At 39.1% G+C, this 57,671-nt stretch carries 59 protein-coding genes and 2 tRNA genes (2 of these 61 running past the window's edge); 30 read left to right on the forward strand and 31 right to left on the reverse strand.

Translation table 11 applies throughout. The features are described from left to right. The 4 genes from lpxK to FJ709_RS08970 form a co-directional block, all read left to right on the forward strand. Nucleotides 1-568, forward strand: partial view of a tetraacyldisaccharide 4'-kinase gene (lpxK, locus tag FJ709_RS08955; protein WP_226415591.1) — the 3' portion only. It extends 476 nt beyond the left edge of the window; 568 of the gene's 1,044 nt are visible here — the last part of the coding sequence; its start codon lies off the left edge, out of view; it ends in the stop codon at nt 566-568. After that, entirely contained in the window at nt 569-748 is a 180-nt protein-coding gene (locus FJ709_RS08960) for a Trm112 family protein (RefSeq protein WP_226415593.1), read from the forward strand. Between the two features lie 238 nt (nt 749-986). After that, nucleotides 987-1,063: transfer RNA gene (locus FJ709_RS08965), tRNA-Val, on the forward strand. A 26-nt stretch (nt 1,064-1,089) separates the two neighbouring features. After that, nucleotides 1,090-1,166 (forward strand) — tRNA-Val (locus tag FJ709_RS08970). Between the two features lie 153 nt (nt 1,167-1,319). On the opposite strand, the gene FJ709_RS08975 is transcribed toward FJ709_RS08970, so the two are convergent. The 7 genes from FJ709_RS08975 to betI form a co-directional block, all read right to left on the reverse strand. Then, nucleotides 1,320-2,009 (reverse strand): RES family NAD+ phosphorylase, encoded by a 690-nt coding sequence (locus FJ709_RS08975; RefSeq protein WP_226415595.1) that lies wholly within the window; start codon nt 2,007-2,009, stop codon nt 1,320-1,322. Continuing rightward, nucleotides 2,009-2,419, reverse strand: coding sequence for an antitoxin Xre-like helix-turn-helix domain-containing protein (locus FJ709_RS08980; RefSeq protein ID WP_226415596.1), 411 nt, complete (start codon nt 2,417-2,419; stop codon nt 2,009-2,011). The genes FJ709_RS08975 and FJ709_RS08980 overlap by 1 nt, the downstream gene beginning before the upstream one ends. A gap of 447 nt (nt 2,420-2,866) precedes the next feature. Beyond that, entirely contained in the window at nt 2,867-3,574 is a 708-nt protein-coding gene (locus tag FJ709_RS08985; RefSeq protein WP_226415598.1) for a TorF family putative porin, read from the reverse strand. Between the two features lie 24 nt (nt 3,575-3,598). Then, complete coding sequence (locus tag FJ709_RS08990) at nt 3,599-4,816, reverse strand: BCCT family transporter (RefSeq protein ID WP_226415600.1); 1,218 nt, start codon at nt 4,814-4,816, stop codon at nt 3,599-3,601. A gap of 237 nt (nt 4,817-5,053) precedes the next feature. Beyond that, nucleotides 5,054-6,748, reverse strand: a complete 1,695-nt coding sequence (gene betA, locus FJ709_RS08995; protein ID WP_226415601.1) for a choline dehydrogenase — start codon at nt 6,746-6,748, stop codon at nt 5,054-5,056. Nucleotides 6,749-6,761: 13 nt separating this feature from the next. Then, entirely contained in the window at nt 6,762-8,228 is a 1,467-nt protein-coding gene (gene betB, locus FJ709_RS09000; protein WP_226415603.1) for a betaine-aldehyde dehydrogenase, read from the reverse strand. Next, a complete protein-coding gene (betI, locus tag FJ709_RS09005; protein ID WP_226415605.1) occupies nt 8,216-8,824 on the reverse strand; it encodes a transcriptional regulator BetI in 609 nt (202 codons plus the stop codon). The genes betB and betI overlap by 13 nt, the downstream gene beginning before the upstream one ends. Before the next feature lie 605 nt (nt 8,825-9,429). Between betI and FJ709_RS09010 the strand changes: the two genes are divergently transcribed. Continuing rightward, entirely contained in the window at nt 9,430-9,636 is a 207-nt protein-coding gene (locus FJ709_RS09010) for a hypothetical protein (protein ID WP_226415607.1), read from the forward strand. Nucleotides 9,637-9,830: 194 nt separating this feature from the next. On the opposite strand, the gene FJ709_RS09015 is transcribed toward FJ709_RS09010, so the two are convergent. Next, nucleotides 9,831-11,192, reverse strand: a complete 1,362-nt coding sequence (locus FJ709_RS09015) for an MATE family efflux transporter (RefSeq protein WP_226415608.1) — start codon at nt 11,190-11,192, stop codon at nt 9,831-9,833. 31 nt (nt 11,193-11,223) lie between these two features. Between FJ709_RS09015 and FJ709_RS09020 the strand changes: the two genes are divergently transcribed. Further along, the gene (locus tag FJ709_RS09020; protein ID WP_226415610.1) at nt 11,224-11,838 is read left to right on the forward strand and encodes a riboflavin synthase subunit alpha; all 615 of its coding nucleotides are present in this window, start codon (nt 11,224-11,226) and stop codon (nt 11,836-11,838) included. Nucleotides 11,839-11,863: 25 nt separating this feature from the next. On the opposite strand, the gene FJ709_RS09025 is transcribed toward FJ709_RS09020, so the two are convergent. Continuing rightward, nucleotides 11,864-12,064 carry a CPXCG motif-containing cysteine-rich protein gene (locus FJ709_RS09025; RefSeq protein ID WP_226415612.1) on the reverse strand — a complete coding sequence of 67 codons (201 nt, stop codon included), beginning with the start codon at nt 12,062-12,064 and terminating at the stop codon, nt 11,864-11,866. A gap of 287 nt (nt 12,065-12,351) precedes the next feature. Between FJ709_RS09025 and thrS the strand changes: the two genes are divergently transcribed. From thrS to rnd, 12 genes are all read left to right on the forward strand, one after another. Then, a complete protein-coding gene (gene thrS / locus FJ709_RS09030) occupies nt 12,352-14,280 on the forward strand; it encodes a threonine--tRNA ligase (protein WP_226415614.1) in 1,929 nt (642 codons plus the stop codon). Between the two features lie 3 nt (nt 14,281-14,283). Continuing rightward, nucleotides 14,284-14,826, forward strand: a complete 543-nt coding sequence (infC, locus tag FJ709_RS09035; protein WP_264177979.1) for a translation initiation factor IF-3 — start codon at nt 14,284-14,286, stop codon at nt 14,824-14,826. An 84-nt stretch (nt 14,827-14,910) separates the two neighbouring features. Continuing rightward, the gene (rpmI, locus tag FJ709_RS09040; protein ID WP_055023949.1) at nt 14,911-15,105 is read left to right on the forward strand and encodes a 50S ribosomal protein L35; all 195 of its coding nucleotides are present in this window, start codon (nt 14,911-14,913) and stop codon (nt 15,103-15,105) included. Nucleotides 15,106-15,123: 18 nt separating this feature from the next. Then, nucleotides 15,124-15,483: a 50S ribosomal protein L20 gene (gene rplT / locus FJ709_RS09045; RefSeq protein ID WP_226415616.1), complete on the forward strand. Its 360-nt coding sequence runs from the start codon at nt 15,124-15,126 to the stop codon at nt 15,481-15,483. A 458-nt stretch (nt 15,484-15,941) separates the two neighbouring features. After that, on the forward strand, nt 15,942-17,897 hold the full coding sequence (locus FJ709_RS09050) for an ATP-dependent DNA helicase (RefSeq protein ID WP_404830025.1): 1,956 nt from the start codon (nt 15,942-15,944) through the stop codon (nt 17,895-17,897). A 43-nt stretch (nt 17,898-17,940) separates the two neighbouring features. Beyond that, complete coding sequence (tsaB, locus tag FJ709_RS09055) at nt 17,941-18,648, forward strand: tRNA (adenosine(37)-N6)-threonylcarbamoyltransferase complex dimerization subunit type 1 TsaB (protein WP_226415618.1); 708 nt, start codon at nt 17,941-17,943, stop codon at nt 18,646-18,648. A gap of 278 nt (nt 18,649-18,926) precedes the next feature. Next, a complete protein-coding gene (locus tag FJ709_RS09060) occupies nt 18,927-19,367 on the forward strand; it encodes a hypothetical protein (RefSeq protein WP_226415620.1) in 441 nt (146 codons plus the stop codon). Between the two features lie 164 nt (nt 19,368-19,531). Further along, nucleotides 19,532-20,230, forward strand: coding sequence for a M50 family metallopeptidase (locus FJ709_RS09065; protein ID WP_226415622.1), 699 nt, complete (start codon nt 19,532-19,534; stop codon nt 20,228-20,230). Beyond that, a complete protein-coding gene (locus tag FJ709_RS09070; RefSeq protein WP_404830026.1) occupies nt 20,227-21,075 on the forward strand; it encodes a class I SAM-dependent methyltransferase in 849 nt (282 codons plus the stop codon). The genes FJ709_RS09065 and FJ709_RS09070 overlap by 4 nt, the downstream gene beginning before the upstream one ends. 57 nt (nt 21,076-21,132) lie before the next feature. Continuing rightward, nucleotides 21,133-22,002, forward strand: coding sequence for an alpha/beta fold hydrolase (locus FJ709_RS09075; protein ID WP_226415624.1), 870 nt, complete (start codon nt 21,133-21,135; stop codon nt 22,000-22,002). Nucleotides 22,003-22,217: 215 nt separating this feature from the next. Beyond that, entirely contained in the window at nt 22,218-23,891 is a 1,674-nt protein-coding gene (fadD, locus tag FJ709_RS09080) for a long-chain-fatty-acid--CoA ligase FadD (protein WP_226415626.1), read from the forward strand. Between the two features lie 65 nt (nt 23,892-23,956). Then, nucleotides 23,957-25,075 carry a ribonuclease D gene (gene rnd / locus FJ709_RS09085; RefSeq protein ID WP_226415628.1) on the forward strand — a complete coding sequence of 373 codons (1,119 nt, stop codon included), beginning with the start codon at nt 23,957-23,959 and terminating at the stop codon, nt 25,073-25,075. Nucleotides 25,076-25,203: 128 nt separating this feature from the next. On the opposite strand, the gene minE is transcribed toward rnd, so the two are convergent. The 3 genes from minE to minC are packed head-to-tail and all read right to left on the reverse strand — an operon-like array spanning nt 25,204 to nt 26,966. Continuing rightward, entirely contained in the window at nt 25,204-25,464 is a 261-nt protein-coding gene (gene minE / locus FJ709_RS09090) for a cell division topological specificity factor MinE (RefSeq protein ID WP_226415630.1), read from the reverse strand. A gap of 2 nt (nt 25,465-25,466) precedes the next feature. Continuing rightward, nucleotides 25,467-26,276 (reverse strand): septum site-determining protein MinD, encoded by an 810-nt coding sequence (minD, locus tag FJ709_RS09095; protein WP_226415632.1) that lies wholly within the window; start codon nt 26,274-26,276, stop codon nt 25,467-25,469. A 24-nt stretch (nt 26,277-26,300) separates the two neighbouring features. After that, a complete protein-coding gene (minC, locus tag FJ709_RS09100; protein ID WP_226415634.1) occupies nt 26,301-26,966 on the reverse strand; it encodes a septum site-determining protein MinC in 666 nt (221 codons plus the stop codon). A gap of 120 nt (nt 26,967-27,086) precedes the next feature. On the opposite strand from minC, the gene FJ709_RS09105 reads away from it, so the two are divergent. Continuing rightward, nucleotides 27,087-27,368, forward strand: a complete 282-nt coding sequence (locus FJ709_RS09105; protein WP_226415635.1) for a YcgL domain-containing protein — start codon at nt 27,087-27,089, stop codon at nt 27,366-27,368. Nucleotides 27,369-27,439: 71 nt separating this feature from the next. After that, complete coding sequence (locus FJ709_RS09110; protein WP_226415637.1) at nt 27,440-27,880, forward strand: YcgN family cysteine cluster protein; 441 nt, start codon at nt 27,440-27,442, stop codon at nt 27,878-27,880. Between the two features lie 75 nt (nt 27,881-27,955). Here the strand turns inward: FJ709_RS09110 and dsbB are convergent, their stop codons facing one another. Further along, on the reverse strand, nt 27,956-28,474 hold the full coding sequence (gene dsbB / locus FJ709_RS09115; RefSeq protein WP_226415638.1) for a disulfide bond formation protein DsbB: 519 nt from the start codon (nt 28,472-28,474) through the stop codon (nt 27,956-27,958). 118 nt (nt 28,475-28,592) lie between these two features. After that, nucleotides 28,593-30,182 carry a sodium/proton antiporter NhaB gene (nhaB, locus tag FJ709_RS09120; RefSeq protein WP_226415639.1) on the reverse strand — a complete coding sequence of 530 codons (1,590 nt, stop codon included), beginning with the start codon at nt 30,180-30,182 and terminating at the stop codon, nt 28,593-28,595. Nucleotides 30,183-30,664: 482 nt separating this feature from the next. Between nhaB and fadR the strand changes: the two genes are divergently transcribed. Continuing rightward, nucleotides 30,665-31,384, forward strand: a complete 720-nt coding sequence (fadR, locus tag FJ709_RS09125; RefSeq protein ID WP_226415640.1) for a fatty acid metabolism transcriptional regulator FadR — start codon at nt 30,665-30,667, stop codon at nt 31,382-31,384. 63 nt (nt 31,385-31,447) lie between these two features. On the opposite strand, the gene FJ709_RS09130 is transcribed toward fadR, so the two are convergent. The 4 genes from FJ709_RS09130 to FJ709_RS09145 form a co-directional block, all read right to left on the reverse strand. Further along, nucleotides 31,448-31,642, reverse strand: coding sequence for a DUF2986 domain-containing protein (locus FJ709_RS09130; RefSeq protein ID WP_226415641.1), 195 nt, complete (start codon nt 31,640-31,642; stop codon nt 31,448-31,450). Between the two features lie 88 nt (nt 31,643-31,730). Further along, nucleotides 31,731-32,180 (reverse strand): hypothetical protein, encoded by a 450-nt coding sequence (locus tag FJ709_RS09135; protein ID WP_226415642.1) that lies wholly within the window; start codon nt 32,178-32,180, stop codon nt 31,731-31,733. Between the two features lie 111 nt (nt 32,181-32,291). After that, entirely contained in the window at nt 32,292-32,654 is a 363-nt protein-coding gene (locus FJ709_RS09140) for a glutathione S-transferase N-terminal domain-containing protein (protein ID WP_226415643.1), read from the reverse strand. Between the two features lie 107 nt (nt 32,655-32,761). Beyond that, a complete protein-coding gene (locus tag FJ709_RS09145) occupies nt 32,762-35,800 on the reverse strand; it encodes a DUF748 domain-containing protein (RefSeq protein WP_226415644.1) in 3,039 nt (1,012 codons plus the stop codon). 216 nt (nt 35,801-36,016) lie between these two features. On the opposite strand from FJ709_RS09145, the gene FJ709_RS09150 reads away from it, so the two are divergent. The 4 genes from FJ709_RS09150 (at nt 36,017) to FJ709_RS09165 (ending at nt 37,832) form a co-directional block, all read left to right on the forward strand. Then, entirely contained in the window at nt 36,017-36,388 is a 372-nt protein-coding gene (locus tag FJ709_RS09150) for a GNAT family N-acetyltransferase (protein ID WP_226415645.1), read from the forward strand. A 73-nt stretch (nt 36,389-36,461) separates the two neighbouring features. Next, complete coding sequence (locus tag FJ709_RS09155) at nt 36,462-37,160, forward strand: DUF445 domain-containing protein (RefSeq protein WP_226415646.1); 699 nt, start codon at nt 36,462-36,464, stop codon at nt 37,158-37,160. Between the two features lie 124 nt (nt 37,161-37,284). Next, nucleotides 37,285-37,632 (forward strand): VOC family protein, encoded by a 348-nt coding sequence (locus tag FJ709_RS09160; protein WP_226415647.1) that lies wholly within the window; start codon nt 37,285-37,287, stop codon nt 37,630-37,632. A 5-nt stretch (nt 37,633-37,637) separates the two neighbouring features. Then, a complete protein-coding gene (locus FJ709_RS09165; protein WP_226415911.1) occupies nt 37,638-37,832 on the forward strand; it encodes a DUF1289 domain-containing protein in 195 nt (64 codons plus the stop codon). An 81-nt stretch (nt 37,833-37,913) separates the two neighbouring features. Here FJ709_RS09165 and FJ709_RS09170 read toward each other — a convergent pair whose 3' ends face one another. After that, a complete protein-coding gene (locus FJ709_RS09170) occupies nt 37,914-39,146 on the reverse strand; it encodes a uracil-xanthine permease family protein (RefSeq protein ID WP_226415648.1) in 1,233 nt (410 codons plus the stop codon). Nucleotides 39,147-39,317: 171 nt separating this feature from the next. On the opposite strand from FJ709_RS09170, the gene FJ709_RS09175 reads away from it, so the two are divergent. After that, a complete protein-coding gene (locus FJ709_RS09175) occupies nt 39,318-40,406 on the forward strand; it encodes a DUF2066 domain-containing protein (RefSeq protein WP_226415650.1) in 1,089 nt (362 codons plus the stop codon). A gap of 76 nt (nt 40,407-40,482) precedes the next feature. Beyond that, complete coding sequence (gene hda, locus FJ709_RS09180; protein WP_226415651.1) at nt 40,483-41,193, forward strand: DnaA inactivator Hda; 711 nt, start codon at nt 40,483-40,485, stop codon at nt 41,191-41,193. Between the two features lie 90 nt (nt 41,194-41,283). On the opposite strand, the gene FJ709_RS09185 is transcribed toward hda, so the two are convergent. The 4 genes from FJ709_RS09185 to bepA all read right to left on the reverse strand — a co-directional run bounded on the left by FJ709_RS09185 (nt 41,284) and on the right by bepA (nt 45,581). Then, a complete protein-coding gene (locus tag FJ709_RS09185; RefSeq protein WP_226415652.1) occupies nt 41,284-43,215 on the reverse strand; it encodes a hypothetical protein in 1,932 nt (643 codons plus the stop codon). A gap of 142 nt (nt 43,216-43,357) precedes the next feature. After that, complete coding sequence (locus FJ709_RS09190; RefSeq protein ID WP_226415653.1) at nt 43,358-43,738, reverse strand: DUF2069 domain-containing protein; 381 nt, start codon at nt 43,736-43,738, stop codon at nt 43,358-43,360. A 7-nt stretch (nt 43,739-43,745) separates the two neighbouring features. Continuing rightward, nucleotides 43,746-44,099: an arsenate reductase (glutaredoxin) gene (arsC, locus tag FJ709_RS09195; protein ID WP_226415654.1), complete on the reverse strand. Its 354-nt coding sequence runs from the start codon at nt 44,097-44,099 to the stop codon at nt 43,746-43,748. A gap of 33 nt (nt 44,100-44,132) precedes the next feature. Next, a complete protein-coding gene (gene bepA, locus FJ709_RS09200) occupies nt 44,133-45,581 on the reverse strand; it encodes a beta-barrel assembly-enhancing protease (RefSeq protein WP_226415912.1) in 1,449 nt (482 codons plus the stop codon). A gap of 158 nt (nt 45,582-45,739) precedes the next feature. On the opposite strand from bepA, the gene FJ709_RS09205 reads away from it, so the two are divergent. Continuing rightward, the gene (locus FJ709_RS09205; protein ID WP_226415655.1) at nt 45,740-45,955 is read left to right on the forward strand and encodes a sulfurtransferase TusA family protein; all 216 of its coding nucleotides are present in this window, start codon (nt 45,740-45,742) and stop codon (nt 45,953-45,955) included. Between the two features lie 44 nt (nt 45,956-45,999). Continuing rightward, nucleotides 46,000-47,076: an AI-2E family transporter gene (locus tag FJ709_RS09210; RefSeq protein ID WP_226415656.1), complete on the forward strand. Its 1,077-nt coding sequence runs from the start codon at nt 46,000-46,002 to the stop codon at nt 47,074-47,076. A gap of 24 nt (nt 47,077-47,100) precedes the next feature. Here FJ709_RS09210 and FJ709_RS09215 read toward each other — a convergent pair whose 3' ends face one another. The 7 genes from FJ709_RS09215 to ggt form a co-directional block, all read right to left on the reverse strand. Continuing rightward, a complete protein-coding gene (locus FJ709_RS09215; protein WP_226415657.1) occupies nt 47,101-47,364 on the reverse strand; it encodes a Rho-binding antiterminator in 264 nt (87 codons plus the stop codon). 28 nt (nt 47,365-47,392) lie between these two features. Further along, complete coding sequence (locus FJ709_RS09220; protein WP_226415658.1) at nt 47,393-47,974, reverse strand: histidine phosphatase family protein; 582 nt, start codon at nt 47,972-47,974, stop codon at nt 47,393-47,395. A 268-nt stretch (nt 47,975-48,242) separates the two neighbouring features. Next, nucleotides 48,243-50,297, reverse strand: coding sequence for a bifunctional 2',3'-cyclic-nucleotide 2'-phosphodiesterase/3'-nucleotidase (locus FJ709_RS09225; RefSeq protein WP_226415659.1), 2,055 nt, complete (start codon nt 50,295-50,297; stop codon nt 48,243-48,245). 377 nt (nt 50,298-50,674) lie between these two features. Then, nucleotides 50,675-51,070: a type 2 periplasmic-binding domain-containing protein gene (locus tag FJ709_RS09230; RefSeq protein WP_226415660.1), complete on the reverse strand. Its 396-nt coding sequence runs from the start codon at nt 51,068-51,070 to the stop codon at nt 50,675-50,677. A 12-nt stretch (nt 51,071-51,082) separates the two neighbouring features. Next, a complete protein-coding gene (locus FJ709_RS09235; protein WP_226415661.1) occupies nt 51,083-52,258 on the reverse strand; it encodes a porin family protein in 1,176 nt (391 codons plus the stop codon). A 107-nt stretch (nt 52,259-52,365) separates the two neighbouring features. Continuing rightward, nucleotides 52,366-53,982, reverse strand: coding sequence for a methyl-accepting chemotaxis protein (locus FJ709_RS09240; RefSeq protein WP_226415662.1), 1,617 nt, complete (start codon nt 53,980-53,982; stop codon nt 52,366-52,368). 313 nt (nt 53,983-54,295) lie between these two features. Next, entirely contained in the window at nt 54,296-55,990 is a 1,695-nt protein-coding gene (gene ggt / locus FJ709_RS09245) for a gamma-glutamyltransferase (protein WP_226415914.1), read from the reverse strand. Between the two features lie 159 nt (nt 55,991-56,149). Between ggt and FJ709_RS09250 the strand changes: the two genes are divergently transcribed. Beyond that, complete coding sequence (locus FJ709_RS09250; protein WP_226415664.1) at nt 56,150-57,313, forward strand: GNAT family N-acetyltransferase; 1,164 nt, start codon at nt 56,150-56,152, stop codon at nt 57,311-57,313. Between the two features lie 70 nt (nt 57,314-57,383). Here the strand turns inward: FJ709_RS09250 and FJ709_RS09255 are convergent, their stop codons facing one another. Continuing rightward, nucleotides 57,384-57,671, reverse strand: partial view of a LysE family translocator gene (locus FJ709_RS09255; protein ID WP_226415666.1) — the 3' end only. Its footprint extends 330 nt past the window's final position; 288 of the gene's 618 nt are visible here — the last part of the coding sequence; its start codon lies off the right edge, out of view; the stop codon is at nt 57,384-57,386.

The following is a 57,671-nucleotide window of genomic DNA, read 5'->3' on the forward strand; positions in this document are numbered from 1 at the left end:
TATTGAAATAGCCTTGGTAGATGGTGCACGCCGTTATGGTAATCAATGTTTATTACCCGCAGGACCATTAAGAGAAGGTTTGTGGCGTTTAGATAATATCGATTGGATTATCAATAATGGTGGCCCGCTATTAACAAAGTCTCAAGGGCCGGAAGAACAGCTGATGCAATTAGTACCAGCGCCATTATGCCGAGTTAACACACAGCTGTTTGATAAAACCTTAGTCGCAGACTTGTTTGATACAGAGGCATCAATCATTGAACAACCTATTGTGGCGATAGCAGGTATAGGTAATCCACAGCGTTTTTTTGATAGTTTGATACAACAAGGTTATCAACTTAAGCAGACCGTGGCGTTTGCCGACCATCAAGCTTACGATCAACAACGGCTAATTGCTCTATCAACACAAACCACCTTGTTAATGACCGAAAAAGATGCGGTTAAATGTCGCGATTTTGCATTACAAAACTGGTGGTACATGCCAGTAAATGCGAAGCTAAGTGAACAATTTGATATTCAGTTTATGAGTCGAGTGACTCAACTTATTCAACTTAAAAAGGAAATCTAAATGGCTTTTGATAAAAAGTTACTTGATATTATCGCTTGCCCTGTGTGCAAAGGTAAACTGGAATTTGACAAAGAAGCCCAACAGCTAATTTGTAAGTTTGATAAAATAGCCTACCCGATTAATGATGGTATTCCAGTGTTACTGGAGAATCGAGCTACGCCATTGGTGGCGGCAGGTTAAAATCGATATTAGATTTAATATCATGATTAATTCATTTACTCCCTAATATGATCGTTTAGTTTTAACATTTAGATAAAAAGTCCAGGGAAAGTTAGGTTAACATGGCTTGGACTTTTGTTATTAAATCGGCAAGTTGCACAGCAAATCACCATTTAGTCATGTTAAGGTAATTTTTACTTGCAAGCGTTAGCCAACGCCCTTACTATGGCGACCGCTTTGTTAGGAAAGCAAAGTCTGTACACCCGTAGCTCAGTTGGTTAGAGCACTACCTTGACATGGTAGGGGTCGGTGGTTCGAGTCCACTCGGGTGTACCAATTTAATCTTATCCAATTTCCAATATACACCCGTAGCTCAGTTGGTTAGAGCACTACCTTGACATGGTAGGGGTCGGTGGTTCGAGTCCACTCGGGTGTACCATATCTTGTTTATCCTTTCCTCTCTATCTGTAATAAAGTCCCTTGTTTTAAACTATACCAATAGTTTGTTACCACTTTTAAGCGTGATGTTTTTTATGCTGCAATTTTCGATGTGATTATTTATTTGCCACTTAACTCTAGTCATTCAAAGTGATTAAGGCGCGGATATTAGTCTCACTGCGTCGATTGATGAACCGCCCCAAACGTATTCGTAATGTGATGATTGTACAATCTCTTCGACGCATCTTGGAGTGAATAGCGCGTAGCAAGCCGTTAATGGGTTTCTTACCGACGTATAATGAATGCCTTCAATTGCAGATTTTCGCTGCTGTGCTCCAAACTGCTGTGCTTCGCTATAATTGGTTTGGTGGTAAATAGGCGACTTTGACATGGCTTCTAAACTTGTCACTGTGCTGTCAGTTAATGTGGCAGTAAATACACAGCGTAAACCTCGCATGATAATCGTATCATAATGAACCCCTTTGATAGCCATTAGCATTTTTTGTTGATGATATTTTGTTTCAGCAATAGCTGTGTCGATATCATTGGCAAGATAAAGCACCCCGAACGAGCCATTAGAGAAACGACTGCCATCTTTATTGATGTGGGTAAAAGGGGCTGTGGCGTATGAGCAGCCATTAATACCAAAAGGTATATCAGCCTTATTGACTAAATCAATATGGCCAAGCTGATCCAGTAACCTTGGATTGGTTAGACTTTGTAACGCAAAAATAGTATCAAAATCTTCGACAGAAGCGACGTCATCAAACATCGAAATGGGTGGAAACTTTGAATTGATAAGCCTATATACAACCTGATGCTCAACGGTTGATATTGTCGTCATTACCAGCCACCACTTCGCATGCTATCCACACGACTAAATACTTCATGCAGTTCAGGAAAACCTCCACCTTTTATAATATCCAGAGGTTTACGCCCCTCAAAATAAGGATTGGCGTTTTCCATTTGCATAAAGCCATATACGTTTTCAGTGTTAGAGAAATACATTCTAAGTGCTGCGTGAATGTTCAGTATGTAACTAATGCGTGTTAACTGATCTTTGTCGAGCACGAATTTCGCCTCTGGCTTTTTAAATGCAAAGTAAGAAGAGCGAGGTAAACGTAAAATATTGAGCATATCTTTTGGTGCACAGCCCCATTTTTCTAGAATAGTTACAGCGGCACTAAAACCCACTTTTGAGGTCTTTGCATCTGCAAAATCAATGTTTGATGTATTGGTATTGTATGCAGTCATAACAATTACTCTCCGTTTTACATTTAAGCTAAAGTCTTAACAGGTGTTTATGCTAGCTATATTAGCACCATATGTGTCTTATTTTAGACCTATATTTATTTTTAGTCTAATTTAAGATTAAGATTGTTATTAATAGGTACCCTGATGCGATTGAGTCTGTAGAGTCTAAATGAGGTTAACACTGGTAAAAATAGCCTTAGGGAAGGACTTTATCGTAAGAGAGTGGTAGATGGTGCTTAAAGCCTGCATAAACAAACTTGAACTTGAACATGAGCTTGAAGGCAGAGAAGTTGAATGAGCGTATAAGATAATTAAGGTGGAATTATGACTTACTGATACTTAATTGATATTTAGGTATCTGATAAATAGAAAAAAGCAGAATAATGTCATAAACATTATTCTGCTTAGTGATGCTAACTATGATGTTAGCTAAGTCGTATTAAAGACTTATAGCGCGAAAGTACGTGATACAGAGATCACTGCGCGGGTATCACTTGCATCGCTATCTAGGCTGGTATCTTCTACTGCTAGGTTAAAGTCGAAACCTTCCCAGCTTGTCATGTATTCTGCACGATAATGGTTGTAAGAAGCATCGTCGCCCCATGCCCATTTGTCTTCGTCTTGCGACGTTGAACGGTCAAAGCTGACACGAATGTCATGACCTTCAGCAACCGTAAAAGTATGCGCTGCCATTATGATGTAATGACCTGCATCAACACCAAAATAATCCCATGTATACCAAAAGTTTAATTCACTTTGCCCCAGTGATGATGCATAACCAAACTTGGTGTATAGCTCTGGGTAGTAATATTCATCAGAGGCATCATCACCATGATAGGTGTAATAAGCAAGACCAGCATCGATAGATAATTTGTCTGTTAGCTCATAATATTTACCTGCGTAAAAATCAAGTTCTAACCAAGTATCATCCGCGTCACCAAAGTCTATATTTGATGCCCAAGAACCCACGTACCAACCATCATCGGCTGCATAGTCTAAGCTGGCTTGTAATGCCGGGCCGCTGTCAGTTTGGCTAACACCGTTAAAAGTGTAGTCAGACGTTGCATTAACTGTGGTACTTAACTCTCCAGCCATGAGTGTAGTTGGTAAAGCGAATAAGCTTAATAGTGCTAATTTTTTAATTGTGGTGTTCATCATCATTCCTTTTTCATTATTGATTTAGTCTAACAACTCGATCTTATTGAAATCGATTTTATTATCTTTTGGAGAGAGTTCTATTGCTCCTACTTTACGGTAGTTAGATTTTAAGATGTAAAGGAAACAGCTTAGTATCAAGCCTATGGCAAGCGCGCCTACCCATTGGATCTCTAAAAAGTCTAGTTTGAATAGTAAGGTTAAGCAACTTAGCAACACAATATTTCCGATGATGTAAGTAACTTTACCAAAACGCTCAACCGTTAGGTTCAAGTTGTCTGTATATAATCGGACTAGCGAATCGAGTGAGTTAATCACAAATGTGATGCCTACAATTACCATCGCAAGGTTGTAGAAGCCTGATGTATCGATACCGTTTGAGCTGTAGTAATAAAGTACGGTGAACCAAATTGCGATGGGTATTGAAGGGAATACCATCATAGCGATTAATACTTGATAGGTTTTCATTCCACCGACAAAACGTGAAGTAAATTGGCCAATCATGATGCTCCATGCAAACCACCAAAACAGATAAAACTCATGGTAATCATTTATGGGTAATACAAAGTTATGGATATTAGCAAAGTAGTCACCTATTAAGGCAAACGTGGTAAAAAACTCACCAACACTAGAGTCGTCTGATAAAAAGGCACCAGACCACATGACTGTGATTAAACCGAAGAATAACCAGGTGCTGCCTAAACTAAGGTAACGAACATAGCGAATACTGGTACTTGAATAGACTGCTGCTGAGATAACCAAAAATACGATTAAGTAGAAACCGCTAACAACGGATTCACCATTACCTAATTGCGGTAAATACCAAGGTAAGTTAGTCAATAATAAGTAGGCAGTAAAGGCACAAGTCCCGATAATGACGAGATTATTGATAAATTTAATCAGCGGAATTTCAAAATATTTTACTCTTGGTTCGATAACACAGAAGTAAAAACAGGTTAAAAAGTAAAAAGCCCAGATTAAACAGGCCCAAAAACCAAACTCAATAGCCAGCGGATTACTAAAACCATATTCCGGACTAGCAGCTAAATCGGCATATCCTGCAAATTCAGTTAACGGGAACATGATTAAGCCAACATCAAGCCCTGAGGTGAACAAAATCGCAATAAAGGTAAATTTACGCACCGGTGTGACACCAATGCACTGCATGTTACCCCAACGATAAATCACAAATGCGATAGCGGAAAAAGCAAATAAAATGCCTATTGATAACCAGGTTGTCATTATTTGACTCCTGAATAAAGGGTGTGTGCAAACATAGTGTTGGCTCCTTGTTGTATGTTTTTAATGCCATAGAACAATTTTTAAAGGCTAAATGCCCTCAAGCCTTAAGTATCGTGCTGACGATAGTTAAACCCTGATAGATTGATCTTGGCTAAATTGGCCATTTACAAAAAACGTAGGTTGGCCATCAACCTGTTATAGATGGGTAATAAATAATACCCATCAACTTAATAAGTCTTAATTAATTGGTCGCTTAGGTGCTTGCAAGCGTTGTGATGTTTGCCACTTTTCGGCCACCGTCACTTTTGCCATACTTGGCGCCAGTGGCGTGTTACCTAAAATTAAATCGGCAGCGCGTTCGGCAACCATAATGGTAGGTGAGTTTAAATTGCCATTAGGAATAGTTGGAAAAATAGATGAGTCAACTACTCGTAAACCTGTGATACCGTGAACTTTGGTATCTGAATCGACGACGGCCATATTATCTTGCCCCATTTTGCACGAGCAAGAAGGGTGGTAGGCGCTTTCTACTGAACGTCTGACAAAACTGTCAATTTCTTCATTGGTTTGTATTGCTAAGCCCGGTTGAATTTCTTCACCTCGGTATTCATCTAAGCCCGGTTGGTTAATAATCTCACGGGTTAAGCGGACACAGGCTCTAAAGCCTTCTATATCATCTTGATGTGATAAATAATTGAACTGAATTTGTGGTGCAACTTTGGCGTCATTTGATACCACGGTTACAGCACCTCGGCTTTTAGGCTTGTTGTGACCGATATGTACTTGAAAACCATGACCTGCAAATGCTTCTTTACCGTCGTAGCGCATAGCTGCGGGTAAGAAATGATATTGTAGATCTGGCCACTCTAAACCGGCTTTTGAGCGGATAAATCCACATGACTCAAAATGGTTCGTTGCGCCTAAACCCGACTTATTTAAAATCCAACGAGCACCAATAAACAGTTTGTTTAAAGGATCAATTTTGCCATTAAGAGTAATCGGCTTTAAGCACTTAAATTGGAAGTAAAACTCTAAGTGATCCTGCAGGTTTTGACCTACACCGGGTAATTGATGAACTTGCTCAATACCTGCACTGGCTAAAGTACCCGCATCGCCAATACCGGACAGTTGCAAAATATGCGGTGAACCAATTGAGCCTGCCGATAACACCACTTCTTTATTACAGTTAATATCAATTATTTGTCCTTTGCGTTCATAACGCACGCCGACAGCGGTTTTACCTTGCATGATAACTTTGTGTACTAAAGCATGAGTAACTACAGTTAAGTTCGCGCGATTCATTGCTGGGCGAAGGTATGCATTTGAGGTAGACCAACGCACACCGTTTTTAACTGTCATGTGCATCGGGCCAAAGCCTTCTTGCTGACTGGCATTGTAATCACTCGTCGCGAGATAACCGGCATCGACACCTGCATCAACAAAAGCTTGATATAAGGGGTTTTTCATTTCATTACCGTTATTAACCGCTAATGGTCCTTGGTCTCCACGATAATCATTAGCACCAAAAGCCCAAGTTTCAGCTTTTTTAAAGTAAGGTAAACAGTGTGAATAGTCCCAGTCTTTAGCGCCTTGTTGCTGCCACTCGTCAAAATCACGGGCATGACCACGGACATAAACCATGCCATTAATTGATGATGAACCGCCTAACACTTTGCCACGAGGGCAGTGCATGCGACGATTATCTAAATGTGGCTCAGCTTCTGTTTCAAATTGCCATGCATACTTTTTAGTATTCATTGGGATTGATAACGCGGTTGGCATCTGGATAAAAATGCTTTTATCGCTACCACCCGTTTCAAGTATTAACACGTTATTACTCGGATTTTCGCTCAAGCGGTTGGCTAATACACAACCTGCGCTACCTGCACCGACAATAATGTAATCATATTGATTTTTGATTTGTTTAGACATTAATTGGTCACTCCTAAAATGGACTTTCAAGTGACTGCATACCCACGTAAACAGCTTTAATTTGGGTGTATGCCTTTAATGTTTCTGAGCCATTTTCGCGTCCAATACCCGACATTTTGTAACCACCAACTGGCATTTCTGCAGGAGAGGCGCCATAGGCATTTATCCAACAAATACCGGCCTGCATTTGATGGATAACACGATGAGCTCTAGTTATGTCCTGGGTAAATACTCCTGCTGCTAACCCTAAATGGGTGTTATTAGCTCGGCGAATCACTTCATCTTCATCTGTAAAGGTTAATACTGACATTACCGGACCAAAGATTTCTTCCTTAGATAACGTCATTTCATCAGTACAGTCTGTAAAAATAGTCGGCGCGACAAAAAAACCGTTCGGGGCATTGCTAGGCTTTAATGCACCACCGCCAGTTAATAAAGTCGCACCTTCTTTTTTACCTATTTCAATATAATCGAGTACTTTTTGTTGATGATCGCGTGAAATTAATGCGCCAAAATTGGTGTCCGGATGCATAGGATCGCCACAAACTATGTTCTGCTCAGTGCGTTCTTTTAGACGTTGAATAAATCGCGGATAAATATCTTGCTGTACAAAGACTCGTGTGCCGTTGGTACAGACTTCACCTTGAGTATAAAAGTTAGCTAACATTGCCGCTGATACGGCATTCTCAACATCGGCGTCGTTAAAAATAATCAACGGCGACTTACCGCCTAGCTCCATGGTCACTTCTTTTAGTGTTCCAGCCGCTGCGGCCATGACTTTTTTACCGGTTTCGACTTCGCCAGTAAATGACACTTTGGCTATATCGGCACTGCTGGTCAGCCATGCGCCCACTTTCCCGTCACCTTGAACAACATTAAATACGCCATCTGGCACACCCGCTTGAGTGAATATTTCCGCTAAGCGCATTGCGCCACGCGGGGTTTCTTCTGAAGGTTTGAAAATCATTACATTGCCGCAAGCTAGAGCAGGGGCTGCTTTCCAACAGGCAATTTGTAATGGGTAGTTCCAGGCACCAATACCGGCACAAATACCTAATGGCTCACGACGAGTATAATAAAAGTCTGCGCCTACAGACTGTTGATTGCCTTCAATACTTGGGGCAAGACCTGCAAAGAACTCTATAGAGTCGGCGCCAGTAACGATATCGACAACCGAGGCTTCTTGCCATGGCTTACCCGTGTCCAATACTTCGCCAGCAGCAAGATCATCATTTTGCTCACGTAGTAGGGCAACGGCTTTTAATAAAATGCGGCTACGCTCAATAGGGCTCATAGCTGACCAAGTAGCAAAGCCCGCTTTTGCGCTTTCAATCGCGGCTTGTTGCACCGCTTCAGTAGCCACTTCAACTAAATAACTGACTTCGCCAGTAGCAGGGTTGATGACCTGGAAGGTTTCGCCACTGCCGTTTGCAATGTACTTACCGTGAACATAATTTTGATAGGTGATTAACGCTGACATTCAATTTCTCCGTGTTGCACGATCACAGCCTTGATAAAGGCTTTAGATAAAGTTTGGGCTTGCTTAAATTCTTCTGTAGGGTTTTGACTTAGCGCACTGCGTAACCAAAAACCGTCAATAATTGCTGCGGTTTGCTTTGCTGCATTAATGGCTGCCATATTTGGCAATAATTGTTTGAACGAAAAAAGCAGGTTGCTATATAAGCGTTGGCTATTAATGTGTTGAAGTCTTGCCAGTCCCGGGTCGTGCATTGCTTGAGACCAGAAGCTTAACCATGTTTTTGCCGCAGCGTTTGAACGTTGTAAATCGGTAAAGTTGGCTTCGACTATCATTAATATTCTTGCCATTGGGGTTAAGGTTTTACCTGATGTTCTTGCCAGTAATGATTGCTTTAATTCTTCAAGTAAGAATTTCTGTGTAGCTTGGATCAACCCTTGCTTACCACCAAAGTAGTGGCTAATAATCCCTGATGACATGCCAGCTATTCCACTAATGGTGTTAATGGTCGTTTTGTTCAGTCCAAAACGTTCAACAGACATCAATGTGGCTTCAATTAACTGCTGTTTCCTGACATTTTTCATTACAGGTCTTGGCATTAATTTTTTCCTTTTTATAACGTAAAGATTATTGATTGAACGTTCAATTAGCAACAATCCTAATGATTAGAGCACTAACTATCAAGTGTTTATTTGAACTGGATCACGCTTGTCGACTCAATATTCTGTTAAATATTATTGTTATAGCGTTGCATGTATATGTTTTATAGACATTAAAATTATTTTATTTAACAATGCTAATTTAATTACTTACTTAGCTAAAGGTTTGTGCTGAAACTATTGTTATTGCCATTTTCACACTGGGCCTGATATTTGAGTTGAATCCTAGCTAAGTTGAATGCTTTAGATTATCAAACTGTAAGAAGCGAAAAATGAGAAAGTACCGCTTGTTACCTTGCTGAAAAATGTGTTGTGTTGGCAATATATGACTTTGGCAAGATGTGGCTGTACTAGACTAAGTTCGACCTTAGATAAACTCTAAAAGCGGTATTTTGATTATTAGGGATAATTAACGCGCTTGGATTAAGCTTAATAGCGGTTTCAAATGTTAAGATGTGGCTACAATTGATTGTTGTTTTGATAATTAACTCATTAAAGCGTGTTGATGAAAAAATATTCCATGATAAAACAAACAGGAAAATAAAATGGATAGTGCAGCAATGATCATGTGGAGCGTGCTATTTGGCGCGATTGGAATGGGCTATGTTGTTTACGGCAAACGTCAAAAAGCGATTGTTCCATTATGTGTTGGTATGGCTTTGATGGTGTTTCCGTACTTTGTTGCGAATGTGACTACCTTAGTGATTGCTGGGTTTGTCTTGGTGGCAACACCCTATTTTTTACGCGCCTAATTAATTTGCCTTGCTTAGCCTGAACTCTTTACTGATAGGTATTGATTTAGTAAGTGTTAAAGCTCTGGTTATGCCGCTCATTCAAATATGATAATAGAGCGACGTAACATCAAAGCTAATGTTGGTTTTTATGTCTACGCTGTTAATTTATGTTTTATTTGAGTTTGTTTCATTTTAATCTAATTAATGTAACTCTAATCCATTTCAACAAAAATAATGCCTTTTCGTTGTATGTATCTCAATCTCCAGCCAAATAGAATAGCGGCAGAGGTTAGTCCTGCTATAAGTCCAATCCAGAATCCATGAGCGCCCATAGCGGGGACTACGTAGTCGGTATAGGCTAATACATAACCTAATGTCATTCCAATAAACCAGTACGAGAATAGAGTAATGTAGAAGGCACTACGAGTGTCTTTATAACCACGTAACGCGCCCGCGGCTACAACCTGAATAGAGTCCGATATTTGATATAAGGCTGCCATTAACATCAAGCTACCCGCTAGTGCAACAACCTCAGGGTTATCATTATATAGTAGAGCTATTTCATGTCTAAATATGACGGTTGAAATAGCGGTTAACATGGCTAAAGATAGCGATAATCCTAGGGCGACATAAGTGACTAATTGCGCTATATCAGTTCTTTCTCTGCCAAGATAATACCCAATGCGAATGGATGCCGCTATGCCAATGGACAAAGGCAACATGAATACTATGGATGAAAAGTTTAAAGCAATTTGATGGCTTGCTACCACATTGGCACCCATTGGCGCTAAAAATAATGCGATAACCGCGAATAGACTTACCTCGAAGAACAGTGCCATTGCGATAGGAAAACCCAGTTTGGCCATTGATTTCATTGTGGACCATTTAGGGGCATAAAACTGTTTAAAGGGGGCAATTTCAATAAACTTCTTATCAATGAGCATATAGATGGTCATAGCAATTAACATTGCCCAAAAGACAATAGCAGTTGCTACTCCACAGCCAGCCCCACCCATTGCTGGAATGCCAAAGCCACCATAAATAAAGATATAGTTTGCTGGAATGTTGACTGCCAAACCAACAAAGCCAATTACCATAGTGGGCAGAGTATAAGAAATGCCTTCGCTGCAACCGCGAAGCACTTGATATAACGCAAATGCAGGTGCGCCCCAAAGGATGCCATCAATATAACCGACAGTTAAGCTATTCAGCTGTGGCTCTAAATCCATTAAATCTAAGATATAGCTTGATGACGCTAAAAATAACATCACACCCAAGGCGCCAATTATGGCAATATATCCCGCCTGAAAGACTAAGTTTGGGATCACCTTTTGGTTATCGGCGCCATGATGCTGGGAAAATACTGGTGTGAAGGCCATAAGTAGGCCTTGAACAAATAAGATGGCCGGTAACCATAAACTTGTACCAACAGCGACAGCGGCCATATCGACAGCGCTGACACGTCCTGCCATAACAGTATCAATAAAGCCCATCATAGTTTGAGTCACTTGGGCGATCAATATTGGTAAGGCAAGTTGTATTAAGCGCTTGGCTTGAAAGCCGGTGTTGTTCATATTAAGCCTATTAATAAACGAGAGTTATTTTATGTTTACAGGAATTGTACAAGCCACATGTGAAGTGGTATCGGTTCAACAGCAAGCTGGATTGAAACGTTTTGAAATTGCGTTAAAGCCTGAATTGCTTACCGGATTACAAACAGGAGCCAGTGTTGCGACCAATGGTGTTTGTTTAACGGTTACTAAGATATCGAATGATAAGGTTTTTTTCGATGTAATGGAAGAATCATTAGGTCTAACTAACCTAGATAAAGTACAGCAAGGTGACCAAGTTAACATTGAGCGTTCGTTAACCTTTGGCAGTGAAATTGGCGGACATATTCTCTCGGGGCATATCCATACACAAGCTGAAGTGATATCGGTGAGTGATACCGCTGAGCATTATGATATTGAGTTAGCCTTAGATGCAAAGTGGAAAGACTATGTGTTTTATAAAGGCTTTGTCGCGGTTAATGGCTGTAGCTTAACAGTAGGGCAATTGACGGAACGTGGCTTTAAATTGCACCTTATTCCAGAAACACTGAGACTAACTAATATCAAAGCTCACCAAGTCGGCGATAAAATGAATATTGAAATTGACAGTCAAACTCAAGTTATTGTCGATACGGTTGAGCGTATATTAGCTAAGAAGCAACAGGGTTAGTTTCGGGCGACAACCAAGCCAGGTATTAATATATTTGCTCGTCATCTGAATCAATAAATAGCTGAATGGTTCGCCTATTGTCATCTAAATGCATTTTTATATGGATAGGATTACAACATATGCGGCAATCATCATAATATTCTTGATCGCCAGAACTGGCATCAATGGTTAAATGTTGATGATGACCACAATGTGGGCAGCTTATTGATCGCGACAATAATCTCATATCTTGTACTCCTGTGATGGAATTTAAGTCATTTACTGTGCTTTATTAAATATAGCCCTATTTTAGCTATACCGCATCGAGTGTAATTTATGAATTTATTCAGCTCTGGCAGTATTGAAAGCCGTTAAAGGTTGATTCATTACTATGTTGTCACATACAATCGAGCGCTACATTTTTGGGTAACTAAGACTCTTGTACTGTCTTTATTTCAAAAATGTGTTCATAACTTTTATTCATTATTTACCAAGTGGCCCTACGTGTGGGTCACCACTGGACAAGGAATTTTCATGCCTATTATTACATTGCCTGATGGCAGCAAACGTGAGTTTGCTAATCCAGTATCTACCCTTGATGTTGCTGCAGACATCGGCCCAGGTTTAGCAAAAGCCTGTATTGCTGGTCGCGTTAACGGTGAGCTAAAAGATGCTTGCGATTTAATTTTTACCGATGCGGATTTATCTATCATCACGGCTAAAGATGAAGAAGGTGTTGAAATTCTTCGCCATTCTTGTGCGCATTTGTTAGGTCATGCTATTAAGCAGCTGTGGCCTCAAACTAAAATGGCCATTGGTCCTGTTATCGATAACGGTTTTTACTATGATATCGATTTAGAGCACAAGCTTACCCAAGATGACATAGATGCGTTAGAAAAACGCATGCTAGACTTGGCCAAAACAAATTATGACGTAGTCAAACGTGTTGTTTCTTGGCAAGAAGCCCGTGATGCATTCAGTGCGCGCGGTGAAGAATACAAAATTGCCATCTTAGATGAAAACATCAGCAAAGATGCAACGCCTGCACTATATGATCATGAAGAATACATCGACATGTGTCGAGGTCCGCACGTGCCGAACATGCGTTTTTGTCAACACTTTAAGTTAATGAGTGTTGCTGGTGCTTATTGGCGCGGTAACTCTGATAACAAGATGTTACAACGCGTTTACGGTACGGCTTGGGCAGATAAAAAAGCCCTTAAAACGCACCTTACACGATTAGAAGAAGCGGCTAAACGCGATCATCGTAAAATCGGCAAGCAATTAGATCTTTATCATATGCAAGAAGAAGCGCCAGGAATGGTGTTTTGGCACAATGATGGTTGGAGCATATTTTTAGAACTTGAAAAGTTTATCCGTCAAAAGCTAGGTCAATACACTTATCAAGAAGTGAAAGGCCCGCTAATGATGGATCGCGTGTTATGGGAACGTTCAGGCCACTGGGATAAATACTCAGAAGCTATGTTTACTACTAATAGCGAAAGTCGTGAATATGCCATTAAGCCGATGAACTGTCCTGGTCATGTTCAAATTTTTAATCAAGGCTTAAAGTCATACCGTGACTTGCCATTGCGTATGGCTGAGTTTGGTTGTTGTCATCGTAATGAACCATCGGGTTCACTGCATGGCTTGATGCGCGTGCGAGGCTTTACCCAAGATGATGCCCATGTTTTCTGTACTGACGATCAAGTGCAAACAGAAGTGAGTGCATGCATTCAAATGGTATATGACACATATGGCACATTTGGTTTTGAAAATATTGTTGTCAAATTATCAACTCGACCTGAAAAGCGTATTGGTGACGACGATATGTGGGATCGTGCTGAAGAAGCATTAAAGCAAGCGCTTAAAGCTAATAATATCAAATATGATATACTACCTGGCGAGGGTGCTTTCTATGGTCCTAAGATTGAATTCACATTACATGATTGTTTAGATCGCGCTTGGCAGTGTGGTACTGTACAATTAGATTACGCGTTACCGACTCGTTTAGGTGCAACGTATGTTGCAGAAGACAATAGTCGCCAAACGCCGGTAATGATACATCGTGCCATTCTTGGCTCATTAGAACGTTTCATCGGTATCTTGATTGAAGAGTATGCTGGTAAATTCCCAACATGGCTTGCACCTATGCAAGTAGTTGTGATGAATATTACTGACAAACAGTCTGAATATGCAGAAGAAATTGTAAAAAACTTCAAAAAACAGGGCATTCGTGCATCTTTTGACTTGAGGAATGAGAAGATAGGCTTTAAAATACGCGAACACACCTTAAGACGTGTGCCTTATTTGTTGGTCGTAGGTGATCAAGAAGTTGAGAATAAGGAAGTTGCGGTGCGTACACGTGATGGTATTGATTTAGGTAAGCTTAAAATCGAAGATTTTGCTACCATGATACATCAACAGATTTCGCTCCGTAGTCTAAAATTGTTGGAGGAATAGGTCATAAAGATCAAAAGAACAGCAGGGCGACAACCAGCGCCTAATAGAATCAATGATGAAATCACCGGTGTTCCTGAAGTCCGTTTATCGGACATAGATGGTGAGCCCATTGGTATCGTTAGCATTAAAGAAGCTCAAAGCGTCGCGGATGAAGCAGGGGTAGACCTTGTTGAAATCAGTCCAAACGCTGAGCCTCCAGTTTGTCGCATAATGGACTACGGTAAGTTCCTTTTTGATAAAGCGAAAGCGCAAAAGGAACAAAAGAAGAAGCAGAAGCAGGTTCAGGTTAAGGAAATAAAATTCCGTCCTGGAACTGATATAAACGACTATCAGGTAAAACTACGCAACCTGATTCGTTTTCTAGAAGATGGGGACAAAGCGAAAATTACGCTGCGTTTCCGTGGTCGCGAAATGGCACACCAAAACCTAGGTATGGATCTTTTGAACCGTATCAAGGCTGATTTGGAAGAGTATGCGGTTGTTGAATCTTTCCCGAAAATGGAAGGTAGACAAGCAATTATGGTGCTAGCACCTAAAAAGAAATAGTAGGGCAACCTAAAAGTAGCAAAAGTCTCTTGAGGCTTTTGCTCGCCTTACGTTTATTAAATATCCCAATGCGGAGTTTTAGAAATGCCTAAAATGAAAACAGACAAGGGTGTGCAAAAGCGCTTCAGAAAAACCGCTAATGGTTTCAAGCGCAAACAAGCACACTTACGTCATATTTTGACCAAGAAGAGCACTAAGCGTAAACGTCACTTACGTGCAAAATGTTTAGTCGCCAAGTCTGATGTGCCAGCAATTGCACGTCAACTACCATACGCTTAATTAAAGGAGCAATGAACAATGCCTAGAGTTAAGCGTGGTGTAACCGCTCGTGCTCGTCACAAGAAAGTACTTAAACTAGCTAAAGGTTATTATGGCGCTCGTAGCCGTACTTTCCGTGTTGCTGTTCAAGCAGTAACTAAAGCTGGTCAATATGCTTACCGTGACCGTCGTCAAAAGAAACGTCAATTCCGCCAATTATGGATTGCACGTATCAATGCGGCTTCTCGTCAAAATGGTCTGTCTTATAGCCGTTTCATTAACGGTTTGAAAAAGGCGTCTATCGAAATCGATCGTAAGATTTTGGCTGACATCGCTGTATTCGACAAAGTTGTATTTACAATTTTAGTTGAAAAAGCAAAAGAAGCTTTAACTAAGTAATTAGTTAATCGGCTTTGAAAAAGGAACCTTAGGGTTCCTTTTTTTATAACTGTTTTTTGAATAAAATAGGTATTGTTGATTTAGATTAGCTAATAATTTAGCTTTCGTTTGCATAAAAGGGACCGCTAGAAAGCTTGTTTATACCTAGCAGAGTTAATTAGTTGGATTAATCATTATTTATCAGCATAATAGTCAAGTCAGTAAACAGTGATATTGGACGATGTAATTGATCTGGTCTTTAAACTGAGCCAGTGATATTTAAAAGCTTTCAGACCGTCTTGTTTGCCGCTTATCCAGTTGAATTATTTTTATTAACTGAAGCTTATTCGACCCTATACGCCGAGTTAGCCAAACCTCGGAACCTATAGATTGAATACCTATCATGGCTGGGTTGTTCATCTCTTCGCTAGATTTGATGCATTTAAACTAGAATTACACTATGAGTATCTACTAAAACTGTGAAATCAAACACGTCTCAAATTCCGCATAAGCTAGCGAGTTTAACCACATTGGTTGCCGCTGAATTTAGTGTAGGCGGTTCATTATCCCGTCATGTGCATCAGTACCGTAGTCGTCAAACCCAGACTGATATGGCGATAGCAGTAAGTGAAGCTATCGCAAAAAAAATCAACTTAATTTTGGAAGCAGGTACAGGGGTCGGTAAAACCTTTGCTTATCTTATTCCTGCGTTATTAAGTGGCAAACAAGTCGTTGTGAGTACCGGCAGTAAAAACCTGCAAGAACAATTATTTTTAAAAGATCTCCCTGCATTGCTAACCATGTTAGATATACAACCAAAAATTGCTTTGCTTAAGGGCCGCAATAACTACTTATGTCAATTGCGCTTAGATAACCAAATGAAGCATGCCAGTCAGTATCGGGAGCAGGCTTTAGATGACTTACTTAAAATAAATCAGTGGGCGGTACTCAGTAAAGATGGTGACATAGGTAATCTAACGTCAGTGTCTGAAAATTCAACCATGATCTCAAGCATTGTCAGTACCAAAGAAAGCTGTACCGGCAAGAAGTGTAATTTTTATGACGTGTGTTTTACCCGCAAAGCACGTGTTAAAGCCATGGAAGCAAAGCTGGTCGTGGTAAATCATCATTTATTTTTTGCCGACAGATTACTCAAAGACACTGGTTTTGCTGAACTGCTTCCAGATCCTGATGTTGTCATCTTTGACGAAGCTCATTTAGTGCCCGATATTTGTATCAGTTATTTTGGTAGTCACATCAGTAGCCGTGAAATCGATAAGCTGTTAAACAGTTTAGTCACTATACACAAACAAAAAATTCGCGACAGCATTCAGATTGAACACTTTGCTAACCGCTCAATCATGCAACTAGCTCAGTGGCATAATGAGATGTTTGACAGTGGTAAAACTGATTGGCGTCAGGTGTTATCGACTAAAGCACTTATTGTTAGTGCTTGGGCATTACATCAATCATTAACCGAATTAAGTGAATTGCTGACACACCACTTAGGCCGCGATGATGATTTAGATAATGCTTTTGAACAAATCCACGAATTGAATGAAAGATTAAAAATATTTTTCGAATGCCAAGACCCTCAAGCAGCTTACAGTGTTGAATATGGGCCACGGTTTATCACACTTCGTGCTTCGCCTATTAATGTCTCTAAGCAATGTGAGCAGCTGTTTGACCCTAAAATCAGTTGGGTTTTCACTTCGGCAACACTACAAGTTAACCGTCAGTTATCTCATTTTGCAAAAGAACTCGGGCTACATAAAGCGACTCAGGTTATTTTAGACAGTCCATTTGATTATCCTAACCAAGCGATGTTCTGTGTGCCACGGCATTTGGGCAAAGTAGGGCAAACCCAGAATAGCGCTAAGCAATTGGTTGAGGTATGTGTAAAGGCAATAAATGCAGCGCAGGGTCGTACCTTCATTTTATTCACTAGCCATAGTATGTTAGAACAAGTTGCGGGTTTATTACGTAGCCAAGTGAGTTACCCATTACTGGTACAAGGCCAGGGCAGTAAGCAAAGCTTATTGAATAAATTCCGTCAATTGGGTAATGCTGTACTACTCGGTACCGGCAGCTTTTGGGAAGGTGTCGATGTTCGAGGTAAATTGCTGAGCTGCGTAATCATCGATAAGTTGCCTTTTGTGTCGCCTGATGATGCTTTATATCGAGCAAGAGCCGCTAGCGCAGAACGACAAGGACTTGATCCTTTTACGACTATTTCATTACCCCAAGCTGTTATTGCATTAAAACAAGGTGTCGGCCGGCTTATTCGTGATGAGAAAGACCGTGGTGTGTTGATTTTATGTGATAATCGCATTGTTAATCGCTCTTATGGGCAAGCTTTTATTAATTCATTGCCGCCAATGCATCGTACCCGTGATTTAGATACGGCGTTGCACTTTTTAAAACAAATCCCATAAGTTATCATAGCGACCTAATTTCTGTTCCACATTGGTTGTAAACATGACATTTCACATTCCACTGCGTGTTCTTGCGCTTGATACCTGCACCGAGTCTTGCTCTGCTGCATTGACTATTGATGGTAAGGTTTACGCTCGCACAGTTGATGCACCGCGTGAGCACAGTCAACGTATATTGCCAATGGTAGATGAACTATTAAAAGAAGCTCAAGTGAAGCTGGCCGATATTGATGTCATTGCTTATGGTCGCGGCCCAGGCAGTTTTACCGGCATTCGTATTTGTACCAGTATGACCCAAGGTTTAGCCCTGGGAATTGATTTACCGGTTATCGGTATTTCGACATTAGCTGCGATGGCACAAATGGCAATTACGACTCACCATGCTGAGCAAGTATTTTGTACTATTGATGCGCGCATGAACGAAGTGTACGTGGGGCAATTTGTTGCAAAAGAGGGCATAGCGACCTTGGTTGGTATCGAGCATGTTTGTTCACCGCAAGAGGTTGAGCTGCATTTGGACGGCAGTAAAGCCATTATTGCCTGTGGAACCGGTTTTGAAGTGTATCCAGCGTTGCTTGAGTTAGCAGATAATATTCAATTGCAAGATAAACTTAAATACCCAGATGCCAAAGCAATGCTCACTTTAGCTGAATATGGCGTTAGCCAACATCAACATACTAGTGTGGATGAACTTGCCCCAGTGTATATCCGAGATAAAGTGACCTGGAAGAAGCTACCGGGTAGAGAGTGATATTAAAAATGTATCTTCAGTATTTTATTTGTTAGCTGATACCAAGAAAAAGCCTAATCTTCGGTAGTATTTAAATAGAAAAAATGATGTTAATGGCATAAAGTGATAACTTTGCTAAACTGTTTAATGCTTAACGCAGGTTACGTTTTAAGAAAATTTTGTCATTGGCAATAACTGGTTGGCTAAGTTATAGTCGATTATATTTTATTTTAATGTTAAGTATTAAACTACACTGTAGCTAAGCATTGCAGATATAAGTACTGTCGAGATAAGAAAAAATGCAGATAAATCAGTCATCGGTTCATCAAACAGCAACTCAACAAGGCTTTAAAACGTCTTTGAGTCAGGCTGTTGCCGGTAATCGTCCGCTAGAATCAGTGCCTGATATTAACTCAATCAATTCCAGTCAAACCGTTAAAAATAATATCCTTTTAGGCCAACCCTCAGCCAATGACATCCAAATTGATGTCGAAGCATCTTCATTAAGTCAGCAAGAAAGAGAACAAACAGTTGAGAATTCAGGCTTGTTTGAGTTTAATGGCAATACGCAGCTTTTTGACCATAAAACCATTTCTGTGTCCGATAGCCAACAAAGTAAAGTCGAATATGATGCTGATAAACAGACTAATCGTAGTGCAATAAATGTCTATCTAATGACCCAGCATTCAGCAAAACGAGATGAAATTCAACAGATGGTAGGTATTGATCTTTACGCTTAATTTATCTATTGGTGTTGATCTATTTGATTATTATTTTAACTCTTTCCTACTTCTTCTTGTGTCTTATTACGACAACATTGTATCTGAATGTTTAACAAGCATTCCCTCCTGCTGACAATTCTGATTTACTAACGTCAATTATTCTATAAATAATCTCAATATTAATGACCCATTTTAATCATAATAGCTTATCAGCTTCATCATCTGGCATTCCTAGTCGAGGCCGTTTTGTGCTGGAACTGATAGTGGCCTTTTTATTAACAAGGCTGCCCTTTATTAGCGTGCCATTTAAATGGTTTGAAAGTTATTTCCATGAATTGTCACACGGGATAGCGACCATAATGTCGGGTGGGGTGGTCAGCTCAATTCAGCTTTTTCCTAATGGGGCAGGTCTTTGTTATAGCCAAGGGGGTAATGCGATATTTATTGCATTTGCAGGCTATTTGGGTGCGGCGCTATGGGGGTATTTGATTTTTTTATTAGCAACATGGCGTGATGGCATCAGATTTACTTTGTCTTTATTGGCCTTTACTATTTTAGCGTCAATTATATTGTGGGCTAGAGACTTGTTGAGCATTGCTATTTTATTATGTTTAACTGGACTTATTTTGTTACCACTTAAATTAAAAAATAGTCGTCCTTTAAATAGTTTACTGCGTATATTAGGATTGATGATAATCCTCAATGCCATGGCAAGTCCCATGGTGTTATTTGGTTTGGCAGGTCAGGGCGATGCAGCAGCATTAGCGCAAATGACTTGGATCCCCGCTTGGATTTGGGTTGTTATTTGGTTAGTGGTGAGCTGTGGTATGTTATGGCTCAGTTGGCAAAAAGTTGATTCAATAAAAAGGAATGTGAAATGAAACGTAAAATAGCACTCGCGATAGCGATTAGCTTCGCAACTGTTGGAATGTATTCAACCGTATTGGTTACTCCAGCACAGGCAGAAGAAGTTAAAGTGAATGATGCCTTGGCCGCTGCGGTATCAAGTGATTTTAGAACAGCGTCCAATAAGTTAAGAGATAGCGCTCGTAACCCAGCAGAAACACTTGCTTTTTTTGATGTTAAAGCCGATCAAACAGTTATTGAACTTTGGCCCGGTGGTGGTTGGTATGCTGAGATCCTTGCGCCTTACTTAGCCAAAAATGGTCAGTACGTTGCAGCCAACTTTGAAACAAAACCTGCAGAAGAAAATCGTCAAACTGAATATTATAAATCAGCGGGTTTAAAGTTTGAAAAGTGGGTAGCAGATAATAAAGCATCTGTCGGTAATGTGCAGTTTGTGACGTTAAGCCCGCCTGAAAAATTTAACTTAGGTAAAGATAATTCAGCTGATCATGTGCTGACATTTAGAAACCTACATAACTGGGCAATGAAAGGGCAATTAGAAGGTGTGTTTAATGCAGCTTATGCTGTGTTAAAAGACGGCGGCACTTTAGGAGTGGTTGAGCATAGAGCTAATGTTGGTATGGCAGCGGAAAGTGGCTATATGGAACAAAATCAAATGGTTGAATTAGCTAAAAAATCGGGTTTTGAATTGCTAGCAAGTTCAGAAGTAAATGCTAATGCCAAAGACACAAAAGATTATCCTAAAGGGGTGTGGACATTACCCCCACGTCTTGCAATGGGTGATGAAGATAAGCAAAAATATATCGATATCGGTGAAAGTGACCGTATGACATTAAAGTTTATTAAAAAAGCGAAGTAAATTATGTCATTAAATGAGCCAAAGTGCTGTTTCACAGCAGTGGAGCAAGGTCAGCCAATGACAATCGCTTTGGCCCATTTAACCTTATCGGCTATGCGATATGGCCATGCTGACAAGCCAATTATTTTGGCATGCCACGGTTGGTTAGATAATTTAAACAGTTTTATCCCCTTGGCAGAGTGTTTTTTACAATCAGATTTAGCCAATCATTACCAACTTATTACTTTTGATTGGCCTGGACACGGCTTTTCAGACCACCGTCCAGGGCTATATCCGTTACATTGGGTTGACTATTTGTATGATTTGCATGCGCTTATTAATTTTATTCAGCCTGATCCAAATCAATCAATAATTCTTTTAGGTCATTCCCTTGGCGGTATTGTTGCAAGTGCCTACAACGCTAGTTTTCCCCAGCGTGTATCCCAATTAATTCTTATCGAAGCACTTTCCCCTTTATTTGAAGACGCTAATAATAATGCATCAAGAATAAGTCGTAGTTTTAGCCAACATACTCATTTACTCACTAAGCCATTTCAAGCTAACACAAAAGGATATTCGTCAATTGACATCGTGGTGAAAGCGAGACAACAACTGACCGGAATGGACCCAGTTTGGTGTCAACTTATTGCAAAAAGAAATCTCGAATTTATTGATGATCTTTACTATTGGCGCAGTGATCCTAGATTAAAAATAGACTCGGTGTATAGAATGAGTTTTGAACAAGTCGATGCATTAATGAGCCAAAGCACTACTGATACCTTGTTAGTGCTAGGGAAAACTGGTTTTAAGCAGTTAAAATCAGCTCAAGTACAGGCTAAAAAATGGTTTAAGCATCTTGAAATCGCAGAAATAGACGGCGATCATCATCTACATATGGGGAATGCTATTGGATTATGCTTATTAATTCGAGCATTTATTCTAAAATAAATGTTAATGAAGCTTAAAGCGCTATTATTTTTGTGCCAATTATGTGATTATGTTCAAAATTAAAACGCTTGTATGATTTTAAGTATAGGCGATAACAATAACAACGCGTTGACTGATTATTGCCATATCATAACAATAGCCAATAACAGGAAAACGTTTTTAGCCACTGACGGGGAATGCACGTCTTAGCACAGTGGCCATTATAGGAGACACACGTGGACCAGCCTTGGATTAATCACCTCCCAGCCAATGTACCGGCTGAGATAGACCCGGATCAATTTCCTTCATTGGTTGCCATGTTTGAAAGCGCTGTAGCGAAATACGCTGATCAGCCAGCTTTTATCAACATGGGTGCAACCATGACCTACCGTAAGCTTGAAGAAAGAAGCCGAGCTTTTGCTGCTTATTTACAAAATGAATTGAAGCTTGAAAAAGGCGATCGAGTGGCATTAATGATGCCAAATCTACTGCAATACCCGATAGCGCTATTTGGTGTGTTGCGTGCTGGTATGGTCGTTGTAAATGTTAATCCTCTTTATACTCCAAGAGAACTTAAGCACCAATTAATAGATTCTGGTGCTAAAGCCATCGTTGTTGTATCTAACTTTGCCAAAACGCTAGAAGAAGTTGTTGATCAAACAGCGGTGGAGTCAGTGATAATTACTGGTTTAGGCGATCAACTTAGTGCGCCAAAACGTACTTTAGTTAATTTTGTGGTCAAGTATATTAAAAAGATGGTACCTAAGTATCATTTGCCCCATGCACTTTCATTTCGAGACAGCTTATCTAAAGGGCGGCGGTTACAATATATTAAACCAGGTGTTAGCGGTGATGATTTAGCCTTTTTACAATATACCGGTGGCACAACGGGGGTATCAAAAGGCGCAATGTTAAGCCATCGAAATGTTGTTGCTAACGTTTTACAGGCAAATGGCGCATACTCGCCGGCATTAGATGACGGTAAAGAGTTTGTTGTTACTGCATTACCGCTTTATCATATTTTTGCATTAACGGTAAATTGCTTATTATTTTTACATAAAGGCAGTCAAAATTTATTAATCACCAACCCAAGAGATATTCCAGCATTTGTTGGTGAGCTTAAAAAATATCCCTTTACGGCATTAACTGGCGTTAACACTTTATTTAATGCCTTAGTTAATAATGACGACTTCAAAAACTTAGATTTTAGCGGCCTTAAACTGTCAATTGGCGGCGGCATGGCGGTACAAAGAGCAGTTGCTGATAAATGGCAAGCTATTACCAAAACTCGCTTACTTGAAGGATATGGATTAACGGAAGCTTCACCGTTAGTTACCTGTTGTCCGTATAACTTAGAAGGTTATAACGGCTCCATTGGTTTTCCAGCGCCATCGACATTTATTCAAGTGCGTGACGATGATGGTAAAGTATTAGCTCAAGGACAAACAGGTGAGCTTTTTACTAAAGGGCCGCAAGTGATGCTAGGTTACTGGCAGCGTCCAGAAGAAACAGCCAAAGTAATTGATCCAGACGGTTGGTTAGCCACTGGTGACATTGGTTATATGGATGAAAAGGGCTTTTTCTTCATAGTAGATCGTAAAAAAGACATGATTTTAGTCTCTGGCTTTAACGTATTTCCAAATGAGATTGAAGAAGTTGTAGCACTTCATCCAAAAGTGCTTGAAGTCGCAGCAGTGGGTGTTGCCAATGATGCTAGCGGTGAATTAGTCAAAATATACGTGGTTGCAAAAGATAAGTCATTGTCTGAAAAAGAGCTGATTGAACATTGCCGTCATCATTTAACGGGATATAAAGTACCAAAACTGGTAGAATTCCGAGACGAATTACCAAAGACCAATGTGGGTAAGATTTTACGCAGACAGCTTCGAGATGAAGCCAATAAAGCGTAAATTTGAAAAACCGGCATCTAGCCGGTTTTTTTGTTTTTAAGCCCATAAAATAAATGGAGTAAGCTGTGTTTGCGTTCGAGTATATAAGTAATGATGATGCGTTAGCCTCGTTAGTAAAGCAATATGAGCAAGCTAGCTTGCTAGTGTTAGACACAGAATTTGTTCGCACCCGTACTTACTATGCACATCTGGGCTTGATTCAAGCTTATGATGGCAAAACACTAGCATTGATTGATCCTGTCGCTATCAAAGATTTATCGTCATTTTGGTCATTATTAACCAATGAAAATATTATTAAGGTACTTCACTCTTGTAGTGAAGATCTTGAAGTCTTCGCCCATTATGGCGACTGTCAACCTAAGCCATTATTTGATAGTCAAATTGCGGCTAGTTTAGCGGGTATGGGTCACGGTTTAGGTTATGCGAAATTAGTTGAGCAATGCTTAGGTATTGAACTAGACAAAGGTGAGTCACGCACCGATTGGATGAAACGGCCTTTAAGTGATGCTCAGCTTCAATACGCAGCTAATGATGTATCTTACTTATATCAGATATACCCGCAAATTCTACAAAAACTGACTGAGCAAAATCGTCTAGATTGGTTATATGAAGAAGGCGAACGGATAACCCAAGGTCGCTTAAGTGGTGTTGATCCTGATGAAGCTTATTTGAAAGTTAAGAATGCTTTCCAATTGACTCGCCCGCAACTTGCAATCTTAAAAGTCATGGCAGCATGGCGCCTTGAAAAAGCCGTCAATCGAAATTTAGCTCTTGGGTTTGTTGTTAAAGATCATGCACTCATTGCACTCGCTAAAAAAGCGCCTACAAGTTTGGCAGAGTTAAATCAGCTAAATGACTTAACTGATCAAGAAAAGCGTTTTCATGGAAAGGACTTATTAAAAGTCATCGCAAATGCAGACATGGATAACCCGCCAGAGGAAGTCGATGTTATTGCTTTAAAGTCAGGCTATAAGTCATCTTTTAAATTGATTAAAGCGTGTTTAACTGACATTAGTGAGCAACAGTCTGTACCGCTTGAGTTTATTGGTTCGAAGCGTTTAATTCATCAATTCTTAGTTTGGTTATTCGAAGGTAAGCAGGGCGATAAGCCATTAATTTTACAAGGTTGGCGTGGTGCGTTAGTGGGCAATAAGCTAGATAGTATTGCCTTTGATGGTGAATAGTTTTAGCGTTAATTGTTGGTTCCCATACCAAATGTAGCAATTAAAGGTAAAAAGGATATGAATTAATCATATCCTTTTTACTTTTTGATATTAGGTAGATAAATCATTAAAATAAAAGACTTATCACTCTACTTAGTGTCTGGTAAAGTCACGTTCAACTCTAGAACAGATAAATTATCATCATTTTGTTCTAATTGAACCGTGACCTGATCATCAGATATTTGCACGTATTTACGGATCACTTCGATGATTTCTTGCTTCATTCTTGGCAAGTAGTCAGGCGCACCGCGTTCACCACGCTGATGGGCTACAATGATTTGCAAACGCTCTTTGGCTAAAGAGGCCGTATTAGGTTTTTTAGTACTTCTGAAATAATCAAGTATGGACATAATTAGCTACCGAATATCCTTTTTAGGAAACCTTTCTTTTCTTCTGTTATAAAACGAATGGCTACATCTTCGCCCAAAAGGCGGGCAACCGTATCGCTATATGCTAGGCCTGCATCACTTTCTTGATCGATGATAACAGGTACACCAGAGTTAGATGCTTTCAAAACAGCTTGTGACTCAGGAATTACCCCTAAAAGTTCAATTGCTAGGATCTCTTTAACATCTTCAACACTCAGCATTTCACCAGTTTTAACACGCGCTGGAGAGTAACGTGTTAATAATAAGTATTCTTTAATTGGCTCAAGATTCTCTTCTGCACGGCGTGAGCGACTTTGTAACATACCTAAGATACGGTCAGAATCGCGTACTGAACTGACTTCTGGATTGGTCGTTACAATGGCAATATCGGCAAAGTAGAGCGCCATCATGGCACCCTGTTCAATCCCTGCTGGAGAATCACAGACAATATAATCAAAATCTTTAGATAAATCATCTAGCACCTTGCCCACACCTTCTTTAGTGAGGGCATCTTTGTCACGAGTTTGTGACGCAGGCAAAATGAACAATTTATCACACCGCTTATCTTTAATCATGGCTTGGTTTAAATTAGCTTCACCGTTGATTACGTTTACAAAATCATAAACCACACGGCGTTCACAGCCCATAATTAAGTCTAGATTACGTAAACCGATGTCAAAATCGATAACGACGGTTTTTTTACCTTTTAGTGCCAGGCCAGTTGCAATAGCTGCACTTGAGGTTGTTTTACCTACACCGCCTTTTCCTGAAGTGACAACAATAATTTGTGCCATGTGTATTTTTTCCTTAAATTTGCCTTATTGTGGCAATATTTCAACAGTGAGAGACTCGCCTTCTAAGCGAACACAACCTCTTTGTGCATGGCAATGTTGTTGCAGGTTTTCTGCAATCCAATATTGCCCTGCGACGGAAACAAGTTCGGCTTCAAGCGAGCTTGCTATGATAACACTTTGTGTATCACCGCCAGCACCTGCCATAGCCTTACCGCGTAAAGCGCCATATACATGGATGCTACCATCTGCTATGACTTCAGCGCCATTGCCAACAGCGCCGAAAATGACTAAATCCGCATCTTTTGCATATATCTGTTGGCCTGAGCGAATATTTTGTTTAACAATTTTAGTTCCACGAGGTGGAATTGTAGCAGCTGTAGCTTGTTTACCCGATCGAACGACAGCTAATCCTAAGTCTTTAGCTTGAACAGAAAAGGGAATAGAAGCTTCAGTTATCCCTACAATAACCAACTGACGATGATTCAACAGTGCTTTTAATGCTGCTAAATCAATTGGGGTATCATCTAAGGCACTTAGATTTAAAATTAATGGTGCACCTAGAAAAAATTGAGGCGCCTCAGCTAATTTTTTATCAAGTTCTAAAGCAACAACATCTAAATTACTATTATTAATGTAAAGTACCGATAGAGTAAAAGATGTGGCTTTTAACTCGAGATTTTGTTTAGCCATCTCGTCGCTAGTCTCCAAAATTCTATGCTTGTAAATCAATTTACAATTATTTTATTGGACACCATGTTATAGTGTGCGTTGTGGACTATCAAGTTTGAAACAGCGGAAAATTACACTAAAATGATTTGTGCAGTATATAAAAGCAGTCTGAAGGTCGAAACATACCTTTTTGTCGAGAAACGTGATGTTTTTGATGCAGTTCCTGATGCATTGATGAAAATGTTTGGCACCCCAAAATTAGTAATGCTAGTGCCTTTGTCTAAAAGGGAATCATTAGCGTTAGCGGATATCGAAAAAGTGAAAAGTGAATTACTAGCGAAAGGCTATTATTTGCAAGTTCCGCCTCCAAAAGAGAATTTACTTGAACAACATAAAGCCAGTCTAAATTTCGATAGTAAATAGTTTCATCAGTCGACTGAGATTACATTTTGTAAAGTATCACTTATTGTGATTGAGTAAGAGATAAACGGAACATGAATTTTTGGCAAACCACAGCATTAGAAGATATGACAAACGCACAATGGGAATCCCTTTGTGATGGTTGTGGTAAATGCTGCTTAAATAAAATCATTGACGATGAGACAGAAGCGCTTTATTACACCAATGCAGCTTGTCATTTATTAGATGATGAGACTTGTCAATGTAAACGCTACAGTGATCGCTTTAAATATGTACCAGAGTGTACAGCTATTAGTTTAGCTAATTTACCTGAACTGACTTGGTTACCAGAAAGCTGTGCATATAGACGCTTATATGTAGGTCGTGATTTACCCCATTGGCATCCATTGATTACCGGTTCTAAAGATGAAATGCATAAAATAGGGATATCAGTTAAAGGTAAAACTGTAAACGAAATGAAAGTAAGGTATCTTGAAGACAATATTGTTTTATGGCCCTTACAAGATTTTGATTAGTTAACAAACCGTCATAAAAAAACAGACCATTTGGTCTGTTTTTTTATGACGGTTGAATGCAGAAAGTTAATTGTGCTATTTACTACTACGCTTAGGTGTTAATGCAGGTAGCAGCATTATGAACCATATAACACCATAAACGACAAATCCTATTATCGTCCATTGCACCATGCTAACCGACATAAATGACCAGACTGATTCGCCGCACATGCCTGTTGGAGAGAAGACTTGTGGTAACCATTTGTCTAGTGGCATAAACGCTGGAAATTCAGGAAAAAAAGAACATGTGGCAAAAGGAGAAGGGTTTATTTGCATATCATTAAGCTCAAATGCCAGTTTGGCTCCCCAAACAGTAGATACTATCCAGCCTGTCATTCCAATCAGCCTCAGCACCCAAAACTTGGGGTTAAGTAAACCAACCAGAGCTGATAGCATTATCCCTAATACGGCGACACGAATGTATACACACATTACACATGGGTCATATTCCATGACGTACTGAAAATACAGCGCAGCACCTTCAAGGCCTAAACCTGATAGAAACAAAACCGTCCATGATAGGCGTTGGTGGCAAAAATGTTGTAATCCGGTCAAAATATTATCCTGCAATAATTTAAAGAAAAACACCCTCTATGAGGGCGTTGATATTATTGATAGACCATAAAATATTTAAAGATTATTGTCTATCTTAAGATTTGCTCATTAATGGATATTAATGACCTGATACCGCGTTACCGATGTCTTTAGCTGAGTGGTGAATTAACCACTGACTATCATAAAAGTAACTGGTCATTTCGACTAAAAATCCTGATTCAATCATCATTACGCCTACGATCGATAATACGATGGTATAAGGCAGTGCCATCCATACCATGCGGCCGTATGATAGACGAATGAGTGGGGCAAGGGCTGATGTTAACAAGAACAAGAATGCAGCTTGACCATTGGGTGTCGCAACAGAAGGTAAGTTAGTACCAGTATTAATGGCTACGGCTAATAAATCGAATTGGTCGCGGGTAATTTGACCTGAAATTAAGGCCGATTTTACCTCATTAATGTACACTGTGCCGACAAAGACGTTATCACTGACCATAGACAATAAACCATTAGCGATATAGAAAATAACTAATTGTGTATTCCCTTCATAGCTTAATGCCCAATGGATCACTGGAGCGAATAAATGTTGATCAATTATGACAGCAACAATGGCGAAGAATACTGCGAGTAACGCAGTAAAAGGCAGTGCTTCTTCAAACGCCTTACCAATTTGATGTTCATCAGTAATACCATTAAATGCAGTAGTAATGATAATAACGGATAGACCAATCAAGCCAACTGATGCTAAATGCAATGCTAAACCCGCAATCAACCATACACCGACTAAAGCTTGGATAATCAGTTTTGCTTTATCCTGTTTGGTGCGATGTTCATCTTCATAGTTAGAATAGTCGGTTAAAATTTGATGAACAGCATCAGGAAGTTGCGCACCATAACCAAACCATTTTAGTTTTTCAACTAGGTAACAGGTAAAAAGTCCTGCAATTAAAACAGGCATTGTAACCGGCGACATACGAATGAAAAATTCACCGAAATTCCAGTGGGCTTGAGCTGCAATAATAAGGTTTTGGGGCTCGCCGACCATAGTACAAACGCCACCTAGTGCAGTACCAACACCTGAATGCATCAGTAGGTTACGTAAAAAGGCACGAAAATCTTCTAATTCATCATGATTGAGTTGTGGGCTAGCATCTTCATTAGTGTGATCATGGCTTGAGTTAAAGTTTTTACCAGAAGCTACTTTGTGGTAAATCGAGTAAAAGCCTACTGCAACAGAGATAATCACAGCAATTACAGTTAATGCGTCTAAGAAAGCAGACAAAAATGCTGATGCAGCACAAAACATCAAAGATACAACAATTTTTGAACGAACCTTAGTGATCATTTTAGTGAAAGCAAAAAGTAATAATTGCTTCATAAAATAAATGCCCGCAACCATAAAGATTAGCAGTAACAACACTTCTAAATTGGCTTCAATTTCATGTAGTACCTGACTTGGGGATGTCATCCCTATCATCACCGCCTGAATGGCCAGTAAGCCACCAGGTTGGAGTGGATAACACTTAAGCGCCATTGCAAGGGTAAAAATGAATTCAATAACTAGAACCCAACCAGCGATGAATGGGCTAACAAAAAAGAATAATAATGGGTTTATTACAAGAAATGCCACAATTGCAAGTTTGTACCATTTAGGTGAGTTACCTAAAAAGTTACTAAACATTGCCTCAGCTTGGGTTGCAGGCATAATAGCCACTCCGATAATGTTACGTTACCAATCAAATAGCCAAATTAAGTGCCAATATCATATAAGTCAGTTGCAATGTCTAAATAAGGCCGTTTGTTTCGAACACACGAGTCATGTTTAAAACATAAATTAACAGAGATTAATTTGACTAATATCTGTTCAGCTTGTAAAAGACCATGTTTGCTTACTAATTATTTGATTTTAAGAATATTATTATTAAATTAATTATATTCCCACTCGTTTTGACGTTGTATTTTTCGTTAGTTTAGCTTAATTGATCCTTAAATGTAATTATTAAGCATGTGCTACATCATAAAAATGAATGATTTTATGCGATAAAATAAATTTACTATGGTGATAAATTGACCACTAAAGTTATTGTGAATAAACAATAGTTTTTATTTACTGCTTCTCTGGTATGATCAGTCTTAATTTAAGTAGCAATAATTGCTATTACCGCTAAGTATAGGAAATCTAGGCTGATGATTATCAATGCCAAAGGTCCTGCAAGTTTTGCAGAGAAATACATTGTTCGTTCAATTTGGGACAACAAATTTCCACCAGGGTCTATCTTACCTGCTGAACGTGAGCTTTCGGAACTTATCGGTGTCACACGCACTACATTAAGAGAAGTGCTGCAACGATTAGCAAGAGATGGTTGGTTGAAAATTCAGCATGGTAAGCCGACTCAAGTGAATAACTATTGGGAAACCTCTGGTCTTAATATTCTTGAAACAATAGCCGACTTAAATCCTGATGGATTTCCGCTATTGGTAGACCAACTCATGTCTGCTCGTGCTAGTGTGAGTACTATTTACTTCAGGGCCTCATTTAGACAAAACCCAGATAAAGCTGCGGATATTTTAGCTAAAATTCATCAATTAGAAGATGATGCAGATACCTATGCTGAATTTGACTATCGACTTCATCATACTTTAGCGTTTGCTTCTGGTAATCCGTTATATGTGCTGATTTTAAATGGTTTCAAAGGGCTTTATAGTCGAGTAGGGCGTTACTATTTTTCAAGTAAAGAGGCTCGAAAGTTGGCATTTAATTTTTATATTGAGCTTGAGAAATTAGCTAAGGATAAAAGTTATCAAGCAATTCCTGGTTTAATGCGAACAAATGCTATAGAAAGTGGCAAGATTTGGCAGAAATTGCGGGATGATATGCCTGCTGAAATAGCTCATGACAATAGCTGATCTATACTAGAAAATCGAACATAAAAAAACGCCAATCATTTGATTGGCGTTTTTTATGTTCAATTATTCTGCCGAAGAGGCTGATTCAATTGTTGGTTCAGTGACTGATTGTTCCTGCTCTAAAGCCATTTTTGCACGTTCTGCTTTTGATATATAACGTTCTTTCACTTTAGTACTTGGATTATCTGGCACAACTTTATTTTGTCGTGCTTTAGCACGTTTAGCCAGTTTCTTAATCATCACTTGTTTTTTGTTCATAATAAATCTTCAGTATGCAGGTATTCGATTATTGGGTAACAATCTTAAAAAATAATAATTCTATTTTATCCTATATTGAGCAAAAACCCTAGCGACCAAATTTACTGATATCTTCAGCAGTTGCGCCATCATTACATTCCCCGCGAATTTCCCCGCGTTCATTCTCAATGTAACGGCTTAATTCAATATAACCTTGTCTACAGTAGCCGGTCATTACAATCGTTTTGTTTAAACCTACTTGCACTTGTTGGGTCCACAGCTCAAGAAACTCTTCTTTTTCACGCATCTCTTGAGCATAGCTTCGCGCATCTTGCATACGTCGATCGATACGTTGTTGATGAGCAGGTTCATCACTAATATTTCTATCGGAGGCGGTGGCAAGCTTAGCCTGATAAACAAACAATTTAATCCCATCGCCTTTGATTTGAGTGTTAAATTTATCTTTGAATTGACCCGCAAACTCCATAGGGTCAATCGCTTTAGCACTGCAACCTGCCAGTAGAATGAATAATATATTGAATGCGATAGATTTAATCACTTAAAATCCTTTGTAAAAAATGAAATGTAGCAGCAATTTATCAGAGATTGGGTAATAACAATAACACGAGTATTTTACAAAAGGCCGATGCTCAATAGGAATGAGGTCCGGTTATGTTTTAGCATAATTGTCATTGAGGTAATTCATTATTGCCTTAGACTCATATAACCATTCTGTTTTGCCATCGTTATTAATTTTCAAACAAGGTACTTGTAATTTACCACCTTGAATCGATAACACTTGTTTGTTGTTGTCCTGTTTTGCATCAACCAAGGCGATATTTAAGTTTTGACGACGCATTTCTCGACGTACTTTTACACAAAAAGGGCAGGCATTATACTGATATAGAGACAAATTTTGTGTCTGCATATCAATTTTAGCTTGTTCAGACTCAGGGCGTTGACGTTTTTTAGGGCTAAAAATGAAATTTAACAATAGAATTATCCGACCTAAAATCCAGCGTACTACAAACATAATTACCTCTTCATTGTTGAAATATAAGTTTACTGATTTTCAGTAAACGCCAATGTTACTTTATCTCATGCTGCTTATAAACAATTGTCTTAGCTATCTTGTGCTATTTAGTTTGCTTGTAACTCAAGTTGTACTTCTGCTAATTTTTGTTTTGAATTAATTCTACTTTCCATAACATAGACCCGATGAGCTTCAATGTTTGCGTTCTCAACCAAGAATGATTTAACCGTTTTAGCCCTAAGCTGGGCAAGTTTACCTAATTCACTTGGGGCAACAACATGGGCACTTTTTATTGTGTTGTATAAAACAATATGCAAACGGGTATTGAGGTCATTTTCTGTTAAGGGAATATCCGGGTATTTGGCAGTATTGTCATCAATAATGGACTGCTTAATTGCCATAGAATCTTGTGCTAACTCTTGCTCGAAAAGTGTATAAAGTGCTTCTGTGATTGGCCCTGAAAGTGGAAACTGGCTGGCTGATAAATCAGCTGGTAATTGGTCAATGGGTATCTGTGCTGTATTGGCCAGTTTTAGATGCAAGGCTTGTTTGGCCAGTGCTTGGCTATCATTAATAGCATCGACTTCACCTTTAACATTAACAATCAGTAACGGTCTATCTAATAATGCATCAGCTAATGTCATTAAGTGTTTAGTCTGTGTATTGCTTAGTTCTGCATTACCATAATCAAAACTGACTTTATTCAACGGTTCGTCTGAGCCAATTAAGTTCGCAAGTAAACTAAAAGGAGCCGTAACGGCTTTGGTAATGATATTACCTAAAGCACCCCAAATAACACTACCAAAGCTAAAGCTCGGTGAGCTTAAGTCTCCTTTTACATCGACGCCTAAATCGATAACGCCGTGGCGGTCTTGAAGTAAAGCAACAGCTAAAGTAATCGGTAAACTGGTAGCAAGATCGCTGTTACTAGGCTTACCTAGCTGGAGTTGGTTAATAACAACATGATTAGAACCAACTAAGACATTATTTTTTAATTGATAGTTTAAATCCAATGATATTTGACCTTTATCTATATAGTAACCCGCATAAGTGCCTGAATAGGGGTTAACAGAGGTTAACTCTACATTTTTAAAAATTAGGTTAAGGTCAAGATAAGGATTTTCAAGTAATGGGTTAATTTCACCTTTTAATATTACTGGGGCATATTTATCTATTTTCCCCGCTAAATCTACCGACGCTATCGTTTGTGGATTATTAGATAGTTGGTTAATTTGACCATTCAACAGTTCAATTCCAGATGCAAAATTTGGCGTTAATGAATTATCGGCAAAAAATGCTGAGCTGTTTTTTAATGTAATACGATTAATGGCAATTTTGGGGCTCACACTGTCTTCTTGGTCAAGCTCCGCTAACTGTTTGTTTTGCTTTGGCTCAACTACATCGTCATTACTATCAACTTGCGTGGTCATAGCAGGCTGCTTTAATAAGTTTGAAATATTGGTGCTTCTGTCTTTTGCAATAATGATACGAGAATACAATTGATCAAATAAAATTTCATCTATATCTATCTGGCTTTGTTGTCTATCGAACTCTAATTGGTTTATAGACATTTTTTGCCAACTAATCAATGTCTTTTGATGTAAATTGTCTTTAATATCAAGGTTATCAATCCAAGCCTGGCCTTTATAGTGTAACTGTTTCCCTGTGTCTAAACTCAGCCTTCCTGTGGTATTGAAATTACCATCTTCGATGGTGACATTGATAAATTTTTCGACATAGGGTTGAAGTGAAGTCAAGGATACATTTTGATAACTAAAATCTGCATTTAATGTCTGGTCGATTAAGTTAAATATACCGACAGAACCAAGTTCGCTTTTTTGGTTAATTTTAGCCGAAAATTGGTAGTCTAATGGAATGGATAAGTCGGATTTAATTTGACCTGTTTTGAGATTTATTTGACCTATTTGCCACAAAACAACTTGGTCGCTAGCGACAGACTCGCCTAAATTAATATCATAATTGGCAATATCGACCGCGTTGAGGTTGATTATCCAAGAAGGACTAGCTTTCTCAGTTGAGGGATCAACATTGGTATTGTCGATATCAGTCAAGTTTTTGGGCATTAATAGTTTCATTAAATCTGCTCCTGTTGGAGAGATATTCAGAGCCACTTTACCTGAATTTGTTTGAAAACTGTCTATGTTGACTAGCTGAGTAGCACTATCGACTTGAATGTCATTAAGGTTTATCGCGTCAATAACAATCTTTTCTTCATTAGCATGTGAAGCAATAATGCTATTAATATTAATGTCAGTATCGGTAAGGGTAAAGTTGACTGGGGTATCCTGTTTAGGGTCAATGTTTAGTATGATTTTACTGTTGATATTCAATTTCCCTTGGGTTAACTGAATATCAAAGTGCTCATCAACAAACTGCCAATATTTAGCAATATTAAATTCAGATAAGGCAACGTTCACTTCTAATACGAAGGGAAATAGTTGTAGTTGTCCAAAGAGTTGCAGCTTGCTGCTGTATTCATCTGTGAGAGTTAAATCATACTGATTATGAATACTGGTTGCTTGATGTTCGATGTTTGCTGCAGTATCGAAATGATCGAGTGCAAAATTGATTTTCGGATACACCACTTGGCTATTACTGATCTTATCTTTAATTGAAATCGCACCCTGTTCGATAGCTATTTTAGTAATTCGTATTTGAATAGGTTTGTCGATAGACTCCTCATTTAGGGCCTCAGGATCAGAAACTGATTGAAATAAGGCAATAATATCAGAGTAATTATAACTATCTGTAGTCAGCCGCTGTATATTAATTGTGGGTTTTGTAATAGACACTTCTTCAAAAATAATGGCGAGATTGGCTAACGATTCCAGTGGTGAGATATTGATATATAATTGTTCAAACCCGATAAAAGTTTGTGTCGGTTTACTCTCTGAGACAATCAAATGTTCTACTGATAGTTCAAAGGTAAATGGATTAAAATGAATATTTTCGATTTGAGTTTCACGGCCCAACTTGTCAGAAAATAAAGGGGCCAGGTGTTGTTTAGCGACAAAAGGCATAATAATGCCAAGAATAAAACACAACAGTCCATAAACGATAAATAGGCTAACAAGACTTCTTTTAAGGAGAGGGCTAGATGAGAATTTTTTTAATGAGCTTGCCATACGATACTCTTAGGCACAAAAAACGAATAAGCTGATTTTAACTAAAAAGTACCTTAATTGAGAGGTTTTTATTGTCTATTTTACATATGGTCAGTAAATAGACTTTTAGATTATTTATGTGTAAGGTTTTATAATTAGTTGTGTTAATTTTTACAAGATCTATGATTAATTTTGTTTTTAACCGTGAGTTTTATGCTGATAATTCAAGGATGAAATATGCAAATACGTCTTGCCTCAAATACAGATTTACAGACACTCAGCCATGTTTTTGATCAATATCGTCAGTCGCGTGAACAACTCAGTGACATAAATGGTTGTTATTCATTTTTAAGTCAGCGCCTATCAGAAAATGATTCGATTATTTTTGTCGCATTAGAAGAAGGGCATTTGCTTGGTTTTATTCAATTGTATCCCTCATTTTCATCATTAATGTTAAAGCCAGTGTGGTTTTTTGATGATGCTTTTGTATTACCACAGTATCGTAGTAAAGGCATTGCCAGCCAGATGATAGCAAGAGCAAGAGTGTTAGCAACAAGTGCACAAGTTGCACTAATTAACAGGCATATGGAACAAGATTTAAAGGTATAGGTCCTAATACCTTATGACCCTCAGTATTTTACTGTTAAAATATTGCGGGATTATTGTATTTGGAGAAGTAAGATTGAATAAAAGTCTTTTTACAAACTTAATTGCAACCTTGTTTGTGTTAACTGGCTACTTTATGGTTCAGCCCATCATATTAACAATTGGACTGTTTGCCTTGTCTGGCGCGCTCACCAACTGGCTAGCTGTGTATATGCTATTTGAGAAAGTGCCTGGTTTATATGGTTCAGGTGTTGTGCCAAATCGTTTTGAAGAGTTTAAAGCGGGCATTAAACATCTGATGATGGAGCAGTTTTTCACTCAAGAAAATATAGACCGTTTTCTCTCAGTTAGTGACAGTAAAAGCATCAATTTAGCCCCTGTAATAGAAAAAGTTGATTTAACTCCATCGTTTGATGCGCTTGTTTCGACTGTTGAAAGGTCATCTCTTGGTGGAATGCTCACCATGTTTGGCGGAGTAGAGGCTTTAATGCCACTAAAAGAGCCTTTTATTGATAAAATGAAACAGTCATTAATTGAACTGTCTCAAAGTGATCAATTTAATCAAATTTTAGTGAACGAATTAGAACAACCGAATGTGATTGCTGATATTCAGGCTAAGGTCGCTAATATTGTTGACCAGCGTTTGGATGAACTAACACCTGATTTAGTTAAGCAAATTATTCAAGATATGATCAAAAAACATCTTGGGTGGTTAGTGGTTTGGGGCGGTGTATTAGGTGGAGTGATTGGTGCTATCGCTGCGTTAATTACCTAAGCTAAAATTAGTAAAGTTAATATTTTGCCCCAATGTTTTCATTAATAAACATTGGGTCAAAATGGTTATTTGTGATTGTTTGGTTATACTCAAAATATGCTCTCATCACTATTAAAAACAAAGCATGTCACATCATCAGATTAATTATTTAGAAATACCGGTCAAAAATGTTGTCAGTACGAAGGATTTTTTTATGCAGGTATTCGGCTGGCATTTTAAGGATTATGGTCCGCAATATAGCTGCTTCTTAAATGCGGGTATTGATGGTGGTTTTTTTCAATCAGATAGCCACTTCACTACCACAATAGGTTCACCTTTAATTGTCTTGTACAGCAAGTCACTAGATGAGACTCAAAGCAAAGTGACTCAGTACGGCGGGTCAATCAATAAACCTTTATTTACTTTCCCAGGAGGCAGACGATTTCACTTCCTCGATGTCAATGGCAATGAATTTGCCGTATGGTCTGAGTAATGACTATGGACGATAACCCTAGTGTTGAATGTCCCTGCATTAGGCAGTGTAGTTTAGACGATCAAGATATTTGTTTGGGGTGTCATCGTACTTTAAATGAGATTTTAGAGTGGCATTCAATGAATAACGCACAAAGGAAAAATTTAATAAATGACTTAAGTTTTCGAGCCGTTGCGAGAAAACGCAGTTTTGATTTTTAAGTTATTGTTGTTCTAGGTGAATAAAAAAGCCATCAAAAACATGATGGCTTTTTAGTATTTGCTTCCCGTTCTGAAATAAGATTAATGTTCTGCTTGATGATTTTTATCGGTTTTAGGCAAAATCATATTCATTAATATAGCGATAATACCGCATAAACTAATGCCTGTGAGACTGAAAGAGCCTATACCAAATGCCATTCCTCCAATACCAAATACCAAGGTAACAGCGACAATACTTAAGTTTCTCGGCTCTGATAAGTCGACTTGATTTCTTATTAAGGTATTCAAGCCCACCGCGGCAATTGATCCAAAAAGCAAGCACATGATCCCACCCATCACTGGAACAGGAATTGTTTGTAATAAGGCGCCTAATTTACCAACAAAAGCTAAAATGATGGCGGTAATCGCGGTCCAAGTCATAATACGAGGATCAAAACTTTTGGTTAAAGTAATCGCGCCAGTGACTTCTGAGTAGGTGGTGTTTGGAGGCCCACCAAATGCCGATGCCGCCATTGTTGCGATGCCATCACCGGCTAAAGTGCGATGCAAACCAGGCTTTTTTATATAGTCTTTAACGGTTACGTTAGATATTGCTAAGATATCTCCAATATGTTCAACGGCCGGTGCAATGGCGACGGGGATCATAAAGAGAATGGCTTGCCAATGAAACTCGGGGGCGACAAAGTTGGGCATAGATAACCATGCTGCTTGTTGTACAGGCGTGAAGTCAACCACGTCAAAAAAGAGACTTAAACTATAGCCCACTATAATCCCTGCTAATATAGGCATTAATCGGGCAACGCCTTTTGCAAAGGTCGCGACTAGAATGGTGGTTGATAGTGAGGCAAGTGAAATAATTAACGCGGTGTTGGTATTAATTAATTGGACAGAACCATCGCCCGTTTTGCCTAAAGCCATATTAACAGCCATTGGTGCTAACCCTAAGCCGATAATCATAATGACCGGACCAACAACCACCGGAGGAAGCAGTTGATGAATAAAACCCACGCCACGTATTTTGACGGTTACTCCCAATAGTACATAAATTAATCCTGAAACCATCAGCCCGCCCATAGTTGCAGGTATTCCCCATGTTTGCACACCATAAAGTATCGGGGCGATGAATGCGAAAGATGACGCTAAGAAAATAGGCACTTGACGTTTTGTGACGAGTTGAAAAAGTAGTGTGCCAATACCTGCAGTAAAGAGGGCTACACTGGTATCTAGCCCAGTAATTAAAGGCATTAATACGAGTGCACCAAAGGCCACAAATAACATTTGTGCTCCTTGGAGCGGAATTGAAAAGCGTTGCATTAGATTAACTCCATTATTTTTATTATGTCTTTGAATCGGTACAGTTAGCGTGTTTTTAGGCTTCGTTCAAATAGTGCGATCACATAAAAAAGAGTGTGATTAGACCATACTCGATAGATCTTTATTATGTTACACTTTCAGCACTTATTTTGATTGCGTTTATAACTCCCAATGCTAAAAAAATTACTCAATATTACCGTTCTTTCTCTGGCTCTTTGTCATTTACAGTTATTCGCTGTCGAGGTACCTAAGCTAGATGAAGCAGATATCATAGTTGATTCTCGCGCTAACAGTGCTCGTTCCGCGGCACTTAAACAAGCGTTAGCCAGTGTGTTCTTAAAAAATTCTGGCAGCCCTAGTGTCGTGATGCACCCTATGGTTAAAGCACAGATTGACAATCCTGAAGCACTACTCATTCAGTATGGTTATAGCCAGGTTGATAGTGATCTATTACTGACGGCAAGCTTTGATCATCAACGAATTATTAGCACTTTACGCCAAGCAGACCTGCCTGTATGGGGGGCTCAACGACCTTTGACCTTATTATGGGTAACAATTGCAGAAGCTAATGATACGGTTATTTTATCTGACTCAAGCGAGAGTGCTTTACGAACTGATTTAATCGCTGAGTCAAATAATAAAGGTATTCCAGTATTGTTACCTTTGATGGATCTTGATGATCTTATGGCGGTATCCCCAACAGATGTAAAAGGCATGTTTCTAAGTCCTGTCAATATAGCATCAGCACGTTACCAAACGGATTATTTTGCTATTGCAGATATTTCAGAGACCACGAGTGCAGTAACATTTACTTTGTCTTTATTCGATAAAACACAAACGGGTTCAACACTTCAACCCTTAATTAAACAACAAGGTGAGGCAGTCAATACAGCTGCGGCATCTAAACGTATAATGGCTTTATTAGCTGATTATTATATTAGCCAATATGCTATTGCATCTTCAGGTAATAACCTTGAAACGCATGTGAGTTTTACCGGTGTGACACACATGAAACAACTGGTAGAAATTGAAAAGTATTTGCAGCAACTCAGTGCCGTGAAAGAGATTTTAATCAGCCAATTCCAAAATGAAACAGTGACTTACCAGTTGTCATTATTCAGTAGTGTTGAAGATCTACAACGATTATTAAGTATTGATAATCGTTTAAGCAAAATAGATACAATGGGCAATGTGAATTCCTACCTTGAGCCGAAATCGAACGATAAGTCAACGTTAACCTATCAATGGCAGGGGCAATAACCCCAGTGATATTTTACCTGAAGGGCGCTTGTGCTATAGTAGCGTCCGCTTTATGTTTATTTTTGAGAATGTTTGAGTGACCCTATCTTCTCCGCGCCAATTATCTTTGCCCGTTTATTTACCGGATGATGAAACGTTTAATAGTTATTATCCTGCATCGGGTAATGATGAACTTATTCAAAAACTTCAGTCTTGTGCTGAAGGTAGCATGACTTCGTCTGTTTATTTGTATGGCCCGCAAAAATCAGGCCGTACCCACCTAATGCATGCGGCATGTGCACATGCAAGTGATTTAGACCGTCGTACTTTATATATACCTCTAGGTATTCATGCCAGTATTTCGCCCGCTTTATTTGAAGGTGTTGAGTCTTTAAATTTAATTTGCATTGATGACATCGATGCCATAGCAGGTCATCCTGTCTGGGAAGAAGCATTATTTCATTTGTATAATCGTATTGCTGAACAACAAGATTGTCGTTTAATTGTCAGCGCAAGTGCATCACCATCTGAAGCCCGTTTTGCTTTACCTGATTTGATTTCCCGTATGCAGTGGGGGTTAATATACCAATTGCAAGCTATGGCAGATGATGAAAAACTGTTAGCGTTACAACGCAGAGCCGCTATGCGTGGTCTGCAATTGTCTGATGAAGTAGGGCGTTTCTTACTGACTAGAATGGCACGAGATTTACGCACACTGTTTGATGTATTAGACAAGTTAGATAAAGCATCTATGGTACATCAACGTAAATTAACCATACCTTTTATCAAAGAAATGCTTAAATTATAGCTGCTTATAAGTTGCCCTAGCTTTAAGGCTAGGGCAAAAATTCAAAATCTGCGTTTGTCTAAGTCTATTTGATCCGTCCGCTTAATCCTATTATCTATGTTGCTCGCCACTTAATTCTAAGGGTCTATCCTCTAATGCTTTTATCTCGGTTGATTGGCTCACCTTTTGCGGTGAACTCGCACCCGTTGGATTAACCACTAAGTTTTCTGTCCACGATTTACCGGGGGTTAATTGCAACGGATTCGGTAGACTGTTAATAAGGTTTTGACTTGCCACTTCTGGCATTATTTCATCAATAACATATTGGGCACGTATTTTAATATTGGCATCGCCAATACGACCGCGTTGACCCCACTCGACAGTAATATTAGAACCCGTTGCATTTTCTGGTTTGTCAGTAACGGCGACATCTCTCAACATATTATAGCGATAGCTCATAAAAGCTTCTTCAAACAGCATAGCAGCATCTTCTCGATTTGAGGAATAGTTGTAATAGTCGGATGCATTGTCTTGACTAAAGAAGTTAGTAATATCGCTTGGTAGGTATGACTTTTGAGTGTCATTAGCGGTTTGGCCCTTAAAGCTTACAGTACCCAGTGAATACATTTCGCTGCTTTGTAATGGGAAGCGTATTGCGAGTTGATCAGACACTAAAGCATTACTACTCGAACGTCTGTTGAAATCCTCTAATAAAGTTGGCCCTTGAAGTGTACTGTGTGTACTGCGCGGAAAAAAGTCATTAGCATGGGCTAACTCGTGATATAGCAAGGAGGAAAGTCTAGGGGTAAAATCAGCAACTGAGCGGTTTGTTCGGGTTTCATATGGGTAAGATGCATAAGCATACTGATTATTTTTCACATATCGCCATGGCATTAAAAACTGTAAATCATTACCAAAATTACTACGGTAATCTGGAGCTTCATTAATGGTATCGCGCTCAGCAGCTGTTAACCAAAGATTGTCGGGATCTAAGTATATAGCCCCGGTAACTACCCAATAAAAAGAGGGCCGCACATCATAACTAATGATAATAGCGGTAACAGATTGTAATAATGTAATGAAGTCACTATTAGGGTCTTGCTGCTGCAAAAACTGTTCAAAATTCTTCCCCATCCAATCATGAGATACCACAACTCTATCCATCACATTAGCAATAGAGGGGGAGCTTGTTTGCTGTCCAATTAAAGGTAGTTGATTAATACGGCAACTATTATCAAGTTTATTTGAGTAAACGCATTTAGGTAAAATAGCAGCATATGATGAATTAGGCTTATAGACATACGTGCGTGCCACCGGCTCATCAAAATAGGGAGAAGTGATCCCAGCTTCATTGGTAATTAAGATGTGGACATCATCGGTTAATGTTTGCCCATTCAGTTCGGCTGTAGCCCTAAGAGATACAATGCTGTCTTTATTGACAATAGGAGCAATGAATAATGGCCGTTCAGTTTTTGTTAGGTCTAAACTAATCAGATTATCTGAGTAAGCACACCATTTTACATTAGTCGGCATTTGACCATTAATGGACGCTAATCTCACGCTAACACCATTGCCTTCAACGACTTGATGATCAGCATTTACGGATAATGATATTTGTTGAGCATTCGTGACATTAATGGTGATCAATTGATTAATATCAATACCAGGACCTGATATTGTCACTTTAAATTGGTATTCACCGGTATTGGATGGTGTAAAATTAAGTATGGGAGAGGAGTTATTGGCTAGAGATAAAGCTGTACCGGCCATTTGCTGCCATTTAAAAACTAAGCCACTTGAGTCTTTATTCGTTAGTTTAGTAATAATTGCCCCTGGTTGGTTTACTTGATAACTAGTCTCAAGCAAAAACTCAAGGTTATCGCTACCTGTTACAGTGCTCCACTCTAAAGGCTGACTGCAGGCTGTAACAGGCAGTGTATTGTCGGGGACAGCAGGCGTCGGTGCTGAGTCGCTGCTACCTCCACATCCGGTTATTATGCTGGTTGAAATAAGGAGCGTAAGAATACTGCGACTGAAAGCCATTATTTAATCCCTTCTGCAATTATTTACTGACTATATCATGTGTTTTTTGCATGCGAAAGAATAAAAAAGCGCCAATTGGCGCTTTTAAAAGTGAAACATTTAATAATAAAAATAAACAATAAAATTAATTTAAATCAGATTGTTAATCTTTTTGTTGTGATTTTTTCTTTAAGCCAAGCCCCAGTTCTCTGCCTCTTATTCTGGCATAAAATGGAAAGCCAATTAACAAGGCACAAATAAGCGCAGACTCTATAATGGCAAACACAAGCGCGTCTTCAGTCACATAGACTAAGGTTAATCCGTGAAGCAGATACAGACACAGAATAAAACTCGCCCAGGCGTAAGTGTATGGATTACCTTGGATAACACCTTTTAATGGCATCAATAATGGGATGATCCACATTAAATTAAATATTAATGAATAAGATCCTTGCACACCTTGTTGTACAAACCATCCAGTAAGCAATAATACCAGTGCAATATAACCTATACGACAAAGCTGAAATAAGCTGTTAGTTTTCATTAATAATTTACTCTATGATTGCCAAAACATTTTCAGGAGGACGACCGATAGCTGCTTTACCATTTGATAACACTATTGGTCGCTCAATTAATTTTGGTGTATTGACCATGGCTTCAATAAGTTGCACTTCCGTGAGATTGACATTATCTAGGCCTAATTCTTTATACTCACTTTCTTTGGTTCGCATCAATTGACGAGCGCTTAAACCAAGTAGCGACAGTATGTGGCTAATTTCATCTTCTGAGGGCGTATTTTTTAAATACTCAATGACATTTATTTGATTCGACCTAGTTTGAATCAATGCTAAGGCCTCACGGCTTTTTGAACAACGTGGATTATGTAAAATAGTAATTTTAGTCATAGTATTAGCTTTCTTTTTATTTCAGTATAAAAGTTATTTGAATTGCTCTAGATTGCGTTCCGCATCTCTAAATTGACGTATTCTAGCTTCAATTCTGGCAATTTGCAGCGGCTGACCTTCAGAGTATCTATATGCGTAGTTTAATTGATCAATCGCGCCAGGGTAATCCGCCACTAATGCCATTACCTCTGCATTAGCATAATATTCTAGTGCTTTGTTTCCCATTTTTTTATAGGCATCATTTAACAATTGATAGGAAAGTATATTTTGCTTATCGAAAAAAATGAGATCTTCCAACAACGGGATAGCTAGCTTGGGCGCTCCTGACTCAACATAAATGTGGGCCAAATTAGTATTAATAACCTGAGAGGTCGGCTTTAATTTTCGCTGGTCTTGCAATAGTGTAATAGCTTCATCAAAGGCTTTACGTTCGGCTAGTAAATCGGTTTTTGTATCGATATAAAATAAATTATTGACATCTGTTTGGCGCAACTCATCAATTATGGCCTCTGCTTCAGCAAATTTCTTCAAGCGAAACAGTGCCAAAGTTTTGCCATATAAAGCAGCTTCTTTGAATGCGTAAGAGTGTTTCTTTAACTGGACATTAAATAAAGATAAAGCCGCTTCATCGTTATAGCTGGAAAATCTGACCTGGATGCGAGCTTTAGCAAGCTGGTAATTTAAGTTATCTGCAATATAACGATTTGGATATTGTGCAGCCCGGTTACGTGCGTCGGTAATGCGTGATTCAGGTAATGGATGAGTGAGCAGCATTTGAGGTGGCGTTGTGGTAAAGCGGTAGCGAGTGGCCAGTTCCGCAAAGAAATTAGCAGCGCCATTCTGGTCAAATCCAGCTTCAACCAATATTTGCATGCCTATCCGATCAGCTTCCTTTTCATGCAAACGTGTGTAATTAATTTTAGCTTGAGTTGCTAAAGCCTGAGTTGTTGCTAATGCCGCCATACCAGCTTGAGGCGCAGCAATAGTCAGTAATATAGCCCCTAGTAAACCGGCAATCGTAGCGGTGGAACTTTTTTCTTGTGCTTCCAATGAACGGGCTAAATGGCGTTGGGTAACGTGGGTGATTTCATGGGCCAGTACTGAAGCGAGCTCACTTTCGGTATCTGCATTTAAAAATAAGCCAGTATGAACACCAACATGACCGCCAAAAAAAGCAAATGCGTTAATTTCATCATTACGCAGCAAGAAAAAATAGAATGGCGTTTTAACGCCTGTGGCGTGAGCAACTAATTTATTACCTAATTCAGATAAATACTGGCTTAAAACGGGGTCCGTCAAAAGGGGGGCAGATGAGCGTATGACTCGCATATAAGCATCGCCATAAACCATTTCTTTCTCAAGACTGAAGGTATTGACCGCGGCAGTACCAAGATCTGGTAAGTCGTTGTTGGCAAAACTGCTGGTAATATTCGCTGTAAATAGTGCAGCAGCAACACTGCCGGCGATGAAAGTTTTGCTCATTTTGCTGAATGATTTGGTGGTGAAAGTAATTTTAGCCAAACGACACCCTTTAATCTGATTAATTAGTAGAGAAAAACGCGTAAGAGTTTACTCTGTTAGCTTGTGGTTTACTATGCAACTAAGGATAATAGCTTTAGTTTATTTAACGTAAATTCCCTATGAAACTGATAGATTTAACCGCTTATCGATGCCCATATCCATTAGTGCAGATAAAACTGTTATTGAAGCAATTACCGCAAGGTGAAACGTTAAAGGTTTTACTGTCTGACCCAGGTTCCTGCAAAGATGTTCCCACATGGGCTAAAAAAAGTGGATATCAGGTCAGTCTATTGCAACAAGATAAAAGCATTATGGCAATTAATATCACTAAATAGCGCGGTATTAGGTTAATTTTCTTTCATTTATACAAGGTTTTGCAATGTTATCGTTTTTAAAAGATTGGTACCAAACTCGTTTTAGTGACCCACAAGCAATAACATTAGTGTTTATTTTGATGGGTATTGCGCTGACAATATATTTTGGCGCGGAACTATTGGCGCCTTTACTTGTTGCATTGGTATTAGCATTTTTACTAGAGTGGCCTGTGGCTCAAATGTCAAAGCTGGGCATTAATCGTACCGCTGGGGCTTCAATTGTGTTGGTGGCGTTTTTAGGGCTAATGATGCTGACATTGTTAGTACTGATGCCGAGTATTTGGCGCCAAGGGGTCAGTTTAGTCACAGATTTACCCAGCATGCTGGACAAGGGCATGATTGTCGTAAAAGATTTAAGCGATAAGTATCCGCAGTTTATTAGTGCTGAACAAATAGATGCTTCACTTAACGAATTCAAAAAATTGCTCGATACTGAACACTTATTGGATTTTGCTAAACAAATACTGGGTATTTCAGCATCTGTACTAGTATTAATGGTTTACGTTATCTTAGTCCCTTTGCTTGTGTTTTTCTTTTTAAAGGATAAAGAGGAACTGATTGCCAGTAGTAAACGATTTTTCCCTGCTAATCGTGGTTTAGCAAGTAAAGTATGGTACGAAATGGATCAGCAGATATTTAATTATATCCGTGGCAAAGTGATTGAAATTATCATCGTTGGTGTAGCCAGCTATGTGTTTTTTGCGCTAATGGGACTGAGATATTCTGCTTTGTTAGGTGTGTTAACGGGCTTGTCTGTGTTGATCCCTTATGTTGGCGCAACATTGGTGACATTACCCATAGCACTTGTGGCCTTTGTGCAATGGGGTATAGGTCCTGAGTTTGGATATTTAATGTTGGGTTACGGTATCATCCAGGCGCTAGATGGCAATGTATTGGTCCCAATTTTGTTCAGTGATGCGGTAGATTTACATCCTGTGATGATTATTGCCGCGGTTTTGGTCTTTGGTGGCTTATGGGGCGTGTGGGGTGTTTTCTTTGCTATTCCTTTAGCATCCTTGGTGAAGGCAGTGATTAATGCCTGGCCAAATAATGATAATAAGTCAGTATTCGATCCCGAATAATCTTCGACATACTTTATTAACTCTTTAAAAATGCACAATATTAAATTGTGCATTTTTAGTTAATACTGTCACTGTTTTAATGTCAGTTAACACTAAGGTTAAATCAACACCATTATCATCCTTACCACGAATGACCTCTTGCTTAGCGGTCGATTGACCAATAAAGCCGGTTGAGTCAAATTTCCCCGTAATGAGTTTACCGTTGTTGAGCGTAATCTGCACTTCATACTGATATAGGCACATTACCTCAATATAATCATGCAGATTGCAAGCAAGTATTTTAGTCATATCGTTCAGTTTCCATTGTTAAGATAAATTAATAACTGAAACGATACATTGAATTTAACCGTCTTCCATTAACGATGTTCACTTCAATCAAATATAAACGGTCAAAGTCTTCAGTATGTTCTGTATGGCTATCTTCTGAGGTTTGATTTAATTTGTCAGCTAAAAGCGCGGTAGTATTACTGTGGCCTACTATCAAATAATTGCCTGGATGCATCAGTAATTGTTCACTGAAAGCATCAAGATTACTGGGATCATACGATATCACCGAAAGATTATGATTATTCGCTGTAGGCTTTGCGGTAAGTTGAGTGCGTTGGTAATCGGTTGAGTATACTTTATCTAATGGAATATGTTGTAGCATGTGAGCAAGCCGTTCAGCACGTTGATCTCCCTGTTCAGTTAATTGAGGATCATCACCTAGTTGCTTTTCACCATGGCGAACTAATATAAAAGTCCATTTTTGAGCCGTCTGTAATTGAGCATTTCCATTGACGGTAGTTTCCCTCTGGTCTATTACCTGCTGAGTAAACCCAAGTGGACTGAAAAGCGTTAAACACAATAGAGTAAGGCAAATTGTTGTTTGGTATAAAGCACTAGATGTTGCTCGCATTGGGGAGTTCCGCAGATATTAAATAGCGTTAATACTAACATTAGTTGACTAAAGCTGGTGAAAATAAAACCAGATATAGTAAGCGTTTATTTTGTATAGCATTTGCAGCTAGCCTGCTCCGAGGCAGTAAATGTGATGAACCTGTCATGGGATTTTTGATGATCTATTTTGGGGGGAGTTAAATATTTACATTGACAAAAGCCCTGAGTAAACAGGGCTTTGAATTAGAGATTTACGCCCCGAATAATTATTCGCATCATGTAGTAGATCAGTTCTGTAAATCAATGCTGTAAACAGCAAAACCAAACTCATCTACTACATTATTGAGTTTGATCATCTTACGTTGTTGATACATAGAAACAAAAGCATCAGCCAAGGCACTATCTTGAGTTTCAAAGCGAACATCAAGAGAAACAGTTGTGCTAATCGTAGCAAAGTCCCAGTTGTTGTCTGCAGATGGATTAACTTCGCCGTAGGTTTCAGTTTCAGCAGTAATGTACTGTGCTAGTGCTTCACGGTTTGAATCTGGTAATTCCATTACAACGTAATCAGAACCCGTACCAGCAAATTTACCACCAAAAGCACGATAGTTATTTGATGCAATAATGAACTCTTTTTTAGCAAATTCAGCACCAATAAACACAGTACCTTCTTTGTCTGTATAGGATAAACCGACAATTCGATGTGCATTGGCATCGACTAATTTACAGTCGCCATCAAAGCGGGTTGGCTGAGTAACATCGATTTGATAGTTAACACCATCAATAACATCATAATTGTAAGTTCTATGTGTACTCCAATTAATCAAGTATTGCGGTGTTGTTGCTGTAGGATTAATTTGATTAAATTGATTTGCACTGCATTCCAACCAATCTTGTACCTGGGCTCCGGTGACTTTTACAGCAACCATGGTGTTAGGGTAAAGATATAAATCGGCCGCATTTTTGTAAGTTAACTCACCAGCGGCAACTTGGACATAGCTTTCAGTATCGGCAGTTGTGCTGTGACGACCACCTGCTTTGAAAGGCGCTGATGCTGAAAGTACGGGGATGTCTTTTAACGCTGGAGGTAAATTTTGTTGCACTTTTGCTATCTGAGCATCTGAAACTATTTGGACGGTAGGATCATCTTGCAACAAACTGAGGAAGCTATACATATCTGATGATGCTTTACCAATTGGCTGGTCAACGTAAGCTTTAGTATCGTCATGCTCTTTAGCAACAGCATCTCGAATTCCAAAATCTGGCTGTACTAACTCCGGGGTGTTAGCGTTTTTATCATAAATGGGTATCGACTTAGCCATTCTATCAACAATGACCCATATACCATCTTTCATTTCAAGTTTGAAATCGACTATGCCTAAGTTATCACCCCAACGACCAGGCATAACGGCAGCCACACCATTAATAGTGCCTTTTCCAATATCCGCATTTTCTAGCCCTGCAAAAGTACTTGATGGAAATACAGAATGACTATGACCAAAGGTAATTGCGTCTATACCGGCCACTTTTGATAGTGCCCAAGTAGCATTCTCGTCATCGATATCGACAGGATTAGTCGAAGATCCAACACCAGAATGCGGAATAGCAATAACAATGTCAGCACCTTCTGCTTTCATCATAGGAACAAATTTTTCAGCAGACTCAATAATCCCCATTACGGTGACTTTGCCTGTCAAATTTTGTTTGTCCCATAATAGAATTTGTGGCGGTACAAATCCGATATAGCCAATTTTAATGACTTGCTGATCGCCATTACTATCTAGCACCGTTTTTTCTTCAATAAGGTAAGGTTTAAATAAATTATCGCCTTTTTGTTTACCTTCCCAACAATCGGCTTCACATAATACATTGGCGTTGATATACGGAAAGTTTGCTCCAGAAATAGACTCATAAAGAAAATCTAAACCATAATTGAATTCATGATTACCTATATTACCGACAGAATAACCCAGCGTATTCATGGCTTTATAAGCTGGGTGGGTACCACCAATAGTGTTGTCTTGCTTGAAGTTGTTGGCGATAAAGTCACCCATTGGGCTACCTTGTAATAAATCACCATTATCCACTAATACAAAGTTGTCAGCATCGGCGCCATGACGTTTAATTAAACTTGCGGTGCGAGCGAGACCAATAGTGGCATCGTACTTTGACTTATAGTAATCATAATCCATAATATTGGCATGAAGATCAGATGTTTCTAGAACGCGAAGATTAACTTCAATGGGGTTAACCTCAGGTTGTTTATCATCATCTGAGCTACCACATGCGGACAAGCCTAGTGAACTTGCGATCATTACCGCAAGTAAATTTTTATTGTACATATTCATATTTCCTTTATGACCCCGGAGCGAACTTGCCCCTGTTTAAAACAACAAACCTATGATTAGTATTTGGTTTTTTATGTTGAAAACGTTGGAATTATAATGAAATCCAAAGAAGGTATTGTGACTTCTGCTAGGTTTTGCTGTATCAATTTGTGACATTAAGACAGTTTGTCGATTAATTGATCAAAGCTCATGATTTTGTGGAGGGGGGATATATCAATTATTCAATGGTGTTATGATTGGCAATTGATGAAATAGCTTTATTGAATTCTTGAACCTTGCTCACAACAAAAGGAGATGTAACTCATATGTGCTACATCTCCTTTTTGAAAAGTCTATATTTAGAAGATTTACTTAATCTTTTAAGTGATTAACTACGGTTTTAAAATGACTTTAACCGTGCCATCAACATCCGCTTCATCAATGTATCCAATTGCACTTGGATTTGATGCTACTGCGGCTTTCATAGCCGTTGCTGAAGATACCGTGGCAGGTGGATTACCTTTTCCAGTAAAAACTTGCTTAGACCAGAATGCTTTTAACTGCGCATCAGATTTACCCGTGACAGTACTGTGAAACTCAGCACGGGTAGCATTACCTTCATCGAGTTCATAGACTACTAATGATGTATCGCCTTTACCTAAAAATGCTTTTTTTGCATCTGAAGCTGACATGTCACCCGCAGCGGTGTTTCCAATAACAACCACACCAGCGGCGGCTGTAGAAGCAACACCCAAACTAAGCGTTAATAAGGTTAGAAACTTTTTCATATCATCGCTCCTTTAAAATACTGCGTCAAATTTGACGGTATACACAAGTGTATCATCGAAAGTGAACTGTTTTGTTAATGGATTGATGACAGCATTACCACCTAAACCGCCAGAAGTATCGCCAAAATCAGTTGCGTAAGTTAAATCAAATTTTATCGCAACATTGTCGATTGCATCCCAACGTAAACCTGCACTATATGCGGTGCGTTCCTGATTTAAGCCGATGCTTAAAGGAATTGAAAGCTGTGGTGGAAGGTTTGATCTTACGTCGTTATCCGTTGTTTCTACATACGCGATAGTAACATAAGGGGTGAAACTTTTAATACGGTATCCGAAAGTGACATATGCTGATTCAGTATCAGCCAATAAACCATCAATTTTAACCGTGGTCCATTCACCTACAGCAAGGAATGATCCATTATCATAGCTGCCACCTAAGCCGTTAAATACAGCTTTTTCGTTGTCTATAGTTAAACCATTAGCTATACCTTCTATCGAAGTCTGGCCATAAACAGCACGCAGTGTCCAAGTCATGTCTGTCCAAGACACATTACCGCCCATTATATTTGACAAATCTAAGTCAGCACCTGGAACAGTCGATTCACCCCCAAACCCCTGTAGTGTTAATGTTGAATCTTCAAGATCGAAATCATAAGAAACATCACCACCAGTGTAAGAAGAGAATGGCACTTGATCATAAACTTCGCCAGGTGGGCGAGCAAATGGTTGTGCATAACCCACATCTAAATAGTCAGAGTACATGAATAATGGCACACGTAATTTACCGCCACGTACTTTCACGCCACCGTCAAAACGGTGAGATAAATAAGCCCATTCAGCTTCAACATCCCAATCATTTTCGCCTTTCATCATTAGCTGAAGAACAGCCTGAGTTTGGTTACTGATATTAAACGTTGCTTGTAACCCCATTTTACTGTCTTGAGTAAAATCTGCGCTGCTAGTGGCATTGTTATAGCCCGCATCGTTATCAGAACTGATATATGCACCGCTAATAAATCCGTTAAAATTGAATTTATCAGTCAGATTTTTGGTTTGTTGAGCTTGTAGCGCCTGAACCTGTTGTTCTAGCTGAGCTACTTTTGCATCGGTTGCCTCATCAGCAAAAGCTGCGGCAGGAACTAATGCTACAGAAATCGCTAACGGAAGCGCTTTCAAGTAAAATTTCATAGTGTTACTCCTTTCTCATCACTCATCATACCCATCGGGTTTATTTTTATATTGCTCTATTTATATAGCTAACATTCACGTAACTAACCAATTTTTAAGCGAATAATTTACACTTTAAATTGGTTTGTTATGATTTGGAGCTGTTTACTGACATTTTGGATATCAAAACTGATCCCGCCCATGTCTTCAGTGGTGGTTTTGACTTTTTGAGCGTTTTGCTGAATATCGGCAACATATTGCTGGATCAACACTGAGGTATTGTGTTGCTCCTCTGTTGCGGCGGCAATCTGTTCATTTACAACACTAATTGCACTGACTTTTTCAGTAATACTTGTCAATGTTTTGCCGGCAAGCATAGTTGACTCAACTCCTTCGTCGGCGGTTTCAACACCATGCTGCATAGCTTGAACCGCTTTTTTAGAAGAGGTTCTTAATTCTTGCAGTACTTGTTGAATTTCTTGCGTTGACGCTTGCGTTCTAGAAGCAAGGGTTCTTACTTCATCTGCCACAACGGCAAAGCCCCGTCCTTGTTCTCCTGCTCTCGCAGCCTCAATAGCCGCGTTTAGCGCAAGAAGATTTGTTTGATCAGCAATACCCCTGATCGTATCTAAAATAGAATTAACATTATTGGTGAAAGAATCTAATTGGTTGACTAAAGTGGCTGTGGTTCTAACTTCTTCCGCTAGCCTTTTAATGGTAGACACTGCTGTATTTACCACTTGAGTACCTTTAGTCGCTTCTTTATTTGCGTTGTCTGCCTCGCTAGCCGCGTTTGCAGCATATTCAGCAATATGAGTCACACTGATAAACATTTCTCCCATTGCTTGGGAGATTAATTCAATGGCAGCGGTTTGTTCTTTGACAGTAAGTTCACTAACTTTACTGCCGTTTAATAATGTTTGTGATACAGCACTTAAGCTTTCAGTTGTTTGCTTGGTGTCCGCTATTGAAGATTGAAGTTTAGAGACGAATTGGTTAAACCAATATACTAAATCGGCAATTTCATCTTTACCGTCATATTGAATACGCGAGCGTAAATCACCTTCACCTTCAGAAATGTTACGTAAAGAATTAGTAACATTAGAAAGGGTAGTAATAATTGAGCTGTTAACTAATAAGCCAAGAATCACCATTAATACGGTGGCGACAATGCCTATCAGTAAAACGGAAGTTTGTGCACTGTTTGCATCGGTAATAGTAGACTCGATACTGTTGGTAAATTGCGATTCAAAATCAGCTTGATTAGATTTAAAATCTTTAATTAGATTTTGGTATCTTGCAGCATTGTCAGCCGCCTGGGTTTTTATTGCATTAAAATCTATGTTATCGGCTAAAAAAGCCATCACCAGTGTGTTGGCATTTTTATGATAAGTAGTGATGTCACTTTTTAATCGTTGCATATCATTCGATTCACTTGGTAATAATTGACCAATTTCATCTAAGTTTTTTATGATGGTTTTCACCATGGCGTCAACCGTTTGTAGGTTTTCTTCTTCGCCAGTCGTCACCGCAGATTGGATAATTTGTTCCAATTGGATTAACAGTCCGTCATTGACTGTCGCTAAGCTTAGCACTGGGTAGAGCCTGTTCTGTAAATTACTTAAGCGATCAGTATTGCTTGTGGTTGTCACACTGTTGATAGCGATTGAAATAATAAATGAAGCCAAAGCAACAAAAGTGAGTATGGCTATACGGTGTTTAATTTTCAGGCTAGATAGCTTCATGGCAACCCTTTTGTAGTAAATGTTTCAATTCAGTTACTTATTTTAACACATGCCATACTTAAAGGCATATGTTGATTCAATAGGCCTGTTTATCGGCAGTAATGTTGATTAACTTTAGTTATTGTTTCACTTAAATTTTTTATAAAATTTGTGGGATGGGTTTGGAGAGATAAGCAAAAGTAATGTTACGCGGTTAACTATAGTTTATAAAAAATAATAAATACAAATTATGTCGTTACGTTTTCTATTGAGTGTATTAAAAACATTCAGAAGATTTAAGTATGAACATCTTCTGAATGCGAGTATTGATTTTTTAGTAGCCTAAGGCAGCAGAACCAGCTCTGCGGGGATCTGACGACCCATATTTACCTTGTTCAGTCACCATTATTGACTGGGTACTCCCAATAGATTGTTGAATTTTAACCTTATGGCCTTTTGCTTCTAGCAGTGAAATAGTGTCTTGATTCAAGCTACGTTCCACCCATAAAAAGTCAGGTAACCATTGATGATGCACACGAGCTGCTGCACTTGCTTCTGCAATGTTGAGTTGATGATCAATCACATTCATAATGATTTGCAGGGTGATATTTATAATTCTAGAACCACCTGGGCTACCGGTAACAATAAAAGGTTTACCGTCTTTCATTACAATTGTTGGACTCATTGAGCTCAGTGGACGCTTATTACCTTTTACAGAATTTGCTTCGCCTCCAATCAGTCCGTAACCGTTTGGCACGCCAGCTTTGACGGAGAAATCATCCATTTCATTATTGAGTAATATTCCAGTCCCTGACGCCACCAGCCCAGATCCATAACTAAAGTTCAAAGTATAGGTATTAGATACAGCATTACCCCATTTATCGACTACAGAATAATGTGTTGTTTGTGGGCTTTCATACCCAGTAACTTTACCTGGAAGGATCTCACTGCTTGGAGTGCTTTTATTGAGGGCAATTTTACTAGCAATTTTGTGAGCATAATCTTTACTGATTAAATGACTTGTCGGTACTTTAACGAAATCAGGATCACCTAAAAACTCACTGCGATCTGCATAGGCATATTTCATTGTTTCAGTCATAACATGGATTGTTTGTGCGGTATTGTGACCAAATTTGTCTATGGGGAATTGCTCTAATACGTTAAGCATTTCAATAATATGAATCCCGCCAGAAGAGGGCGCTGGCATTGAAATAACTTCATAACCTCGATATGTACCTCGTACCGGTTCACGTTCGACTGCTTTATAATGGGCTAAGTCGGCTAATGTCATTACACCACCAGCTTGCTGAACAGCGTTGACTATTTTTTCTGCAGTTTCACCTTGATAAAAACCTTTACTACCCAATTTAGACACTAAGGTGAGTGAATGGGCTAACTCTGGTTGATATAATATATGACCGACATCAAAATTACTGCCATCGGCTTGATAAAAGATAGCTTTTGAGCTTGGCCATTGGCTAATACGGCTGCGTGTTCCTGCCAAAGAGTTGGCTAAATCCGATGTGATAATAATGCCATCTTTTGCCAGTTTAATTGCTGGTTTTAAGACCTGTTCAAGTGACATTGTCCCGTATTGCTTTAAAGCTAACTCCATTCCCATAACGGTACCAGGCACTCCGACAGCTAAACCGTGTTCACGACTTAATTTATCAACCGCGTTACCTTTTTCATCTAGAAAGATATCTTTGTGGGCTTTACTGGGTGCCGTTTCACGGTAATCAATCGCAATGGTTTTATTATCTTCGGCAAGATGAACTAGCATAAAGCCTCCACCACCAATATTTCCTGCTCGAGGTAGTGTTACTGCTAATGCAAAGCCAACGGCAACAGCGGCATCTACTGCATTACCGCCTTGTTTGAGAATTTCTACACCAATTTGACTTGCTATGGCTTCTTGGCTAGCGACCATACCGTGTTTAGCAAAAATAGGTTGTGCGGTAGCCATTTCACTGAATATTGCGTCATCATTCGCCCATGTGTAGGTTGAATGCAACGCAGCTGATGACATGCTAATACCAATCAAAGTAGATAATAACAGTGGAGTGAATTTTATTGTTAGGGACACGAATAATCCTTAGAGAGTTACCAGAATGATCTGACTGTGCCATAGCTGTCATTAAATTGGTATGCTATATAAGTAAATTGATTAAATAATAAGGGCTACACATTGCCATCTGCGTATGCATTTTCACATGTTTCGAGTATTGAAGAGATTGGTCAAGATAGATGGACTCAATGTTTTGGCGAGTCCAACCCCTTTATGCGGTATGCATTTTTACATCAGCTAGAACGTTCGGCTTGTATAGGGGATGGAACCGGCTGGCAAACTCATCACCTTATTATTTCGGACAAGTTAACCGCGGAAATAGCTGCAATCGTGCCTTTGTATCTGAAAACACATTCATGGGGAGAGTATGTGTTTGATTGGGCCTGGGCTGAGGCTTATGGGCGTAATCAATTAGAATATTATCCTAAGCTAGTTACCAGTGTGCCTTTTATTCCTGCTTCTGGACAAAGAATAGGCTTTAAAGCAGGTATAACCGAAGAAGTTAAACAAAGCCTGTTACTGAGTTTGTGTGAGTATTTACGCGATATAATGGCTCAACAAGACTACTCATCATGGCACGGCTTGTTTATTAGCGAACAAGAACAAGCCCTATGGCCTAAAGACGCGGCGATAACACGGGTAGGGACTCAATTTCATTGGCGTAATAAAAATTACACTGATTTTAGTGATTTTTTAGCATCTATGACGTCAAGAAAACGTAAAAATATCAGCAAAGAGAGACAGTTAGTTGCCAATTATCAATTAAGTTTTCGCTTTGTTGTTGGTGCAGAGGCATCGCTTGAACAGTGGCAGCATTTTATTAAATGTTATCAAATGACCTATCAAAAGCGTTCAGGCCATCAAGGATATTTAACAGCAGCTTTCTTTCTTGGGCTGCAACAAACTATGGGAGAGGCGATTCGATTATTGATTGTCACCGATGTGAATGATCAAATGATCGCATCTGCGTTATTTTTTGTATCTGATACGCATTTGTATGGCCGATACTGGGGCACATTAACTGAACTTGATGGTTTACATTTTGAAAGCTGCTATTACCAGGGTATTGACTATGCAATTGCAAACAATCTTGCAATATTTGATGCAGGAGCCCAAGGTGAGCATAAAGTGTCTAGAGGGTTTGAGCCTAGGTTAACGTATTCAAAACACATTATTATTCACCCAGCATTTAATGATGCAATTAGTCATTATTGCCAGCAAGAGCAAAATCAAATGGGTTTGTATATGAAACAAATTGCGCAACAATTACCGTTTAGAAATTGAGTTAATATGGGCTTGATTAATTTAATGCTAATAACTCATGTTAGTCACTTAAGGTGTGGACTTCAGATGATTAATCTAATGCCAACCAAATCCCCACTAGTATCATTAAACTGCCGGCGATACGATTCATCCAACGAATATTATCGCCGCGGGATAAAAATAATCGTAAACTTTTACCACCACTGGCATAAGCCAACATTGATGCAGATTCTGTTACCATTATGATACCCAATAAGACAACTAATTGTGTTGCTACTGGTTTATCAACATTAATAAAAGGCGGTAACAGCGAAATCATAAATGCCCACCCTTTTGGATTGGCAATGGCGGTAATAAAGCCCTGACTGATCAAACTTAA

The sequence above is a fragment of the Shewanella glacialimarina genome, from assembly GCF_020511155.1.
In the GTDB taxonomy this organism is placed as follows: Bacteria; Pseudomonadota; Gammaproteobacteria; order Enterobacterales; family Shewanellaceae; genus Shewanella; species Shewanella glacialimarina.

What these genes read in the sequence shown, in the direction of transcription:
- FJ709_RS08960 (WP_226415593.1), top strand. Translation starts at nt 569, where the DNA reads ATGGCTTTTGATAAAAAGTTACTTGATATTATCGCTTGCCCTGTGTGC.
- FJ709_RS08975 (WP_226415595.1), bottom strand. Translation starts at nt 2,009, where the DNA reads ATGACGACAATATCAACCGTTGAGCATCAGGTTGTATATAGGCTTATC.
- FJ709_RS08980 (WP_226415596.1), bottom strand. Translation starts at nt 2,419, where the DNA reads ATGACTGCATACAATACCAATACATCAAACATTGATTTTGCAGATGCA.
- FJ709_RS08985 (WP_226415598.1), bottom strand. Translation starts at nt 3,574, where the DNA reads ATGAACACCACAATTAAAAAATTAGCACTATTAAGCTTATTCGCTTTA.
- FJ709_RS08990 (WP_226415600.1), bottom strand. Translation starts at nt 4,816, where the DNA reads ATGACAACCTGGTTATCAATAGGCATTTTATTTGCTTTTTCCGCTATC.
- betA (WP_226415601.1), bottom strand. Translation starts at nt 6,748, where the DNA reads ATGTCTAAACAAATCAAAAATCAATATGATTACATTATTGTCGGTGCA.
- betB (WP_226415603.1), bottom strand. Translation starts at nt 8,228, where the DNA reads ATGTCAGCGTTAATCACCTATCAAAATTATGTTCACGGTAAGTACATT.
- betI (WP_226415605.1), bottom strand. Translation starts at nt 8,824, where the DNA reads ATGCCAAGACCTGTAATGAAAAATGTCAGGAAACAGCAGTTAATTGAA.
- FJ709_RS09010 (WP_226415607.1), top strand. Translation starts at nt 9,430, where the DNA reads ATGGATAGTGCAGCAATGATCATGTGGAGCGTGCTATTTGGCGCGATT.
- FJ709_RS09015 (WP_226415608.1), bottom strand. Translation starts at nt 11,192, where the DNA reads ATGAACAACACCGGCTTTCAAGCCAAGCGCTTAATACAACTTGCCTTA.
- FJ709_RS09020 (WP_226415610.1), top strand. Translation starts at nt 11,224, where the DNA reads ATGTTTACAGGAATTGTACAAGCCACATGTGAAGTGGTATCGGTTCAA.
- FJ709_RS09025 (WP_226415612.1), bottom strand. Translation starts at nt 12,064, where the DNA reads ATGAGATTATTGTCGCGATCAATAAGCTGCCCACATTGTGGTCATCAT.
- thrS (WP_226415614.1), top strand. Translation starts at nt 12,352, where the DNA reads ATGCCTATTATTACATTGCCTGATGGCAGCAAACGTGAGTTTGCTAAT.
- rpmI (WP_055023949.1), top strand. Translation starts at nt 14,911, where the DNA reads ATGCCTAAAATGAAAACAGACAAGGGTGTGCAAAAGCGCTTCAGAAAA.
- rplT (WP_226415616.1), top strand. Translation starts at nt 15,124, where the DNA reads ATGCCTAGAGTTAAGCGTGGTGTAACCGCTCGTGCTCGTCACAAGAAA.
- tsaB (WP_226415618.1), top strand. Translation starts at nt 17,941, where the DNA reads ATGACATTTCACATTCCACTGCGTGTTCTTGCGCTTGATACCTGCACC.
- FJ709_RS09060 (WP_226415620.1), top strand. Translation starts at nt 18,927, where the DNA reads ATGCAGATAAATCAGTCATCGGTTCATCAAACAGCAACTCAACAAGGC.
- FJ709_RS09065 (WP_226415622.1), top strand. Translation starts at nt 19,532, where the DNA reads ATGACCCATTTTAATCATAATAGCTTATCAGCTTCATCATCTGGCATT.
- FJ709_RS09070 (WP_404830026.1), top strand. Translation starts at nt 20,227, where the DNA reads ATGAAACGTAAAATAGCACTCGCGATAGCGATTAGCTTCGCAACTGTT.
- FJ709_RS09075 (WP_226415624.1), top strand. Translation starts at nt 21,133, where the DNA reads ATGACAATCGCTTTGGCCCATTTAACCTTATCGGCTATGCGATATGGC.
- minE (WP_226415630.1), bottom strand. Translation starts at nt 25,464, where the DNA reads ATGTCCATACTTGATTATTTCAGAAGTACTAAAAAACCTAATACGGCC.
- minD (WP_226415632.1), bottom strand. Translation starts at nt 26,276, where the DNA reads ATGGCACAAATTATTGTTGTCACTTCAGGAAAAGGCGGTGTAGGTAAA.
- minC (WP_226415634.1), bottom strand. Translation starts at nt 26,966, where the DNA reads ATGGCTAAACAAAATCTCGAGTTAAAAGCCACATCTTTTACTCTATCG.
- FJ709_RS09105 (WP_226415635.1), top strand. Translation starts at nt 27,087, where the DNA reads ATGATTTGTGCAGTATATAAAAGCAGTCTGAAGGTCGAAACATACCTT.
- FJ709_RS09110 (WP_226415637.1), top strand. Translation starts at nt 27,440, where the DNA reads ATGAATTTTTGGCAAACCACAGCATTAGAAGATATGACAAACGCACAA.
- nhaB (WP_226415639.1), bottom strand. Translation starts at nt 30,182, where the DNA reads ATGCCTGCAACCCAAGCTGAGGCAATGTTTAGTAACTTTTTAGGTAAC.
- fadR (WP_226415640.1), top strand. Translation starts at nt 30,665, where the DNA reads ATGATTATCAATGCCAAAGGTCCTGCAAGTTTTGCAGAGAAATACATT.
- FJ709_RS09130 (WP_226415641.1), bottom strand. Translation starts at nt 31,642, where the DNA reads ATGAACAAAAAACAAGTGATGATTAAGAAACTGGCTAAACGTGCTAAA.
- FJ709_RS09140 (WP_226415643.1), bottom strand. Translation starts at nt 32,654, where the DNA reads ATGTTTGTAGTACGCTGGATTTTAGGTCGGATAATTCTATTGTTAAAT.
- FJ709_RS09145 (WP_226415644.1), bottom strand. Translation starts at nt 35,800, where the DNA reads ATGGCAAGCTCATTAAAAAAATTCTCATCTAGCCCTCTCCTTAAAAGA.
- FJ709_RS09150 (WP_226415645.1), top strand. Translation starts at nt 36,017, where the DNA reads ATGCAAATACGTCTTGCCTCAAATACAGATTTACAGACACTCAGCCAT.
- FJ709_RS09160 (WP_226415647.1), top strand. Translation starts at nt 37,285, where the DNA reads ATGTCACATCATCAGATTAATTATTTAGAAATACCGGTCAAAAATGTT.
- FJ709_RS09165 (WP_226415911.1), top strand. Translation starts at nt 37,638, where the DNA reads ATGGACGATAACCCTAGTGTTGAATGTCCCTGCATTAGGCAGTGTAGT.
- FJ709_RS09170 (WP_226415648.1), bottom strand. Translation starts at nt 39,146, where the DNA reads ATGCAACGCTTTTCAATTCCGCTCCAAGGAGCACAAATGTTATTTGTG.
- FJ709_RS09175 (WP_226415650.1), top strand. Translation starts at nt 39,318, where the DNA reads ATGCTAAAAAAATTACTCAATATTACCGTTCTTTCTCTGGCTCTTTGT.
- FJ709_RS09185 (WP_226415652.1), bottom strand. Translation starts at nt 43,215, where the DNA reads ATGGCTTTCAGTCGCAGTATTCTTACGCTCCTTATTTCAACCAGCATA.
- FJ709_RS09190 (WP_226415653.1), bottom strand. Translation starts at nt 43,738, where the DNA reads ATGAAAACTAACAGCTTATTTCAGCTTTGTCGTATAGGTTATATTGCA.
- arsC (WP_226415654.1), bottom strand. Translation starts at nt 44,099, where the DNA reads ATGACTAAAATTACTATTTTACATAATCCACGTTGTTCAAAAAGCCGT.
- bepA (WP_226415912.1), bottom strand. Translation starts at nt 45,581, where the DNA reads ATGAGCAAAACTTTCATCGCCGGCAGTGTTGCTGCTGCACTATTTACA.
- FJ709_RS09205 (WP_226415655.1), top strand. Translation starts at nt 45,740, where the DNA reads ATGAAACTGATAGATTTAACCGCTTATCGATGCCCATATCCATTAGTG.
- FJ709_RS09210 (WP_226415656.1), top strand. Translation starts at nt 46,000, where the DNA reads ATGTTATCGTTTTTAAAAGATTGGTACCAAACTCGTTTTAGTGACCCA.
- FJ709_RS09215 (WP_226415657.1), bottom strand. Translation starts at nt 47,364, where the DNA reads ATGACTAAAATACTTGCTTGCAATCTGCATGATTATATTGAGGTAATG.
- FJ709_RS09220 (WP_226415658.1), bottom strand. Translation starts at nt 47,974, where the DNA reads ATGCGAGCAACATCTAGTGCTTTATACCAAACAACAATTTGCCTTACT.
- FJ709_RS09225 (WP_226415659.1), bottom strand. Translation starts at nt 50,297, where the DNA reads ATGTACAATAAAAATTTACTTGCGGTAATGATCGCAAGTTCACTAGGC.
- FJ709_RS09230 (WP_226415660.1), bottom strand. Translation starts at nt 51,070, where the DNA reads ATGAAAAAGTTTCTAACCTTATTAACGCTTAGTTTGGGTGTTGCTTCT.
- FJ709_RS09235 (WP_226415661.1), bottom strand. Translation starts at nt 52,258, where the DNA reads ATGAAATTTTACTTGAAAGCGCTTCCGTTAGCGATTTCTGTAGCATTA.
- FJ709_RS09240 (WP_226415662.1), bottom strand. Translation starts at nt 53,982, where the DNA reads ATGAAGCTATCTAGCCTGAAAATTAAACACCGTATAGCCATACTCACT.
- ggt (WP_226415914.1), bottom strand. Translation starts at nt 55,990, where the DNA reads ATGTCATCAGCTGCGTTGCATTCAACCTACACATGGGCGAATGATGAC.